At 73.3% G+C, this 44,298-nt stretch carries 40 protein-coding genes and 2 pseudogenes (1 of these 42 cut by a window edge); 20 read left to right on the top strand and 22 right to left on the bottom strand.

Going from position 1 to position 44,298, the window contains the following annotated elements; translation table 11 throughout:
* A protein-coding gene (locus BBK14_RS13745; protein ID WP_071062542.1) for a cation:proton antiporter crosses the window boundary here: on the bottom strand, positions 1–293 show its 5' portion. The gene continues 922 nt to the left of window position 1, outside the view; only the first 293 of its 1,215 coding nucleotides appear in the window; its start codon is at positions 291–293; the stop codon falls past the left edge of the window.
* A 24-nt stretch (positions 294–317) separates the two neighbouring features.
* Complete coding sequence (locus BBK14_RS13750) at positions 318–800, bottom strand: cation:proton antiporter regulatory subunit (RefSeq protein WP_071062544.1); 483 nt, start codon at positions 798–800, stop codon at positions 318–320.
* Positions 801–1,411: 611 nt separating this feature from the next.
* Between BBK14_RS13750 and BBK14_RS13755 the strand changes: the two genes are divergently transcribed.
* Complete coding sequence (locus BBK14_RS13755; protein WP_071062547.1) at positions 1,412–1,972, top strand: PGPGW domain-containing protein; 561 nt, start codon at positions 1,412–1,414, stop codon at positions 1,970–1,972.
* Here the strand turns inward: BBK14_RS13755 and BBK14_RS13760 are convergent.
* A complete protein-coding gene (locus tag BBK14_RS13760) occupies positions 1,956–2,357 on the bottom strand; it encodes a hypothetical protein (RefSeq protein ID WP_071062549.1) in 402 nt (133 codons plus the stop codon). The two genes, BBK14_RS13755 and BBK14_RS13760, sit on opposite strands and share 17 nt — an antisense overlap.
* A gap of 159 nt (positions 2,358–2,516) precedes the next feature.
* Between BBK14_RS13760 and BBK14_RS13765 the strand changes: the two genes are divergently transcribed.
* Together BBK14_RS13765 and BBK14_RS13770 are read left to right on the top strand one after the other, a co-directional pair.
* Positions 2,517–4,406 carry a glycoside hydrolase family 15 protein gene (locus tag BBK14_RS13765; RefSeq protein ID WP_071062551.1) on the top strand — a complete coding sequence of 630 codons (1,890 nt, stop codon included), beginning with the start codon at positions 2,517–2,519 and terminating at the stop codon, positions 4,404–4,406.
* 202 nt (positions 4,407–4,608) lie between these two features.
* The gene (locus BBK14_RS13770) at positions 4,609–5,892 is read left to right on the top strand and encodes an L-2-hydroxyglutarate oxidase (RefSeq protein WP_071062637.1); all 1,284 of its coding nucleotides are present in this window, start codon (positions 4,609–4,611) and stop codon (positions 5,890–5,892) included.
* Positions 5,893–5,895: 3 nt separating this feature from the next.
* Here BBK14_RS13770 and BBK14_RS13775 read toward each other — a convergent pair whose 3' ends face one another.
* Positions 5,896–6,903 carry a 2-dehydropantoate 2-reductase gene (locus tag BBK14_RS13775; RefSeq protein ID WP_071062554.1) on the bottom strand — a complete coding sequence of 336 codons (1,008 nt, stop codon included), beginning with the start codon at positions 6,901–6,903 and terminating at the stop codon, positions 5,896–5,898.
* Between the two features lie 112 nt (positions 6,904–7,015).
* Between BBK14_RS13775 and BBK14_RS13780 the strand changes: the two genes are divergently transcribed.
* A complete protein-coding gene (locus BBK14_RS13780) occupies positions 7,016–8,296 on the top strand; it encodes an aminotransferase class V-fold PLP-dependent enzyme (RefSeq protein ID WP_071062641.1) in 1,281 nt (426 codons plus the stop codon).
* 394 nt (positions 8,297–8,690) lie between these two features.
* Entirely contained in the window at positions 8,691–9,326 is a 636-nt protein-coding gene (locus BBK14_RS13785; RefSeq protein ID WP_071062556.1) for a response regulator transcription factor, read from the top strand.
* A 506-nt stretch (positions 9,327–9,832) separates the two neighbouring features.
* On the opposite strand, the gene BBK14_RS13790 is transcribed toward BBK14_RS13785, so the two are convergent.
* Both BBK14_RS13790 and BBK14_RS13795 read right to left on the bottom strand, forming a co-directional pair.
* Positions 9,833–10,732, bottom strand: a complete 900-nt coding sequence (locus tag BBK14_RS13790) for a hypothetical protein (protein ID WP_071062643.1) — start codon at positions 10,730–10,732, stop codon at positions 9,833–9,835.
* Between the two features lie 158 nt (positions 10,733–10,890).
* Positions 10,891–11,850, bottom strand: a complete 960-nt coding sequence (locus BBK14_RS13795) for a hypothetical protein (RefSeq protein WP_131802294.1) — start codon at positions 11,848–11,850, stop codon at positions 10,891–10,893.
* Between BBK14_RS13795 and BBK14_RS13800 the strand changes: the two genes are divergently transcribed.
* Positions 11,849–14,218, top strand: a complete 2,370-nt coding sequence (locus BBK14_RS13800; RefSeq protein WP_131802296.1) for a hypothetical protein — start codon at positions 11,849–11,851, stop codon at positions 14,216–14,218. The genes BBK14_RS13795 and BBK14_RS13800 overlap by 2 nt on opposite strands.
* Before the next feature lie 686 nt (positions 14,219–14,904).
* Positions 14,905–15,405, top strand: coding sequence for a pyridoxamine 5'-phosphate oxidase family protein (locus BBK14_RS13805; RefSeq protein WP_071062562.1), 501 nt, complete (start codon positions 14,905–14,907; stop codon positions 15,403–15,405).
* Positions 15,406–15,733: 328 nt separating this feature from the next.
* Here BBK14_RS13805 and pyk read toward each other — a convergent pair whose 3' ends face one another.
* Positions 15,734–17,149: a pyruvate kinase gene (pyk, locus tag BBK14_RS13810; protein ID WP_083390930.1), complete on the bottom strand. Its 1,416-nt coding sequence runs from the start codon at positions 17,147–17,149 to the stop codon at positions 15,734–15,736.
* Positions 17,150–17,432: 283 nt separating this feature from the next.
* On the opposite strand from pyk, the gene BBK14_RS38920 reads away from it, so the two are divergent.
* Positions 17,433–17,612 carry a hypothetical protein gene (locus tag BBK14_RS38920; RefSeq protein ID WP_071062566.1) on the top strand — a complete coding sequence of 60 codons (180 nt, stop codon included), beginning with the start codon at positions 17,433–17,435 and terminating at the stop codon, positions 17,610–17,612.
* 7 nt (positions 17,613–17,619) lie between these two features.
* On the opposite strand, the gene BBK14_RS13820 is transcribed toward BBK14_RS38920, so the two are convergent.
* The 3 genes from BBK14_RS13820 to BBK14_RS13830 form a co-directional block, all read right to left on the bottom strand.
* A complete protein-coding gene (locus BBK14_RS13820) occupies positions 17,620–19,710 on the bottom strand; it encodes an ABC transporter ATP-binding protein (RefSeq protein ID WP_071062568.1) in 2,091 nt (696 codons plus the stop codon).
* A 55-nt stretch (positions 19,711–19,765) separates the two neighbouring features.
* Positions 19,766–20,488: an enoyl-CoA hydratase/isomerase family protein gene (locus tag BBK14_RS13825; protein WP_241831469.1), complete on the bottom strand. Its 723-nt coding sequence runs from the start codon at positions 20,486–20,488 to the stop codon at positions 19,766–19,768.
* 104 nt (positions 20,489–20,592) lie between these two features.
* On the bottom strand, positions 20,593–20,811 hold the full coding sequence (locus BBK14_RS13830) for a helix-turn-helix domain-containing protein (RefSeq protein WP_020459808.1): 219 nt from the start codon (positions 20,809–20,811) through the stop codon (positions 20,593–20,595).
* A gap of 353 nt (positions 20,812–21,164) precedes the next feature.
* Here BBK14_RS13830 and BBK14_RS13835 point away from each other — a divergent pair, with 353 nt between their 5' ends.
* On the top strand, positions 21,165–22,661 hold the full coding sequence (locus tag BBK14_RS13835) for a hypothetical protein (RefSeq protein WP_071062572.1): 1,497 nt from the start codon (positions 21,165–21,167) through the stop codon (positions 22,659–22,661).
* 78 nt (positions 22,662–22,739) lie between these two features.
* On the opposite strand, the gene BBK14_RS13840 is transcribed toward BBK14_RS13835, so the two are convergent.
* Positions 22,740–23,693 carry a cation diffusion facilitator family transporter gene (locus BBK14_RS13840; RefSeq protein WP_071062574.1) on the bottom strand — a complete coding sequence of 318 codons (954 nt, stop codon included), beginning with the start codon at positions 23,691–23,693 and terminating at the stop codon, positions 22,740–22,742.
* A gap of 113 nt (positions 23,694–23,806) precedes the next feature.
* Entirely contained in the window at positions 23,807–25,420 is a 1,614-nt protein-coding gene (locus BBK14_RS13845) for an ABC-F family ATP-binding cassette domain-containing protein (protein WP_071062576.1), read from the bottom strand.
* A gap of 286 nt (positions 25,421–25,706) precedes the next feature.
* Here BBK14_RS13845 and BBK14_RS13850 point away from each other — a divergent pair, with 286 nt between their 5' ends.
* Positions 25,707–26,261 carry an HdeD family acid-resistance protein gene (locus BBK14_RS13850; protein WP_071062578.1) on the top strand — a complete coding sequence of 185 codons (555 nt, stop codon included), beginning with the start codon at positions 25,707–25,709 and terminating at the stop codon, positions 26,259–26,261.
* Positions 26,262–26,439: 178 nt separating this feature from the next.
* Here BBK14_RS13850 and BBK14_RS13855 read toward each other — a convergent pair whose 3' ends face one another.
* From BBK14_RS13855 to BBK14_RS13865, 3 genes are all read right to left on the bottom strand, one after another.
* Positions 26,440–27,171: a tyrosine-protein phosphatase gene (locus tag BBK14_RS13855; RefSeq protein WP_071062580.1), complete on the bottom strand. Its 732-nt coding sequence runs from the start codon at positions 27,169–27,171 to the stop codon at positions 26,440–26,442.
* 201 nt (positions 27,172–27,372) lie between these two features.
* The gene (locus BBK14_RS13860; protein ID WP_071062582.1) at positions 27,373–28,377 is read right to left on the bottom strand and encodes an SOS response-associated peptidase; all 1,005 of its coding nucleotides are present in this window, start codon (positions 28,375–28,377) and stop codon (positions 27,373–27,375) included.
* Positions 28,378–28,505: 128 nt separating this feature from the next.
* Entirely contained in the window at positions 28,506–29,261 is a 756-nt protein-coding gene (locus BBK14_RS13865; protein WP_020459800.1) for a M50 family metallopeptidase, read from the bottom strand.
* Between the two features lie 230 nt (positions 29,262–29,491).
* On the opposite strand from BBK14_RS13865, the gene BBK14_RS13870 reads away from it, so the two are divergent.
* The 4 genes from BBK14_RS13870 to BBK14_RS13885 all read left to right on the top strand — a co-directional run bounded on the left by BBK14_RS13870 (position 29,492) and on the right by BBK14_RS13885 (position 32,902).
* Complete coding sequence (locus BBK14_RS13870) at positions 29,492–30,214, top strand: lysophospholipid acyltransferase family protein (protein WP_071062584.1); 723 nt, start codon at positions 29,492–29,494, stop codon at positions 30,212–30,214.
* A 59-nt stretch (positions 30,215–30,273) separates the two neighbouring features.
* Positions 30,274–31,362, top strand: a complete 1,089-nt coding sequence (gene add, locus BBK14_RS13875) for an adenosine deaminase (RefSeq protein WP_071062586.1) — start codon at positions 30,274–30,276, stop codon at positions 31,360–31,362.
* Between the two features lie 142 nt (positions 31,363–31,504).
* Positions 31,505–32,140, top strand: coding sequence for a hypothetical protein (locus BBK14_RS13880; protein WP_071062588.1), 636 nt, complete (start codon positions 31,505–31,507; stop codon positions 32,138–32,140).
* Positions 32,141–32,227: 87 nt separating this feature from the next.
* On the top strand, positions 32,228–32,902 hold the full coding sequence (locus BBK14_RS13885; protein ID WP_071062590.1) for a hypothetical protein: 675 nt from the start codon (positions 32,228–32,230) through the stop codon (positions 32,900–32,902).
* A 40-nt stretch (positions 32,903–32,942) separates the two neighbouring features.
* Here BBK14_RS13885 and BBK14_RS13890 read toward each other — a convergent pair whose 3' ends face one another.
* Together BBK14_RS13890 and BBK14_RS13895 are read right to left on the bottom strand one after the other, a co-directional pair.
* Positions 32,943–34,316 (bottom strand): cation:proton antiporter, encoded by a 1,374-nt coding sequence (locus BBK14_RS13890; protein ID WP_116430071.1) that lies wholly within the window; start codon positions 34,314–34,316, stop codon positions 32,943–32,945.
* Between the two features lie 181 nt (positions 34,317–34,497).
* A complete protein-coding gene (locus BBK14_RS13895; RefSeq protein ID WP_071062594.1) occupies positions 34,498–35,760 on the bottom strand; it encodes an alkane 1-monooxygenase in 1,263 nt (420 codons plus the stop codon).
* Positions 35,761–36,000: 240 nt separating this feature from the next.
* Between BBK14_RS13895 and BBK14_RS13900 the strand changes: the two genes are divergently transcribed.
* The 4 genes from BBK14_RS13900 to BBK14_RS13915 all read left to right on the top strand — a co-directional run bounded on the left by BBK14_RS13900 (position 36,001) and on the right by BBK14_RS13915 (position 39,668).
* On the top strand, positions 36,001–36,327 hold the full coding sequence (locus tag BBK14_RS13900) for a hypothetical protein (RefSeq protein ID WP_241831470.1): 327 nt from the start codon (positions 36,001–36,003) through the stop codon (positions 36,325–36,327).
* A 57-nt stretch (positions 36,328–36,384) separates the two neighbouring features.
* Positions 36,385–37,305 carry an AEC family transporter gene (locus BBK14_RS13905; protein ID WP_071062596.1) on the top strand — a complete coding sequence of 307 codons (921 nt, stop codon included), beginning with the start codon at positions 36,385–36,387 and terminating at the stop codon, positions 37,303–37,305.
* Positions 37,306–37,545: 240 nt separating this feature from the next.
* Positions 37,546–38,457 carry a 3-hydroxybutyryl-CoA dehydrogenase gene (locus BBK14_RS13910; protein WP_071062598.1) on the top strand — a complete coding sequence of 304 codons (912 nt, stop codon included), beginning with the start codon at positions 37,546–37,548 and terminating at the stop codon, positions 38,455–38,457.
* Positions 38,458–38,504: 47 nt separating this feature from the next.
* Positions 38,505–39,668: an acyl-CoA dehydrogenase family protein gene (locus BBK14_RS13915; RefSeq protein ID WP_071062600.1), complete on the top strand. Its 1,164-nt coding sequence runs from the start codon at positions 38,505–38,507 to the stop codon at positions 39,666–39,668.
* Between the two features lie 179 nt (positions 39,669–39,847).
* Here the strand turns inward: BBK14_RS13915 and BBK14_RS13920 are convergent, their stop codons facing one another.
* The 4 genes and pseudogenes from BBK14_RS13920 to BBK14_RS13935 all read right to left on the bottom strand — a co-directional run.
* Complete coding sequence (locus BBK14_RS13920) at positions 39,848–40,630, bottom strand: LuxR C-terminal-related transcriptional regulator (protein ID WP_071062602.1); 783 nt, start codon at positions 40,628–40,630, stop codon at positions 39,848–39,850.
* A gap of 10 nt (positions 40,631–40,640) precedes the next feature.
* Positions 40,641–41,294 (bottom strand): annotated as a pseudogene (locus BBK14_RS13925) (replication initiator); the annotation flags it as partial.
* Positions 41,291–41,512 carry a hypothetical protein gene (locus tag BBK14_RS13930; RefSeq protein WP_071062603.1) on the bottom strand — a complete coding sequence of 74 codons (222 nt, stop codon included), beginning with the start codon at positions 41,510–41,512 and terminating at the stop codon, positions 41,291–41,293. The gene BBK14_RS13930 and the pseudogene BBK14_RS13925, both read right to left, overlap by 4 nt.
* A pseudogene (locus BBK14_RS13935) lies at positions 41,509–42,243 on the bottom strand (FtsK/SpoIIIE domain-containing protein); the annotation flags it as partial. The gene BBK14_RS13930 and the pseudogene BBK14_RS13935, both read right to left, overlap by 4 nt.
* Between BBK14_RS13935 and BBK14_RS13940 the strand changes: the two are divergent.
* Positions 42,240–42,557 (top strand): helix-turn-helix domain-containing protein, encoded by a 318-nt coding sequence (locus BBK14_RS13940; RefSeq protein ID WP_071062647.1) that lies wholly within the window; start codon positions 42,240–42,242, stop codon positions 42,555–42,557. The pseudogene BBK14_RS13935 and the gene BBK14_RS13940 sit on opposite strands and share 4 nt — an antisense overlap.
* An 80-nt stretch (positions 42,558–42,637) precedes the next feature.
* On the opposite strand, the gene BBK14_RS13945 is transcribed toward BBK14_RS13940, so the two are convergent.
* Positions 42,638–43,087 (bottom strand): hypothetical protein, encoded by a 450-nt coding sequence (locus tag BBK14_RS13945; RefSeq protein WP_071062605.1) that lies wholly within the window; start codon positions 43,085–43,087, stop codon positions 42,638–42,640.
* Between the two features lie 195 nt (positions 43,088–43,282).
* On the opposite strand from BBK14_RS13945, the gene BBK14_RS13950 reads away from it, so the two are divergent.
* On the top strand, positions 43,283–43,963 hold the full coding sequence (locus BBK14_RS13950) for a 2'-5' RNA ligase family protein (protein WP_083390927.1): 681 nt from the start codon (positions 43,283–43,285) through the stop codon (positions 43,961–43,963).
* Positions 43,964–44,298 lie beyond the last annotated feature (335 nt).

Genomic DNA, 44,298 nt, shown 5'->3' on the forward strand with positions numbered 1-44,298 from the left:
GTCAGGTCGAGCACCCCGGCTGGGGCCTGTCTTCGCAGGCCGTGCAGGAGCTCCTCGGCGGTGTACTCCAGGCCGAGTGTCAGCAGCAGGAGGATGACACCGATCTCGGCGCCGATCTCGATGAAGTCCTCGCTGGCGCCCAGTGGCAGGACACCGCCGTGCCCGAAGGCGAGACCACCGATGAGGTACAGCGGGATCGGTGAGATACCGACCCGCAACGCGAAATGGCCGAGCACTCCCAGCGCGAACAGCACCGCGCCCAGTTCGAGGAAGATCCTCGCCGTGTCGTGCACGTGTCGTCGGTCGCCCGTTCCCCGTCAGCCAGCGCGCAGCAGCTGGGCGACGGCGGCGGTGTTCTCCGGGGTGCCGACGACGACCACGATGTCCCCGGGGTGGAACTGGAAGTCCGGCCGCGGCGAGGCGAGGACCTCGTGGTCGCGGACGACGGCGACGATGGACGCGCCCGTGCGGGTGCGGGCCTGGGTGTCACCGAGCGTGCGGTCCGCGTACGGGGAGCCCGCGGTTATCTCGAGTTGCTCGCCGACGAGCCCGGCGAACGCGCGCGAGAGGTCGGCGAGCTTCTCCACGATGTGCGGAGCGCCGAGCAGCTCGGAGAGCACGTCCCCCTCCTCCGGGGTGAGTGTTATCGACTCGCGGGATGCGTCCGGATCCTCCGCATCGTAGATGACCAGGTCACGACGTCCGTCGTGGCGGCTCACCACGCCGAGCCGGCGGCCCGAGCGGGTACTGAAGTCGTGCCGCAGCCCGATCCCGGGCAGCGGGGTCTCCTCGACGTCCACTTCTTCCTGAGCCTCCGTCAGCACTGACGCGTCGTTCCGGGAGGACGCCGACCGGGCCCGGGACACCCGGTCGGGCGCTGACGCGCCCCCGCCGCCCGCCGGGCCCGCCGCCGGTCCCGCTTCCGATCGTCACAGTAGCCCGCCGGGGACCGGTCGGCCCCGGTCCGTCCGATCCGGGCACCCGGCATACCCGCGGAACCGGCACCGCCCGCCCCGCCCCGGTCCCGCCCGCCGGCCGGACCGGTGACGTGATGTCGACAGCCTTTGTGCCACCCGTGGGGCCACAAGATGGCGCAAACTGCAGGTGGACGCAAGCTGCGGGTGGATGTGGTCGGAACCCGGTGTCCCGCCGTCCGGCGGCGTGCCCCGGCGGCGCGCCCCGACAGCGTGCCCCGGCACCGCCCGGACGGGCCGTCCGAAAGCGGGCGGCGGGTTCGCGCGGCAGTCAGCGGGAACGCCGTTCACACAGCGGGCCGTTGCACGTGCGGAGGACGTGGGCCGCCGGCGGCACCGTGCCACGCGCAGGAACAGGCGACCGGACAGGCTCCGAGACAGGCCCCGCTCCGCGGGCCCACGACGCAGGCCCGGTTGCGGGCCGGGAAGACGGCATCGTGCTCAATCGAAGCGCACGGCTGGCCCGACGAGTCGCCCTCACGATCCTGGGGCTGGCGGTGCTCGGCCTCGGCGTGGCGATGCTCGCGCTGCCCGGCCCCGGTTTCCTGGTGGTCGCGCTCGGGTTCTTCATCCTGAGCCTGGAGTACGAGTGGGCCCGGCACCGCTTCGAGCAGGCCCGGCAGAAGGCCGCCGACCTGGCCGACCAGGCCGCCGCCAACGCGTGGTCGACGGCGTTCACCGTCGTGTTCGGCATCGGGATGATCGCCGCCGGCATCGTCTGGATCGTCGTCGACACGCTGCCCGCGTCGTCGCCGTGGTCGGGCGGCAGCCTGATCTTCTCCGGGCTGGTGGTGCTCTCGACGATGTTCGTGAGCCTCTGGCAGGCCCGGCAGGCCCGCGAGGCCGGGCTGCCGACACCGGCCGAGCTGATCGAGCAGCGCGAGCACGCCGAGAAGCTCGAGCAGGACGGGGAGTTCCAGCACGGCGGGAAGCCCGAGCACGGCGTGAACTCCGCGCCCGCCGAGCCGAGCCGGCAGCGGGCTACTGGCCCTGCGTGAACTCGCTGATGCCGATCACCTTCGGCTGGCCCTGCACGCACTTGTAAATCGCCGCCCTGTCAGCCGAGGAGGCCTGCGAGATGTCGTAGCGCAGCGGGTAGGCCCGGCTGGTCGCGAGGTTGTTCGTGTCGGGCGGCTCCTGGCGCGCTCCCCCGACGGTGGGACAGGCGGCGCGGACCGCGTCCTTCTCCGCGGCCGTCGCGGCGGGGTCGAAGTACACCACCGCCTCGACCTTGGGCGGCGGGCCGTCGATCACCGCGTACACGCCGAACACGATCAGCCCGACCGTCGCCAGCCCGCCCAGGACCACCGCCGCTCGGCGCCGCGGATCGGTCAGGTACCCGATCGTCTGGCGGATCCAGTGCGGGGGGGCGGACGTCGTCATCAGGCGATTCCTGTCACAGCGGGGCACGAAATCTGGTCCGGCGGGCGCCACGGAGCGGCGTACACCGGGACCCTCAACGTATTCCGTCGGACGGGTCCGTAAGGTGAACGACCTTGTGCGGCACAGCACGGTAGCCGGCCCTGGTAACTAGGAGAGAACGTGCCATCCCTGATCGAGGATTACGCGCTGATAGGAGACACTCACTCGGCGGCGCTGGTCTCCCGCGACGGCTCGATCGACTGGCTGTGCCTGCCTCGGTTCGACTCCCCGGCCTGCTTCGCCGCGCTGCTCGGGGACAACGAGTCCGGCCACTGGAAGATCGCGCCGGTCGAGCCGGTGATCGGGGTGAGCCGCCGCTACCGCGGCGACACCCTGGTGCTCGAGACCGACATGACCACCGCGTCGGGCACCGTCCGGATCGTGGACGCGATGTTCCCCCGAGCGGGGGCGCACGTCGTCCTGCGGCTGGTGGAGTGCCTGCAGGGCACCGTCCGGCTCCGGTCGGAGACCCGCTTCCGGTTCGACTACGGCTCGATCGTGCCGTGGGTGCGCCGGCTCGACGAGCACTCGGTCGCCGCGATCGCCGGCCCCGACTCGGTGACGCTGTGGACCACCGCCCCGATGGAGGGGCACGACATGGCCACCTACGCGGAGTTCAGCGTCTCGGCCGGGCAGTCCGTCCCGTTCTCGCTCACCTGGCGGCCCTCGCACGAACCGGCGCCGGCCCCGCAGGATGTCCGGCGGATGATCTCGCAGACCGAGGCGTGGTGGTCGGACTGGATGGCCGGCTGCACCTACGACGGCCAGTGGCAGCCGGCGGTCCGCCGGTCGCTGATCACCCTGAAGGCGCTCACCTACGCCCCGACGGGCGGCATCGTCGCCGCGGTCACCACCTCGCTGCCCGAGCACATCGGCGGCGTCCGCAACTGGGACTACCGCTACTGCTGGCTGCGTGACGCCACGATCACCCTGCTGGCGCTGCTCGACGCCGGCTTCACCAGCGAGGCGACGGCCTGGCGGGAGTGGCTGCTGCGCGCCGTGGCCGGCGACCCGTCCCGGGTGCAGATCATGTACGGGGTGGCCGGTGAGCGGCGGCTGCCCGAGTACGAGGTCCCGTGGCTGCCGGGCTACGAGAACTCCTCCCCCGTCCGGGTGGGCAACGCCGCCGTCGACCAGTTCCAGCTCGACGTCTACGGGGAGGWCCTCGACGCCCTGCACGTGGCCCGCGTCGCGGTGGCGAACCGGCGTCCCGGCTCGGCCCGTGACGGTTTCCTCGCGGGGATCCACTCCTCCGAGGACGACGGCCGGGACGGCTCCTGGCAGCTGCAGACCAAGCTCATGGACTTCCTCGAGACCGGGTGGCGCAAGGCCGACGAGGGCATCTGGGAGGTCCGCGGGCCGCGGCGGCACTTCGTCCACTCGAAGGTCATGGCCTGGGTGGCCGCCGACCGGGCCGTCCGKGGGATCGTGGAGTCCGGGCTACCCGGCCCGGTCGAGCGGTGGTCGGCGCTGCGGGACGAGATCCACCACGAGGTGTGCGCCCGCGGGTTCGACTCCGACCGCAACACGTTCACCCAGTTCTACGGCTCGAAGGAGCTCGACGCGGCCCTGCTCTACATGTCACTCGTCGGCTTCCTGCCGGCGACCGACCCGCGGGTCGTCGGCACCGTCGCCGCCATCGAGCGCGAGCTGATGGAGGACGGCTTCGTCATGCGCTACCCGACGGCCGAGGACGGCGCCGTCGACGGCCTGCCGGCCGGGGAGGGTGCCTTCCTCGCCTGCACCTTCTGGCTGGCGGACAACTACGCGCTGTCCGGGCGGGTGCACGAGGCGCAGGAGCTGTTCGAGCGGCTGCTGGCGCTGCGCAACGACGTCGGGCTGCTGGCCGAGGAGTACGACCCCCGGCTGGGCCGGATGACCGGCAACTTCCCGCAGGCGTTCAGCCACGTCCCGCTGGTCAACACCGCGCGCACGCTCACCGACGCGCTGCGCGGCCGGCCGCGCTCGCGCACCGACCGCGCGCACCCGCCGGGCCACTTCTTCGGCTGACCACGGCACCGGCCGCCGGCCGGGCCGGCACCGGTCACGGACGGTGTACCGGGATACTGGAGCGCAGGTAGACGCCGCGCCGCGGACCGCGGGCGGCCACCCGGACCAGGCGCGGCGACGCCGTCCGTGACGGGGACCCACCCGGACCGGTGGCTCATGGCGCCGCCGGGCGGTGACGGATGGACGAGTGGAGGCGGCACGGGTGGCGGAGCGGATCGCGGTCATCGGCGGCGGGATCCTCGGGCTCGCGGTGGCACGCAGGCTCGGGCGGGTCGTGCCCGGATCGACGGTCACCGTGTTCGAGAAGGAGCATGACGTCGCCCAGCACCAGACGGGGCGCAACAGCGGCGTCGTTCACGCGGGCCTCTACTACAAGCCGGGCTCGCTGAAGGCGACGCTGTGCCGCCGCGGCGTCGGCCTGCTGCGCGAGTACTGCGAGGCCCGCGGCATCCGCTACGAGGAGTGCGGCAAGGTCGTCGTGGCCGTCGACGACAGCGAGCTGGGCCGGCTCGACGACATCGCGCAGCGGGCGACGGCCAACGGCGTGCCCGACACCCGCATGCTCGACGCCACCGAGCTGCGCACGATCGAGCCGCACGCCCGCGGGGTCGCCGCGCTGCACTCCCCGACCACGGCGATCGTGGACTACCCGGCCGTCGCCCGGGCGCTGCGCGCGGACATCCTGGACGCGGGCGGCGCGGTGCGCACCGGCGCCGAGGTGATCGGCGTGGACGACGGCCCGGCGGGCGTCCGGCTGCGGCTGCGGGTGCGCGGCTCCGCGCCGGTCGCGCCGAACGGGAACCACCACACGGCGGCGGTCGACGGCGGGACGGTCCGGGTGGTGTCGGAGTCGGTCGGCCCGTTCGACCGGCTGATCTCCTGCGCCGGCCTGCACTCCGACGAGGTCGCCGCGCTCACCGGAGAGGACAGCTCGCCGCGGATCATCCCGTTCCGCGGCGACTACTGGCTGCTGCGCCCCGATCGGCGCGACCTCGTCCGTGGCCTGATCTACCCGGTGCCCGACCCGCGCTACCCGTTCCTGGGCATCCACCTCACCAAGCGGGTGGACGGGGAGATCCTCGTCGGCCCCAACGCCGTGCTCGCCACCGCCCGCGAGGGCTACACGGTGGGCACCGTCGACCGGGGTGACCTGCGGCAGACCCTGTCCTGGCCGGGCTTCCAGAAGATGGCTAAGACGCACTGGCGCACCGGCGCCAAGGAGATACTGCGCACCGCCAGCAGGCGCGCGTTCGTCGCCGAGGCCCGACGCTACGTCCCCGAGCTGCGCACCGCGGACGTCGTGCGGGGCCCGGCGGGAGTGCGGGCCCAGGCGGTCGCGCGGGACGGCAGCCTGGTCGACGACTTCGTCCTCGCCGTGCGCGGACGGGTCGTCCACGTGCGCAACGCCCCGTCCCCGGGTGCGACCGCGTCGCTGGCGATCGCGGAGCACATCGTCGCCGACGCGGTACCCGAACGCACGTCCTGACCGTCAGGGCGTCCCACCCGGTCCCACGGCAGGGCTGGCGCTGAGGGCGGCGAGCACGGGGAGCAGCACGGCGCAGGTCGGCGTGGGCACCCCGAGCCGCCCGCCCGTCCGGACGACCGCTCCGAGCAGCGCGTCGTGCTCCAGCGGGCGGCCCGCCAGCCGGTCACGCAGCATGGACGTCCCCGCGCCGGGCGGCTGGTGGCCCAGCCGGGCGAGCGTGCGCTCCGGGGCGTCCGCGGCTATGCGTGCGCCGGCGGCCCGGGCCACCGAGGCGGTCTCCCGCATGACCGCCAGCGCGAGCTCGCCGACATCCGGGCGGGCGAGCACCTCGAGACCGCGTGCCGTCAGCGCCGTCAGCGAGTTCGCCGCGCTGTTGCTGAGCAGCTTCGACCAGGCGGCCGTGGCGAAGTCGGGGACGAGCCGGACGTCGCCGGGCGGCAGCACCCCGGCGAAGCGCTCGCCCAGCGGGCCGTCGGGCACCTGCAGCACCCCGTAGGCCAGATGCCGGACCACACCCGGCCGCTCCAGCTCGGCATTGAGGTACACCACCGCCGGCAGGACGGCGTCACGCGGGACGGGTGGGCTGACCCGCTCGGCGTGGTCGACCCCGTTCTGCGCGACCACCACTCCGGTCCCTGCTCCCAGGCCGGCACGCAGCCATCCCATCGCGGCCGGGGTCTGATGGGCCTTCGTGGCCAGCACGATCCAGTCCACCGGCCCGCCGAGATCGGCGGGGTCGCGAACCACCGGCAGCCGCAGCTCGGTGACGCCTCCGCCGGCCGCGGGGCCGGCCCGGACGATGCGCAGGCGGTCGAAGCCGCCGCCGCGCACGCAGAGGAGCACCTCGGCACCGGCCTCGGCCGCGCGCGCGGCGAAGTACCCGCCCACCGCGCCGGCACCGACGACCGCGACCCGGCGCCGCCCCGCCGCCGCGCCACGCGTACCGGACGGGCCGGGCGGGAGCACCCGCCCCTGGAGCACCGCGGCGTCCCGCGCGGGCACGACGTCCATGCGCAGAGCCTGCCACCATCTCGCGGGTCCGCCGACCGGTCGGGGCTCACCCGTCCGGTGCCTGGCGACCGGATCCGGCCCGGACCGGCCGGGCAGCTGCGACGCTGACCACATGGAACCGCACCGGAGGACGATCCCCGCCCTCGATGCCGACCGGGCCCGCCTGAGCCGCGGGCACGCCGTCGTTCCGGAACCCGAGATCGGCCGTCGCTGGCGCGCGGCGCGGGCGCGGGCGGGCGTCGTCCACCTGGACGCCGCCGCGGCCGCCCGGCCGAGCATCGCGACCGTCACCGACCAGACCGACCACCTCCGCCAGGAGAACCTGGTGGGCGCCTACATCGCCGAGATGGAGGCCGCGGAGGTCCTCGCCGGCGCGCGGGCCCGGCTCGCGACGCTGCTGGGCCCCGGGCTCATCGCCGACGACGTGGTCTTCCAGCATTCCGCCAGCACCGGATTCGCCGCGCTCCTGGCCGCCTGGCCACTGCCCCCCGGTTCCCGCGTCGGCGTCGTGCCCGGGGAGTACGGGTCGAACCTGCTGCTGCTGGCGACCCGCGCGGCCCGCGACGGCCTGGAGCTGGTCGAGCTCCCGGTGGACCCGCTGGGCCGCATCGACCTCGACCGCCTCGACCGCGTGCCCGGCCCGGCCCGCCTCGAGGACCTCGCCCTGGTGACATTCCCGCACGTCCCGAGCCAGCGCGGCGTCGCGCAGCCCGCGGCGGAGATGGCGGCCCGCTGCGCCGCCACGGGCGTCGACCTGATCCTCGACGTGGCCCAGTCGCTCGGCCAGGTCGACCTCGCCGGCATCGGGGCGGCCGCCTACGTCGGTACCTCACGCAAGTGGCTGTGTGGCCCCCGCGGCGCGGGCTTCACCGCGGTGCGCCCGGACGTCGTCGACCGCCTCGGCCCCGGGGCGCCCAGCCTCCACTCGGCCCACCCCCACGACCTGCGGGCCCATCCCGCTCTGCCCGCGCGACCGCTGCCGGGCCCGTCCCGGATGGCGGTCGGCGAGGCGGCGGTGGCGAGCCGGGTCGGGCTGGCCACCGCGCTGACCGAGCTGCTGGCCGAGGACCTCGGCGCCATGCGCGACCGGATCACCGCCCTCGCCCGGCACGCGCGCCGCACCCTCGACGGAGTCGCCGGCTGGCGCCTCGGCGAGGAGGCCGACTCCCCCACCGGCATCGTGACCCTGCGCCCACCGGCCGGTGTCGATTCGCTGGCGGTCTGCCGGGCGCTGTACGTCGAGGCCCGGATCCTGACCAGCCCGATCCCGGCCGGCCGGGCACCCGAGCTGACCGCACCGGTGCTGCGGGCGAGCACGCACGTCTACAGCAGCCCCGCGGAGATCGAGCAGCTCGCCGAGGCCCTCGACAGGTGGGGCCGCCCGGGGCCGTGACGGGCCGCGCTCGCGGCCACCGACAGCTACCACAACGCCCGCCGCCCACGGTCCGTAGTCGAATTCGAGCCACCCGTAAGATCGGCTGGTAGGCGAGACGGCAATGATCGGCCCAGCGCTGCTTCTCCGGTGCGACGCCCGCCCCGAGACCCGCCACCGCCCGGTCGCGGACGGCACGGTCGGTCACCGAACTGGACCGGAATGCCCGTCGGACCTGATGCGTCCGGGAACCTGTTGGTAACGCCAGGTGCCGGTCTGCTGAAATAGCTGCGTTGCAGGCAAGGTGTCCGGTGGCGTTCCGGTGGGGGAACGGACACGTCACGCGTATGCCCGACGGCGGGCAGAACGGGAGCGACGTGACCCACAGCGCAACGCAGCGGGAGTCGACCACGCGGTGAGCAGGCTCATCTCGGTTGCCGCTGTCGACGACCACCCCATCGTGCTCCGCGGCCTCGCCGACGTCATCGAAGGGCTCGACGGCCTCACCCTTCTTGCCACGGCGACGTCGATCGCCGAACTGCTGGCCGGCCCGGGCCGGAAGGCAGACGTCGTCCTGCTCGACCTCGACCTCGGCGACGGCTCGGAGGCACCCGACAACATCCGGCAACTCACCGGCATCGGCGCCTCGGTGATCGTCTTCAGCGCGCTCGGCGACCCCAAGGCCGTCCGCGGCGCGATGCGCGCGGGCGCCGGTGGCTTCGTCACCAAGACCGACGACGTTGGCGAGCTGGCCACCGCGATCCGCGCGGCCGGGGCGGGGACCGGCTGGGTCTCACCCCAGTTGGCGTTCATGCTCCTGACCGACGAGGCGCCCGACCGGCCGACGCTGTCGCTCAAGGAGCTGGAGGCCCTGCGCCTCTACGCGACCGGTATGCCGCTCAAGACCGTCGCCCGCAAGATGACCGTCTCCCCGGAGACCGCGAAGCAGTACATCGAGCGGGTGCGGGTGAAATACCGCAAAGCCGGCCGCCACGCCGACACCAAGATCGATCTCTACAAGCGCGCGAAGGAGGACGGCCACCTCGACTGACCGGAGCCGCCCACGTGCCGCACCCTCAGACCACTCGCATCCCAGCGCACTCGCGACGAATCGCTCGACCAGACGGTCTCCCTCCGAGCGCCGACACCCCATCCCGACGCGCCCTGTGCCACGCGGGGAGCAACCCTGCTGCCACGACCCCACAGCCCCACCGGCAGGACGGGCCCGCGCACCTGTGGGCCGGGCGCAGTGGGCACCGGCCCGGGCGGCCGGTGCCCACTGCCCGGCGCACGCCGGATCCCCGCGTCCGGCGCACGCCTCGCGCCGCCCCTGCCCGATGGAACGCGCGCTTCGGGCCAGCGGGTGTGATCGGACGCCGGTCCCCCCGGTCCGAACGTCCCACCCCCCGTCACCTGCTGTGCCGTCACAGAGTCTGCCAAGACGGGGCTATTCCGTCATGACCCCAAAGACATCCTCGGGCTGACCCCCGTACGGGGGTCAGCCAGCTGGGGGTGAACCCGCAGCCGCGCACCTGATCCGGACCGCCGCTGGGGCGGTCAGTCCTCCGTGATCGCCGCGGGGCGGGCCAGTGGGGTGTAGCGCACGAGCACACCGACGAGGACCAGCACCACCCCGCTGAAGCTGATCACCCACAGGCCGGGACCGAGGTCGGTAGTTGCGTCGAAACCCGTCCCGGAGAGCAGGCCGCCTCGGCGGAAGCGGGCGACGTCGACGACGGCCGTGAGGATCAGCATGAGGCCCGCGATCACGGCGAGCATGCGGCCCCAGTCGACACGCCGCCCCGCCAGCAGCAGGCCCGCCACCATCGCGAGGATCCCGAGCAGCATCGTGAGCTGGCCGTGCTGGTCGGGATCCGTGCCGTGGATGGCGAACTCCACGATGCCGAACGCGCGCACCGTGGCCCACGTCATCGTCGAGCCGATGACCGCCGCGCCCCCGGCCAGGACCACCAGCGGCGGGCAGAGGATCGCCAGCAGGCGCCGCAGTGAGCGCGCCGGGGCGGCGGCCTCCGGGCCCACCGGCCCCGGGCCGGACGCTCCCGGCCAGGCGGCGTCCACGACATCAGCGGCCCGAGGGACGGTCTCGGCGCCGTTGCTCGCCGGGACGCCTGGCGATGTCTCACCCGCGGCCCACCGGCCCCAGACCACCACGGCTCGCCCAGCCTCCGGCTCGGCCGACGGCCTGCCCCAGCGGGGATCGGCGGTGGCCTCTGCCGCGGCCCGCCAGGCCGCCAGGCCCGCGTCGACCCGTGATCTGTCGTCCGGCGTGACGTTCTCGCCGCCGGACGGACGGGCCCACGGGCTCCGCTGCCGATGCTCGCCCACCCGGTCCTCCCGCCGTCCACCACCGAAGCCCTGGTGCCGGTCGGGCCGGCGGACGGGCCCGGCCTCCCCGCGCCCCGTGACGGTGGTACCACGCGCGGACAGCGGCCGCATGCCGCCCATCGCAACGGCACACGGCCCGCTGGGCACCTCACGTTCCCCATGTCACCCACGATAGAACACATGTTCGAGTCCCGGTCGCGGACGACGTGGTCTCCTCGGCGGGCGCAACGGCGCCGCTGCCGGCCGCGCATGGCCGGTCAGCTGGGCCGCTACCGCCCGGACCGCGGGCGCGCCACCGCGACCAGCGCCACGAGCCCGGCCACCAGAGTCACGACCACGCCGATCTGCGGCCGGACGGCTATCACATCGGCGGAGATGGCCCGAAAGGACGACAGGGACGGCGGTCCCAGCGCGAGATCGAACCCGGAGACGATCACGAGCAGCAGCGCCGACGCCCTCGCGACGAGGAGATCGGCCGCCGGGCGGGCGGGGCCGGTCCGGCCCGCCCGGCGGCCACGGCCGCGCAGCGACGCCAGGCCGATCAGGGCCATCACCAGCCCGGTGACGAGCGTCAGGCGCCCGTCACCGACGGTGATGCCGGTGAACGTGCGGGTCTCGTCCCCGCTCGTCAACGTGCTCCAGGGGAGGAAGGCGGCCACCGCCGCCACCGCCCCGCCGAGCGCGAGGAGGGCCATGTCCCGGCGACCGCGCACCGCCATCGGCGCGGCGGCGGTGCGGTGCTCGCGGCGGGTCTGCCCGGCACGGTTCCCCGGATCCTCCACCGGATCCACCGCCGGGCCGGAGTCCGCGGCCGGGCCGGGGCTCGGGGCCGCCGGCCGGGGCTCCGCCGGTCGTTGCCGATCGGTCGCCGCACGCTCCCCCGCGGACGGCTGCCCGCGCCCGGTCGTGTCCGAGGTCCGATGCGGCGCGGCGTCGGGTGTCCACGCCGGATCGGCGGACCGGCCGGGATCGTCCGGTCGTCCCGGCTCCGCGGGCCGCCCCGGGTCGGCCGTGCCCGGCGCCGGGTCCGGTCGGGTCGCCGGCTCGGCGCCGCGGCCGGTCGCGGGACGCACGAAGCCCGTGGTGGGGGGCGAGTCCGGCGGGATGCCCGGGTCCGCGTCGAACGTCCGCCCGCCCGTCTGCTGCTCGGGCACGGCAGGGGCGCTCGACTCCGCGTCCGGCCCCGATGTGGGCCGCCGGCCGGCCATGCGGCGCAGGTCCACCCGCATGGTCGGCGGATCGAGGGCCTCGCGGGCGGTCGTGGACGGTTCCGTGTGGGTGGGCTTCGCCGTCGGCGTCGCGGATGTCGCGCGAGCGGACCGCGCACCGCCACCGCCCGATCCGGCGGACCRCGCGGTCCCGGTCGGCCTGGCCGACTCGGGCGCACCGGCGGGCGCCGCGGCTGCCGCGGACCGCGATGGTGCCGTGGACCGCGACGCGACCGACTGTGACGGCGCCGCGCTCTGCGACGTGGCGGACTGCGGCGCGGCGGACTTTGGCGGCGCGGCGGACTTTGGCGGCGCGGCCGGCGAGGAGGGCACGGCGGTGGACGGCGCCGCGCCCGACGCCGTGCCTGTCGATGCCGAGGATGTCGATGGCCGCCGGTCCCCGAGCGGCGCCGCGGGCTGGTCGGAACCGCCACCGGCCGCCTCGGGGGAATCCGTCGCGCCCGCCGACGCCCGCTCGAACCACGTCGGGCGGTCCTCGCCCGGCGTCCGGGCCGGCGCCGGGCTGGACCGCCACGTCGGCGCCACCGGAGAGGCCGGCGAGCCCGAACGCGCGGACGGATCAGCCGACCGCGCCTGGCTCCCCGGTGCCGTGTGCCATGTGGGCGGAGTCGGTGGCGTCGGCCGAAGCGATCGGGACGACGGCGTTGTAGTTGTAGCGGACGGGCGCGGAGCGAACAGCGGCCGGGGACGCTGGTCCTCGTCCGGCCCGCCGGTGGCCCGGTCCGCCGGCGCCGGCGGGGTCGTCTGGTCCGTCGAAGGCGCGGACGTCCCCGCCGCGGCGCGGGCCGATGGTTCTCTGGCACCGGGCGGACTCGAGCGGTCCGGAGCCGCGCCGGGCTGCCCGCCCGGCTGTGCCGGCTGGTTCGGCGCACCCGTCCCGGTGTTCCGCGGAACCGCCGGGGCCCGCCGGGCAGCCGGTGCCGGCTGTCCCTGGTACGGGCGCAGGGCGTCCCGCGCCGGGGGTGATTCCGGGCCGGAGCCGGGCTGCCCGCGGCCGGCACCCGTCGCCGGAGCGGGAGGGGGACGCAACGTCTCGGGGCGGTTCACCGATCCCGCCGCCGGGGACGCCGGCCGCAGCGGCGAGGGCCACGCGGACCGCGCGGAACCGGGCGCCGCGGAACCGGAGGACGGCGTGGCGCCAGAAGACGGCGAGGTGCCGGAGGAGGGCGCGGGCGAGCCGGGCTTCGACGTCGAGGCCGGCCTCCCCGCACCCGGCGCCGAGGCCGGCCTCCCGGTGCTCGGCGCCGAGGCCGGCGTCGCCGGCTTCCCGGAACCCGGCGGCCGAGTCGATCCTGGGTTCGCCGGCGCCGCATTCCGCGGCCCCGGGCTCTGCGACGCCAGGCTTTGCGACGCCGGGCTTTGCGTCCCTGCGCCCTGTGTCCCTGCGCCTTGTGGCCCTGCGCTCTGTGGTCGTGGATTCTTCGACGTCGGTTCCGGTGCGGCCGGCTTGGCGGACGCCCGCGACTTCTCCTGGCCCGCGGACGTGGTGGGCGGCTTCGTCGCGGCGTGCGGCGTCGCCGGCGTCGTGGCCGCAGGCCTGGCCGGCGGCGCCGCTGATGTGGCCGACGCCGACGAGGCTGCCGACGTGGCAGGCGTGGCCGGGCCGGACGGTTTCGTGCCAGCCGCCGGCCGCGCCGCCATGCCCTGGCCGGCGGGCCCGGACGAAGGCGGGCGCGCGGGTGATCTTGGTGGAGGAGGCGGCATCGCGGGCCTGACCGGCGCCGCGGGCTTCACCGGCCCGGCAGGCGCCGCCGGCTCACCGGGCTTGGCCGGTCCCATGGGCTTCACCGGCGTCGCGGGTCCCGCGTGTGTGGTGGGTACCGGGCTACCGGGTACCGATGGCTTCTCGGGCGTGCCTGGCCGTGCCGGCGGTGCCGCCTGGGGCGATGCCGGCTGCGTCCCGCCGCGGGCGGACGTCCCGTCGCGAGGTGGTGGGCGCACACCGGGGCGGGTCGGCGCCACCGGGCGGGACGGGTTCGCCGGAGGCGGCGGTGCGGCTCCCGGCCGTCCGCCGCGCTCCGGCGCCGAGTCACGCCCCGGTGCAGGCGGGCGCCGATCGCCGGATCCCGGTCCGCGGTCGGCGGGCTGGCGGTCAGCCGGGCCCTCGGCGCGTCCGCGGTCGGCCGGTTGGCGGTCGGGGGCTGGAGCGGAAGCGAACGCGGGCGGGCCGCCCGGGCGGGGACCGCCGGATCGGCCACGCTCACCCGGCGGCTCCGCGGCGGGCACCGGCTTCTCGGCCGGGTCGCCCTGGTCGGCCATGCACTCACTCCTGACGCGCAGCGCTTCCATCCGGTGCCCTGACGGGCTACCGGCGAACCGGGCGACGGTATCCGTCCGTGCTCTGACCAACGGAAGGCGGCCCGGGTGAATCGTCCTACTTCGCCCAGGCATGCGCGGGCGGGGCCGGTCGAATCGACCCGCGCGAAGCGGCACGGATGACACGCCGGAGACGTGCTTCGCGGTCGCGCCCGGACGGCGCCGTCGTGGAGCCGCTGGTCGCGCGCGCCGACGGTAACGGATGGGATCGCGCGGGACAACCCCGCGCCCGCGCGGCGACCCACTTGCGTACCCGTACCTGTRCCCGTGCCCGTGCCCGTACACAGGCTTTCCGCCGGAGCGGGCGGCGCGGGGTGGGAACGCGGCGTCACCACTGGCACGGCCACACGGCCCGACGCGCAGGACCTATTACACACAGCAGTGTCACTCAGGCCTCGGCTACCATACCCGCACAGTGTGTCCCTGCCAGGCGACAGGCGTGGTCGACGCGCCCGAGCTCCCAGTTCCTCAGGAGCCTGTTCTGAATCCTGCTTTCGATCCGCGAACCGCGTCCCAACCGGGTATCGGGGGGAGAACCCCTCGCGCGATACCGGTGCTGGTCGGCGCGCTCCACGCAAAGCGCCGGGTCGATCGTTCCTCCCCCCGCGAAATGACGATCGAGGGCATTTTCCGGAACCACGCCCGGGCGTCCGGCAGCCGGCGGAGCCACCGGCCGCCCGCCAGCCGGGCACGCTGTTCACGCTGCACGGCCCACACCCGATGATTGGGAGGATTCCCGTGTCGACGTCCAAGGCCGTCTCGACGGACCTGTCCGTGACCCGGAACTACGTTCGCGACGGCAAAGTGATGCAGATCGCGACGTTGGCGGGTGGCGGCGAGCCCGCCGTCTGCAACCTCTGGTACGCGAGCTCGTTCGAACCGGACCGTCTGTTCTTCATCTCCAGGCCCGACCGCACCCACTGCAGGAACATCAGAGCCGATCGTCGGGTGGCCGGCGCGATCGTCACCATCGAGCTCGACGGGCTGGGCCAGGAGGTCCAGGGCGTGAGCTTCGCCGGTACCGCGGAGGAGGTACCGGTGGCGGAGGCCGACGCACTGCTGCCGATCTATCACGGGCGGTGGCCGCAGGGCAGCGAGCTGGCGAACGTGGAGATGATGCTGGCGGACGGTAACGCCCACCGGCTCTACGAGATCCGGGTCGACCGCTGGATCCTCTTCGACGAGATCAACCATCCGGACGACCCCCGGCGCGTCATCGACTTCGCCCGGGCGGGCTGACCGGACGGCAGCTCGTCCCAGCCGGCAGCTTGACAGCTCGTCCCAGCTGGCAGCTCGTCCCCGACCACGGCTCGTCCCGCACCGCGGCGGCCCGCGGCCGCAAGCTCGCCGCTCAGCAGTTGTCGTCGTACCCGGCACCGAAGGTGCAGCGCGGGAAATGGGGTGGCGGGCGGCCGCGGGCCACCGGGTCGAAGCCCGGTGGCCCGGCGCTGTTCGCTCCGCCACGGCCGGCGCCACCACGATCGTGCCGTTCCAGCCCGCCACGGGCCACCGATCGCGGGCGACCGGCGGCGGCACTCCCGCGGCGGGCACGGGCCCGCGGGCCCGGTCAGACCGCCTCACCGATGCGGTGCACCCGCATCATGTTGGTCATGCCGGCGACACCCGGCGGAGTACCGGCGACGACGACCACCAGCTCGCCCGGCCGGCAGTGCCCGATCTGCTGCAGGGCCGTGTCGACCTGCCTGACCATCTCGTCGGTGCTCTCCGCGAACGGCACCAGCACCGTCTCCACACCCCACAGCAACGCCATCTGGCTGCGCACGCCGGGGATGGGGGTGAAGGCGAGGACGGGCACCGAGCTGCGGTATCGGATCAGCCGCCGGGCGGTGTCCCCGCTGAGGGTGTGGGCCACCAGGTAGCGGGCACCGACCGCCTCCCCGACACTCACCGCCGCCTGGGCGATCGCGCCGCCGAGGGTGCGCGGCGGGGTCCGCAGCGGGGGGATGCGGCCGAGATCCGCCTCGGCGGTYTCGATGATCCGCGCCATGGTCGCGGCCGACTCGACCGGGTACGCCCCGACACTGGTCTCGGCCGAAAGCATGATCGCGTCGGCGCCGTCCAGCACGGCGTTGGCGCAGTCGCTCGCCTCCGCGCGGGTCGGCCGGGGCGCGCTCACCATCGACTCGAGCACCTGGGTGGCGACGATGACCGGCTTGGCCCGCTCACGCGCCTGGCTCACGGCCCGCTTCTGGACGAGGGGGACGTCCTCGAGCGGCAGCTCGACACCGAGGTCACCGCGGGCGATCATGAGGCCGTCGAAGGCCTCGATGATCCCGTCGAGCTCGTCGACGGCCTGCGGCTTCTCGATCTTCGCGAGGACGGGAACCCGGATCCCGACCTCGTCCATGATCGAGCGGACGGCCGCGTAGTCCTCGGCGGACCGGACGAACGACAGCGCGATCATGTCGACGCCGAGCTCGAGCGCGAAGCGCAGGTCGTCGGCGTCCTTCTCGGACAGCGCCGGCACCGTCAGCGCGGCGCTCGGGATGTTCATCCCCTTGTTGTCGCTGACCTTGCCGCCGATCATGACGGTGGTGCGGACGTCGGTGTCCTCGACCCCGTCGATCCGCAGGTTCAGCCGGCCGTCGTCGACGAGGATGGTGTCCCCGGCGGCGACGTCCCGGGTCAGGCCCGGGTACGTGGTGCCGACCTGTTCCTGATCTCCCAGGACGTCACGGATGGTGACGGTGAAATGCTGCCCGGGCAGCAGGGTGACCCCGCCGTCGGCGAACCTACCGAGGCGGATCTTCGGCCCCTGCAGGTCGGCCAGGATCCCCACGCTGCGGCCGGCGGCCGCGGCCGCCTCGCGCACCAGGGCGTACGCAGCGGCGTGCTGCTCGTGCGTTCCATGCGAAAAGTTGAGCCGGGCAATGTCCATTCCGGCGTCGACGAGGGCCCGGACCATCTCGGGAGAGTTGGTGGCCGGGCCGAGGGTGCAAACTATCTTGGCTCTTCGTGGCACGRTCAAAGCCTAGGTAACGAACGCCCGGGATAGGACATGGGCCCTGGTGACACACTCGATCCGGCGGTTCTGGGCCACTTAGTCCCGAGAGGTTCTGTGACCGTTTCGCACCCGGGCGTTCGGACACATGCTGCGCGCAAGGGCACAGCAGGCGTACCTTCGCATGGTCCACCCGCAAGAGCGGGTGAAGCGACAGTTACGGGAAAGCTGGCAACGGCGCCRCACGATCCCGGACGTCCAGACCGCGGCATGTTACCGCCCTGAAACAACCTGGAGCCCGGCCATGACCAACAATCCCGCAATTCACCGGCGGCCTTCCGGCGACGTGGACATCGCGCTGCCCCACGAGGCCCTCGAGCCCGACACCGCAGCCACGGACACCGTGTCACTGGACACGGCATCCGTGACAACCGGTTCGCCGACCGGCCCGGCCGGTGTGACCTCCGTCGCCCAGGCGGCCTGAGCGGCAGTCAGCGCGCGGCCGGCAGGGCCGCCACCCCGCCGTTCGGCGGGTCGAGGGTGACGCGGGCACCGGAGCTCCAGTCGGCCGGCGGCCCGGTCACCCCCGCGGCGGCCGGGGCACCCGCCTCGCCCACCTCTCCCACGACGGCAGCATCGTCCGTATCGGCAGCGTCATCCGTATCGGCGGCATCGGCGGCGGCCCGCGAACCCGGCCGCCCGCCGGTCCCGGCGTCGTCCTGCGTGGCGAACTGGGTGTGGTGAAGCTCGGCGTAGAGGCCGCCGAGGGCCATCAGCTCGTCATGGGTGCCGCTCTCGACGATCCGCCCGCCGTCGACCACGAGGATGCGGTCGGCCCGCCGGACGGTCGAGAGCCGGTGGGCGATCACCAGCGACGTGCGCCCGGCCAGCGCCGCGGTCAGCGCCCGCTGCACCGCGGCCTCCGACTCGCTGTCCAGGTGGGCGGTGGCCTCGTCCAGGACGACCACGGCGGGCTCCTTGAGCAGCAGCCGGGCGATGGCCAGCCGCTGCTTCTCACCGCCCGAGAGCCGGTATCCACGGTCCCCGACGACCGTGTCCAGCCCGTCGGGCAGGTCGCGCACCGCCCGGCCGATGTGGGCCGCGTCCAGCGCCGCCCACATGCGCTCCTCCGTCGCGTCGGACCGGGCGAACAGCAGGTTGGCCCGAATCGTGTCGTGGAACAGGTGCGCGTCCTGGGTGACCACGCCGACGGCCGCGCGCAGCGAGCGGCCGCTGACCGCGCGGACGTCGAGCCCCCCGATCCGGACCGCGCCGTCCCGGGCGTCGTACATCCGTCCGACGAGTTGGCTGATGGTGGTCTTCCCCGCGCCGGACGGGCCGACGAGCGCCACGAGCTCACCGGGGCCCACCCGGAAGGTGACGTCGTGCAGCACCGGCTCCGGCGTCCTGCTGTCGAGCACGGCCGTGGACTCCAGCGAGGCCAGTGACACCTCGGTCGCCGCCGGATAGCGGAATCCGACATGGTCGAACTCGACGGCCACCGGCCCCGCCGGCAGCTCGACGGCGTCCGGCACGTCCTCGATCGCCGGCCGCAGGTCGAGAACCTCGAAGACCCGCTCGAACGAGACCAGTGCGGTCATCACGTCCACGTGCACGTTGGACAGCTGCGTCAGCGGGCCGTAGAGCCGGGTGAGGTAGGCGGTGAGCGCGACGATCGTGCCGACCTCGAGGCTGCCCCGGGCCGCGAAGGTACCGCCGACGCCGTAGACGATCGCCGTCGCCAGCGAGGCGACCAGCGTGAGGGACACGAAGAAGATCCGCCCGTACATCGCCTGGGTCACGCCGATGTCACGGACCCGCCCGGCGCGGCGACGGAAGGTGCGCACCTCACGGTCGGGCTCGCCGTAGAGCTTGGTGAGCATCGCCCCGGCGACGTTGAACCGCTCGGTCATCATCGTGTTCATCTCGGCGTTGAGGCCGTAGCTCTCCCGCGTCAGCGCCGCCAGCCGGGGCGCGAGCAGGCGCGCCGGCACGACGAACACGGGCAGCAGCACGAGCGCGACCACGGTGATCTGCCAGGACAGGCTGATCATCGCGATCAGGACGAAGGCGACCGACAGGATGTTGGACAGCACGGCGGACAGCGTGTTCGTGAACGCGGACTGCGCTCCGAGGACGTCGTTGTTCAGCCGGGTGATGAGCGCGCCGGTCTGGGTGCGGGTGAAGAAGGCGATCGGCTGGCGCTGCACGTGGTCGAACACCTGCGAGCGCATCTCGTAGATCAGGCCCTCGCCGATGCGGGCGCTGAACCAGCGCTGACCCAGCCCGAGCAGCGCCTCGCCGACGGCGAGAGCCGCGACCACCCCGGCGAGCGTCTGGACGACCCCGGCCCGGCCGGGCACGATCCCATCGTCGATGATCGCCTTGAAGAGCAGCGGGGTGACGGCGCCGGTCGCCGCGCCGAGCACGATGAGGACGCCGAAACCAGCGAGCAGCCGGCGGTAGGGGCGGGCGAAGCCGACGATGCGGCGGACGGTCCCCGGGCGCAGGCTGGCCCGCGTCACCGAGCGGTCCCGTTGGAACGAGCGCATCGTGGACCAGTTGTCGACCGCAGTTCTCATGGAGCCTCCGACGCACCACTACGTGTTACTACGTAACGGTGTAAGCGAGGGTTTGCTAGCCCGCATTCCCAACGGTCGTGGCGAGGACCCGTGCGAGGGCGTCGTCCTCCGCCGCGCGGCGCTGGATGCCCGACCGCTCGCGGGCGCCGGCGAGCAGCGCCTTCGTCTCCGCGCTGACGTCGGGCGGCACCGTGAGCAGGCGGTCCACCAGGCGGCCGACCTCGGCGTCGAGGTCCCGGCAGGGGACGACGAGCGCGGCGAGGCCGAGCCGGAGCGCGTCCCGCGCGCCCACCGGCCTGCCGGTCAGACAGAGCGCAAGCGCGCGGGCGTAGCCGACGGTGTCGACGAGGGTACCCGCAACGCCCAGGCCCGGCACGCGACCGGCCGTGGCCTCGGCGAGGCACAGGGATGCGTCCTCGGTCAGTACCCGCAGGTCGCAGGCGAGGGCCAGTGCCAGCCCCGGGCCCGTCGTCGGCCCGGCGGAGACGGCGATGCTGAGCAGGTCCGGCCGTTCGGACAGCCGGCGCGCGACCCGGGACCACGTGGCGAGGTTCCGCCCGGTCGCGACCCCGCCCGCGGATGGGCCGGCCGTCGGGCCGGTCTGGTGGCCGACCTCGTGATCGGCTCTGTGTTCGATTTCGTGGCTGGTCTTGTGGTCGACCGGAGCCGACAGGCGGTGTACAGCGTTCACGACGACGACACGGACGTCGCCGCGCAGGTCGCGCAGGATGCCGTCCATCGCCGCGGCGATGCCCGGGAGGGTGGGCGTGTCGCCCACCCAACCCGACACATCTTTACTCACAGTGAGCGAGACGCAAGGGCCAGCTGCGAGTACGCCCAGCCCGGCCGCCGCCGGGTCGGCGGCGGCCGGCATGCTCATGGTCAGGCGCTTTTCTTCTTGGTACCCCGGGTCGCGCCCCCACGTCCGCGCAGCGTCGTGCCCGACTCGGACAGGATCCGGTGGACGAACCCGTACGAACGACCCGACGACTCGGCAAGCAGGCGAATGCTCTGTCCGGACTCGTACTTCTTCCGAAGTTCGGCAGCGAGCTTGTCCCGCTCCGCCCCGGTGATCCGGGTTCCTTTCCTAAGCTCGGCCAATGTGGCCCCCTCCGTGTTCGATGATCTGCGAACCGATCTTCACCCAGCTTCGGTGTCCGCGCCACTCGAAGTCCGTGTGATCCATCACACGCGGTGGTGCAGTCGCCGGGACAGCCCCGCACGCGTCCGAGGCGCACGCCGACGAGCCGACTCCGAGCAGTCACATAGCCCCTGACCTGCTACAGCGCGCCCGAAGCCCGAGTTCGACGACACAGCGGCCAGTCTTGCGGCCGGCTGGGATCCGATCGGGCAGGGGCTCCCGCGCGGCGCGTCGAACATCGTCACCGACGGTACATCCGTCTCGGCTCCCCCGCGGGGATCCGCGGGCCGCCGGGACTGGTTACGGTGCATGCATGGTCAACGGCCGGCCGACTAGGGCGGCGCCCTCACCGGCGCGGCTCACACCCAGCGCCCGGCAGGAACCCACGCGGCACATCCGTACACGCAAGGTGACCGGAACGCTGCCCCGTCGCGCCCCGACCCTGTCCGCGCTGCGGGCCGAGGGGGTCGATGTCGGGCTCTGGTGCGCGGCGGCCGGGTTCGGCCTGCTCCTCAGCGGGCTCATCGCCGCCACCGATGTGGACCTCGGCTCCGCCGCGCCGTTCCCGGTCGGCTGGCGCACGCCCCACCTGGCGCCGGCGACGCTGCTCCCGGTGCTCGTGGCGATCGTCACCCTGGCGCTCGCCCGCCGGGCCGTCCGCGCCCGCTGGCCGCTCCTGCTCCTGTTCGGCTTCGCCGGATCACTGTGCTGGAGCCTCGCCCTGGCCGCGGCGGCCGGCCCGGGCCTCACCGATGGCCTGCGGCCGCCGCCGGTGTACCTGACCGCTGCCGGCGCCGTCGGCGACGACCCGCTCGGCTACCTCGCCGGCTGGGTCGCCCAGTCCGTCGACGGGCCGGTGTCCGCGGCACAGGCCGGCGCGACGGACCTGCCGCGGGCGCCCTCCAGCCTGCTCACAAGCCATCCGCCCGGCCCTGTGCTGCTCGTGTGGGGGCTGGACCAGCTCGGGCTCGGCGACCTCACCGACGGGGCTGACGGGGCCGGGAGCGCGGTGCCGCTCGGGCTGGCGCTGACGGCGCTGACCGCGCTGGGCGTCCCGCTGGTCGCGGTCGCGGTGCGCTCGCTGTGCCACGAGACGGCGGCGCGCCGGGCCATCCCGGTGCTCGTGCTGACGCCGTGGGCGCTGTGGGCCGCCGCGTCGCCGCGGGCCGTCGCCATCCTGCCGGCGGCGGCGGCGGTCGCCGTGGGGGTGCTCGGGTGCGAGCCGGGCCGGCGATGGCGGCTGTCGTGGGCGCTGCTGTCGGGCCTGCTGCTGGGGGTGAGCGGCCTGTTCGACTACGCCGTGGTGTGGCTGGGCGTCGCCGTCGCGGCCGCGTACTTCGTCCGGCGCCAGCCGCTGATGAACGTGTTCACCGGGCTCGGCGCGCTGCTCCCGCTCTGGCTGTTCTTCGCCTGGGGCTTCTCCTTGCCGGACGGCCTCACCCGGGCCCGGGTCGACACCGGGCCCACCACGATGCTGGCCTGGCTCACCCTGGACGCCGTCGTGGTGCTGCTGGCCGGCGGGCCGGTGCTGGTCCGCGCGCTGCGCCGGATCCGGCTTACCCCCGGCTGGCCGTTCCTGGTCGGCGCCGGCGCCGCGGTGCTGTTCAGCCTGTGCGCGGGGCTGGCCTGGGGTGGGGTGGAGCTGGCCTGGCTGCCGCTGGCGCCGTGGCTGGCGGTGGCGGCGCTGGCCCCGCGCCCCCGCCCGGACGGACCGGGCGACACGGTGCGCGCGGGTGACCTTCCAGGCCTGCTGATCGGGACGGGCGCCCTCGCCGCCATCGTCCTGCGGGTCTTCCTCGGGAACAGCTGAGCTGCGCGGCCCCGGTCGGAGAACGCGCCCGAATGCCTCGTGACCCAGGCGGGCTCGGCGATCAGATGGGCTCGGCGATCAGGCAGACTCGGCGGCGGCGGGCGGCACCGGCTGGGCCACCTCGCCCCGCGGCATGTCGGGTTCGAGGTAGACCCGGCGCGCGGTGGGCACGGCGTCGCGCAGCAGCGCCTCGGCCTCGTCGATGGCGGCGGCGACCTGGGCCATGGTCAGATCCGGGTCAAGCCCGATCTTGGCCGCGACCAGCAGCTCGTCCGGGCCGAGGTGCAGGGTCCGCATGTGGATCACGGTGGTGACCGCCGGCGCCGAGCTCAGCGCCTGCCGGATCACCTCGATGGTCTGCGGGGTGGCGGCCTCCCCGACCAGCATCCCGTAGGTCTCCATCGCGACGATCACGGCGACGGCCAGCAGCAGGATGCCGATCGCGAGGGTGCCGGCGCCGTCCCAGAGCGGTTCGTCGAGCAGCAGCGTCAGGCCGACCCCGGCGAGGGCGAGCAGCAGGCCGCACAGCGCGGCCAGGTCCTCCAGCAGGACGACCGGCAGCTCCGGGGAGCGCGCGTCCCGGATGAAGCGCCACCACGACCCCGAGCCCTTGAGATGCCTCGACTCCCTGATGGCCGTCCGGAACGAGAAACTCTCGAGCACGATCGCGACGGCGAGGACCACGATCGCCACCACGCCGCTCTCCAGCTCGTGGGGGTGGCGCAGCTTCTCCACGCCCTCGTAGACGGAGAACAGCCCGCCGACGCTGAACAGCACGATGCCGACGAGGAAGCCCGCGATGTAGCGGGAACGCCCGTAGCCGAAGGGGTGCTCCTCGTCAGCCGGCTGGCTGGCGTTGCGCTGCCCGAGCAGGAGCAGCGCCTGGTTGCTCGAGTCGGCGACGGAGTGGATCGACTCGGCGAGCATGGACGACGAGCGGGTGAAGAGGAACGCCACGAACTTCGCGACCGCGATGCCCAGGTTCGCGAGCAGTGCCGCCACGACCGCCTTGGTGCCACCTTCTGTGCTCACGTGCTCCCGCTCTCGTCCCGTGTTCTGTCTCCCGCGCGCCGATGGGCGCCCGGGCCGAGGGCCCAGTGTGTCAAGGTGGCCACCTCCGGGCGCCGCCGGGTGCTCCCGTGGTATCAGGCCAGGGTGACGAGATCGGCGAGGTCGGGCGACCAGGTGTCCTCGACGCCGTCCGGCAGCATCAGGACCTTGTCGGGGCTCAGTGCCTCGACCGCGCCCGGGTCGTGCGTGACGAGGACAACCGAGCCCCGGTAGGTGCGCAGCGCGCTCAGGACCTCGCCGCGCGACGCCGGGTCGAGGTTGTTCGTTGGCTCGTCGAGCAGCAGCACGTTCGCCGAGCTGCAGACCAGGCCAGCCAGGGCCAGCCGGGTCTTCTCACCGCCGGAGAGCGTCTCGGCGAGCTGTTCGACCGCGTCCCCCCCGAACAGGAATGCGCCCAGGATGCGACGCAGGTCGACGTCGGAGGCGGTGGGCGCCGCGGCGCGCATGTTGTCGAGCACCGTGCGGGAGGTGTCGAGCGTCTCGTGCTCCTGCGCGTAGTACCCCAGGCGCAGGCCGTGCCCCGGGTGCACCTCGCCGGCGTCCGGGGTCTCCTGGCCGGCGAGCATACGCAGCAGCGTCGTCTTGCCGGCGCCGTTGAGGCCCAGGACCACGACCCGGGTGCCGCGGTCGATCGCCAGGTCGACGCCGGTGAACACCTCCAGCGAGCCGTAGGACTTCGACAGGCCGGTGGCGGTCAGCGGCGTGCGGCCGCACGGAGCCGGATCGGGGAAGCGCAGCTTGGCGACCCGGTCGGCGACCCGGACCTCGGCGAGGCCGGAGGCGAGGCGCTCCGCGCGGCGGTCCATCTGGTGTGCCGCGCGCGCCTTGGTGGCCTTCGCCCGCATCTTGTCGGCCTGTGCCCGCAACGAGTCGATCTTCTTCTCCGCGTTGGCCCGCTCCCGCCGCCGGCGGCGCTCGTCCTGATCGCGCTGGGTGAGATAGGTCTTCCAGTTGACGTTGTAGACGTCGAGCGCGGCGCGGTTGGCGTCGAGATGGAAAACCTTGTTCACACTCTTGTCCAGCAGGTCGACGTCGTGGCTGATGACGATCAGGCCGCCGGAATGGGCGCGCAGGAAGTCACGCAGCCAGGTGATCGAGTCGGCGTCGAGGTGGTTGGTCGGCTCGTCGAGCAGCAGTGTCGCGTCGGAGTTCCCCGAACCGGCGAACAGGATCCGGGCCAGCTCGACGCGGCGGCGCTGGCCACCCGAGAGCGTTCCGATCTGCTGGCCGAGAACCCGGTCAGGCAGGCCGAGCGAGGAGCAGATCCGCGCCGCCTCCGCCTCGGCGGCGTACCCGCCGAGCATCCCGAACCGCTCCTCCAGTCGGCCGTAGCGACGCACCGCGGTGTCGCGGGCCGTCTCGTCGACGAACTCGGCCATCTCGAGCTGGAGCTTCTCCATCTCGCGCAGGATCACGTCGAGGCCTCGGGCGGCGAGCACGCGGTCGCGCGCGGTGTCGGCGAGGTCGCCGGTGCGCGGGTCCTGCGGCAGGTAGCCGATCTCGCCGCGGATGTCCACCTTGCCGGCGAAGGGCAGGGTCTCCCCCGCGAGCGTCTTCAGCATCGTCGTCTTGCCGGCGCCGTTGCGGCCGACGAGGCCGATACGGTCACCCGGCTGCACCCGGAACGAGACCGGCTCGATCAGTGTGCGGGCTCCGGCACGGAGCTCGAGCTCGGACACGATGATCATGAGGGTCGGCCTCTTTCGTACATCGGATTCGTGCGCGTATCAGGTGTCAGCGGTTGGCCACCACGACACCGGAGTGCCTGGGAAACGCCCGCCTCACGACGCGGCAGAGGTCATGTCCTCCAGGGTACGGGCCGCGGCACCGCGCCCGACGGGCGTCCCGCGCCGGACGGTCGGTGACTACCGCCGCGCGGGTGCGCCCACCAGGCGTTGCGGGTACGCCTTTCCCAGGTCACGGGCACGAGCCCCGGCTCGCGGACGCCTTCGGGCCAGACACGGGGAGGTCACGATGACAACCACGTATCGACAGAACCGGGAGACGCAGCGCCCGAGCTCGCTGTGGTCGGCCCTGGTCATCCTCGGAATCGCGGTCACGGTCCTGGGGTTGCTGCTCATCACCAATCCCTTCACCACCGTCGGCGCGCTGGCCGTCATCGCCGGTGTGGCTCTTCTCGTCTCCGGCATCACCGAGATCGTCTCCGCCGTACGCACCGAGAACAGCAGCTCCGCCATCTTCTTCGGCGCGCTGACCGCCGTCGCCGGCGTGGTGATCCTGCTGTGGCCGGGGGTGACGCTGCACGCGATAGCGCTGATCGTCGGTGCGGCCCTGATCGTCGCGGGGGTGGTCCGGGCACTGCTGGTGCTGGCGAGTCGGAACGGCCAGGCCGGCCGCACCGGAAGCGTGGCCCGTGGCCTGCTGATCGCCGCGCTCGCCGTGGTCCTCGGAGTGCTGGCCCTGGCCTGGCCGTCCTCGACCATGGTGGTGCTCGCGGTGCTGTTCGGCATCCAGCTCGTCGTCACCGGCGTGACCGAGGTGGCACTCGGCCTGGCCCTGCGCCCCTGAGCAGCCTGCTCGCCCTTTGATTTCCTTCTCGTCCTCTCCGAGCGAAATCCGCCGMCAGCGACCCCCGAAACGGCGAGGAAGAAACTAAAGGGCGAGTAACTGAGCCGGACTCCCCGGCCAGCCACCGAGGCCAGGACCGTGATGCGCTCGCCGAGCGACGACAATGGTCGCCCCGGACTCAGCCCAGGATGCGCTTGCGCCAGAGTTCGACGGCCTCGGGCCGGGCGCCGCGGTCGAGGAACCAGCCCTCCGGGCCCTGCGGGTGCCCGTCGATGATGGTCAGCACCTGCTCGACGGCGGCCACCGAGACCTTGGTGACCTCCTTGTCGACGACCCGGCCGTCGGGGAGGATCGCATGCCCTCGCAGGCGGCGCAGCACGCCCGGCATGTTCTCGCCGGTAACCAGGTAGTCGGCGACCACCTGCTCCGGGACGACACCGGCCAGGCGCAGGAGGAGGGCGACGACCACGCCCGTGCGGTCCTTGCCGGCCGCGCAGTGCACCAGGAGCGGACCGGGGGCCTCCGCCGCCAGGTCGAGGATCTCCACCAGCCGGGGTGTCGCGATGTCGAGCATCGCGGCGTACAGCGTGCGCAGGCCGCCCGCGAGCGCGTCCGGCGGCAGGGAGTCGCTGACCCGGCCGGTCTCCTCGCCGAGCAGGGGCATCACGTGGATCTCCGAGCCGATCAGCGACAGCGGGTGCGGGGAGCTCCCCCGCTCGACCGCGGAGCGCAGGTCGACCACGGTCGGCGGGGGCCAGGTGAACTCCGCCGCCGGCCGGGCGTCCTCGACCCGGTGCATCTCGCTGCGGTACAGCACGCCCGTGTTGGTGACGCGGCCGTCCGTGGTGGTCATGCCGCCGACGTCGCGCAGGTTGGCGAGCCGTTCCGTGGCGAGATCTTCTGTTCCCATCCGATGTCCTCCCGAGAGCGCGGTGCACGCAGGGTCCCGGCTGCCTCCGTCGGGCGGGTGGCCGGGCCGGGCGGGCCATGCCCGACACAGCGACGGCCACGGCGAGGACCAGACCAGACCTGGCCGTACCGGTCCTTACAGGGCCGGGCCAGGCCCAGACCGGACGGCCCCGACCGGCCAGGCCAGGCCCTGGCCTCGGTGTCATCGCCGCGCGTGCGGACCCACGCCATCCTCGCCGAAGAGGCCGACCTCATGCGGGGCGATTACCCCCACACCGGGCGGCGGCTCGGCGACGGAGGTCGGCCCGGCGACGGACGCTGACTTGGCGACGGGCGTCGCTCGCCGGGCCCGGGACGGGCCGGCGGTGGCCGGCGGACCGGCAGCGGCGGCTGCCTCCTCCGGGTCGACGTCGACGGGGTCGACGAGGTGACGGCCGGTGTTGCGGACGCTGCCGACCTCGGGTGAGACCGGGTGCGCGGCGAACACCCCGGCCGGCGCGGGCCGCAGGATCCCGGCGAGCGCCTCGGGATCCCGCAGCGTCGGGTCGATCCACCGGGACCAGGCCGGGCGCGGCACCACGACGGGTGACCGGTCGTGGATGAACTCGGTGCCCGCGGCCGCGTCGGTGGTGAGGATCGTGAACGTGGTCAGCGGCTGCTCGCCCTTCGACCAGACCTCGTAGAGCCCGGCGAAGGCGAACAGGCCGTCGGCCCCCGGGTGGCCGGCCGGATGGATGTAGTAGGGCTGGCCGCGGCGCGAGCCGCCGGGCCGCCGCCACTCGTAGAAGCCGGTGGCGGGAACGAGGCACCGGCGGGCGGCGAACGCAGCGCGAAACGCCGGCTTGGACGCGACCGACTCGGCGCGGGCGTTGATCAGGCGGCTGCCGATCGCCGGGTCCTTCGCCCAGAACGGGACCAGACCCCAGGTGGCCAGCCGCAGGACCCGCCCACCGCCCACGGCCCGCGGCCCGCCGCCCCCGCCTGTCTCACCAACCTCGCCGCTTTCGCCGGCCCCCCCGGTGCCAACGCCAGCCGCCGGCTCACCGTGCCCGGTGCCGCCCGGCGGCCGACGCGCGACGACGATCGGCATCACCGTGGTCGGGGCGACGTTGTAGCTCTCCGTCACCCGGCCGCCCGTCTCGTCCGCCGCGGACATCGCCGCGGCGAGATCGTCGGCGCTCAGAGTCTGGGTATACCTGCCGCACATGTCTGAGCAGTCTTCCAGCTCCCACCGACACTTCCGGCCAACCAGCACCGGCCCCCGCCGACGGGCGACCAGAAGGGCCGTCCAGAAGGCCGTCCAGGAAGACCGGCCAGGAAGGGTCGCCGGGAGGATCAGACGACGAGCGCGGCCGCCGCGGTCGCCAGGCAGCCCAGCGAGAGCAGTCCGAACGCGCCGACCCAGAAGGCACCCGGCAGTCCGGTGAGGCGGGCGAGCTGGTCCGGGTCGGAGTCCCGGGCGCGCCGCTGCCGCCGCTGCCGCTGGACCTCGATGATCGGCCGCACCGCCCCGAGCAGCAGGAACCAGGTCGCGTAGGCGGCGAAGCCGGCCTGGACGTCGTCCGCCGCGAACCACGAGATCCCGAGCACGACGACGGTGCTGACCAGCACCGACACGACACCGAAGGCGTTGCGGACGACCACCAGCATGACCAGCAGCAGCGCGACGAGGATCTGCAGGAGCAGGCTGATCCGCCCGGTGGCGAGCAGGCCGGAGGCGCCCAGTCCGAGCAGCGACGGCGTCGTGTAGCCGGCGGCGACGGTCAGGATGACCCCGGGCCCGGTCGGCCGGCCCGAGGACACCGTGACGCCGGAGGTGTCGGAGTGCAGGCGCACCCCGGCCAGGCGGCGGCCGGTGGCGACCGCGGCGAGGGCGTGCCCGCCCTCGTGCGCGATCGTCACGACGTGACGGGCGGTCGGCCAGGTGCGGCCGCTCGCCACAGTGAGCAGCGCGACGACCCCGGTGAGGACGAGGATCCAGTGCGCGGGGGCCGGCTGCGCGTCGAGGCTCCGGCTCAGCAGATCGGACGTGGCTGCCCCTCTCCTCGTCGCCGGTGGATCGTCGCCGGCGGACGGACGGTACGCCGCCACGATCGTCCCGCATGAGCCTCCCGGGTCCAACGCCCCGGTATGGCATCGTCCGTCGGCTCGCCGACAGCACGGAGCCGGGCGGGGCGCGGCCGGACGGGGCATCCGGTAAATGCACGACTCGCGCCGCCCCGTGGCGCACGATGGGTCCGCGCACGCCGGGCGGCGGGCGGCGGGCGGCGGACCGCGAGGCACCGATCTGACGGCATACCGATCTGGGGAGGATTCGCGGCATGGCGGAGTACGTGTACCGACCGGTCATCCATACGGCGCTGGGGCTCTTCCGCGCGTTGCGCCTGCGGCTGGACATACGTGGCGAGGAGAACGTGCCGGCCGGCGGCGGGGCCATCGTGCTGATCAACCACGTCTCCTACCTGGACTTCGCGCTCGCCGGGGTTCCCTTCTGGCACGCGCGGCGGCGCATGGTCCGGTTCATGGCCAAGAAGCAGGTGTTCGACCACCGCGTCAGCGGGCCGCTGATGCGTGGGATGCACCACATCCCGGTCGACCGGGCGGCCGGGGCCGGCTCGCTGATCGCGGCGGTGCGCGCGCTGCGCGAGGGCGAGCTCGTCGGGGTGTTCCCCGAGGCCACGATCAGCCCGAGCTACTGCCTGGCGCCGTTCAAGTCGGGCGCCGCCCGGATCGCCGCCGAGGCCGAGGTGCCGGTGATCCCCCTGGTGCTCTGGGGCAGCCAGCGGATCCTGACCAAGGGCCGCCCCCGCAACCTGCGCGCGGCTGTCGGCACGCCGGTCTCGATCACGGTCGGCAAGCCCATCCCGTACTCGGAGCTGCCGGATACCCGGACCGGCACCGCGCTGCTGGAGCTCCGGATGGGCGAGCTGCTCGACGACGCGCAGCGCCGCTACCCCGCGCCCCCGCCGGGTGAGTCCCCCTGGTGGCTGCCCGCCCATCTCGGCGGATCGGCGCCGGAGCCCCCCGCCCGTCCCGCCGGCTGACCCGCGGCCGGCTGCGGAAGAATCGTGGACGGACCCGCAGCACGGACCGGAGGACAGACGTGAGCGACCCCGTGACCGGTCAGGTCACCGACGAGGTGACGGACGAGCAGTTCGTGGACGGGCTGCCCAAGGTGGAGCTGCACGTCCACCTGGAGGGCTCGATGCTGCCGGCGACCCTGCTGCGGCTCGCCCGCCGCCACGGCGTCGACCATCTGCCGACCGACCTGGACGCCCTGCGGGCCTACTACGAGTTCCGCGACTTCGACCACTTCATCGAGGTCTACCTGGCCGCCGTCCAGGTCCTGCGGGACGAGGAGGACTTCCGCCTGCTCGCCCGGGAGACCGCGCTCGGGCTGGCCGCGCAGCGGGTGCGCTACGCGGAGATCACCTTCACGCCCTTCCTGCACGTCCAGCGCGGCATCGACCCCGCGGTCGTGTTCGCCGGTGTGGAGGCGGGCCGGCTCGACGCGGAGCGCGAGGCCGGCATCCAGGTACGCTGGATCACCGACATCCCCGGCCTGCCGGGGACGGACAACGTCACCTCCGGGGAGCGCACCCTGGAGCTGGCCCTGGCCCACGGCGGGGACGGCGTGATCGCGCTGGGCCTGGGCGGGCCCGAGATCGGGGTGCCGCGGCCCCAGTTCGGCCCGGTCTTCACCGCGGCACGGGACGCCGGCCTGCACTGCGTCCCGCACGCGGGCGAGACGACCGGGCCCCGGACCATCTGGGACTCGCTCGAGTACCTGCACGCGGAGCGGATCGGGCACGGGACCAGCGCGCTGGGCGACCCGGCGCTGGTCGAGCACCTGAGCCGGCACCGCATCCCGCTGGAGGTCTCCCCCACCTCGAACCTGTGCACCGGGGCCGTAGCCAGCTACGGGGTGCACCCGCTGCCGGAGATGATCGCGCAGGGCCTCCAGGTGAACCTGAACAGCGACGACCCGCCCATGTTCAACACGACGCTGCGCGCGGAGTACCTGCACGCGCTGCGCTCGCTCGGGCTCTCCCGGCAGCAGGTGTTCGACGTGGCCGCCGCGGCGGTGGAGCACTCCTTCCTGCCGGCGGACGGCAAGGAGCGGCTGCGGGCCGAGTTCACCGCGGCCGCGGCGGATCTCGGCGTCCGTCCCGCGGCCCCCGCGGGGAGCTGAGCAGGCCCCACCGGGGCCTGGCACGCGCTGGCGGAACCCGGACAGGCGTTGCGGGAACGGGCGTCCCGCGTTTATGGGGTGGGCCCACGGGTACCGCAGCCGACGTCGTTGGTGATCAGCCGATTCGTACGGAGGTCACGCCGTGTCGGCGCTGGGATGGTTCCTGCTGGTCCTCGTTCTCGTAATCCTGGGCGTGGTCCTCCTTGGCGTGCTCGGGGGTGCCCGGCTGGCCCCGGGCGGTTCCGGCCGGGCGCTGCGCAGTCGTTTCGGGCCGGAGTACGACCGTGCGGTGGAACACAGCGGCGGGGATCGCCGCGCGGCCGAACGCAGGCTCGCCGAGGTGGCCCGGCGGCGCGACGAGCTTGACCTCCAGCCGCTCGACGAGCCCGCCCGCGCCGGGTATCTCACCCGCTGGGACGCCGTCCAGGCGCGGTTCGTCGACGACCCCGCCGGCTCCGCCCGCCAGGCGGACCGGCTCGTCGTCGAGGTGATGCGCGCCCGGGGCTACCCGGAGTCGACCTTCGACGAGCGGGCCGACCTGATCTCCGCCGAGCGGCCCGAGCTGGTCGCCCCCTACCGGGACGCGCACGCCCACGCCCACGCCGAGGCCCCGGCGGGCGGCCCCGACACCGACGGCCCCGACACCGAGGAACTGCGCACCGCCCTGGTCCAGCTGCGCGGGCTCTTCGGATGGCTGGTCACCGGCGAGACTGAGCCGCGGGACCAGGACGCCCAGAGCTCCCCGGCCCTGGCCGGGCCCCCGCGGCAGCGCACCTGACCGCTCGGACGTCCCCCGCCGCCGGCAACGGCACCGGGCGGGCCTGGCGCACGACTCGGCCGAGACTCCAAGGCAGGAGGACCCGCAATGAACACATCCGACGCACGCGAGCCCGAGATGACACCGCCATCCGGGAAGCGGACCACCGACGGCGGCCCGTCCGCCCGTCCCGCCCCCGGCCCGGCCGGCGCGCCCACGGCCCAGGCGGACCGAACGGCCAGGGTGGACCAGGCGGACGACCGGGCTGCCCCTGCGGCTTCGGCGGCGGAGCCGGGCACGGCGGCGGAGCCGGACGCCTCGGCGTACGCCCTGGTCGGCGACGAGCCGGGGTTCACCACCGGGACGAGCGGCCCCGCGGCACCCCCAGACGCCGTCCGGGACAAGCCGGGCGACGGTGATCCGGCCAGGGCCGGCCGCCCGACCCCTGCCGGCTCGGCACCTGGCGGCCCGGCATCAGCCGGCTCGGCGTCCGCTGGCCCGGCAGGTGCCGGGCCGACGGCCACCGAGGCCACCTCGTCCGGCGAGCCGGAAGGCGCGTGGCGGCAGGTCCTGATCGACTTCGTCGACCATCCCCGCCAGGCGGTCGAGAAGGCCGACCGGCTGGTGGACGAGGCGGTCCGGTCGCTGACCGACCGGATCAGCCGGGAGCACTCGGGGCTGCGCTCTGCCTGGCACGACCACGGTGAGCCGTCGACCGAGGACCTGCGCAAGGCGCTGCGCGGCTACCGGGAGTTCTTCGAGAAGATCCTCAGCGCCCGCTGACCCGCGGGTCAGCGGGCGCTGGCCGGGGGCTGGCCGGTCCTCAGGGGTGTTCGGCGTCGAGGCCGCGGGGTGCCCCGACGGAGCGGCCGGCCAGGTCGAGCTCGCGCAGCTGCTCCTCGGCGGTCTGCTCCACCCGGCGCATGGTCGCCCGCAGGATCGGCGGCGTCATGATCGATGTCACGACCGCCACCAGGACGATCACGGTGTACGTCGCGGTGGAGAGGACGCCGAGGCGCAGGCCCGTCCCGGCCACGACGATCTCGATGACGCCGCGGGCGTTCAGGCCCGCGCCCAGCGAGAGCGCCTCCCAGTGCCCCAGCCGGCTCGCGCGGGCACCGATGTAGGCACCGGCGAACTTGCCCAGGATCGCGAGTCCGAGGATCACGACGGCGGCGAGCGCCACCTCCGGCCGGGTCAGCGCGGTCAGGTCGATGCGCAGCCCGGCGGACGCGAAGAAGATCGGCGCGAGCACGCCCATGACCATCAGGCGGAGCGGTTCGAGCCGCCGGATGTCCAGAGTCGGCGTGGACCCGAGCAGGATGCCGGCGATGAACGCGCCGAGGATCGCCTCCAGTTTGAGAGCGTGCGTCCCGGCGGCCGCGGCGAGGATGAAGACGACCGCCACCGCGATACCGGAACCCGATCCGGTGCCGCCGGTGTCAGCCGTTTCAGCGGACGGCCTGGCAAGGCCGCCGGCGGCGACGGCCAGCCGGGCGAGCGGGCGGCCGACAACGAACGCCGCGGCGACGACACCGATCACGCTGAGCACCGGCCACGCGATGTCGCCGCCGCGCACCCCCGTTGTCGCCATCGCGGAGACCACCGACAGCAACGACCAGCCGACCGCGTCGTCAACCGTGGCGGAGGCGAGGATGAGCTGGCCGACGTTGCGGTGCAGCAGCCGCATGTCGTGCAGGATCTTGGCCGCGACGGGGATCGCGCTGACCCCCATGGCCACCCCGAGGAACAGCGCGAACTCCCCGCGGTCGCCGCCGTCCGCCAGCAGCGACTCCGGCAGGAACAGGCCCGCGCCGATCCCGAGCCCGACCGGCAGCACGAGGCCGGCGATGCTGATCCGCGCGGCGGTGGCTCCCCGCCGACGGACCATCCGCATGTCCATCTCGATGCCGGTGAGGCCCACCAGAAGGATCACGCCGATCTGCCCCAGCGCGTCGAGCAGGTGCATCTGGTCGGGCTCGGCGGGCAGCAGCCAACCCGAGAACTCGGACGCGACCGCCCCGAGCAGCGACGGGCCGACCACCACGCCCGCGAGCAGTTCGCCGACCACGGAGGGCAGCCCGAGTCGGATGGCGAGACGACCGAGCCCCAGCGCGAGGCACAACAGGACGGTCACCTGAAGAAGAAAAATGAGCAATGAATGATGGGACAACGAGGCCACCGGGGCCGCTGTCACGAATGACGTCTCCGTCGCGTTCACTGCGCCAGCCCTCGCCGCCACGTAGTCGTTTCAGCTCGCCGTCACCGGGTGAATCAGGTGCGACGAGGTTAGCGCCCAGCCGAAGATCCCGGGCCCGACTGACAAGAATCGGGACCTCCGGGAAGGCGGTGATGGCTTTCGGTTCGGGCTTGCCGCTTCAGCCCGCCGAAACGCGATCGGGCAACGCATCGACCTCCGACGCAGCGGGCGCAACGGCCTGTGGCGAAGCGACCGCTGGCACGGCGGCCGCGGCGCCGCCCCCGCCATAGCGGGCGACGAGCCGCGCGCGCCGCGCGGGGTCGAGATTGGCCCGGGTCACGTCACCGCCGTAGTGCGCGGCGACCCTCGGATCCATGACTCGGAACCAGAACCGGGGGAACAGCGATGCGACGATCATCGAGCCGTATCCGGCGGGAAGCTGCGGAGCCGAGGCGAAGGACCGCAGCGACTGGTAGCGCACGGTGGGGTGCGCGTGATGATCGCTGTGCCGGGGCAGGTGGTACAGCGCGAGATTGCTGATGACGTCGTCGCTGTTCCAGCTGTGCCGTGGGTCGACCTTCTCGTACCGGCCAGCCGCGGTCCACTCCCGCGCCAGCCCGTAATGCTCGATGTAGTTGACCGACTCCAGCAGGGAGAAGCCGACGACCGCCTGCAGCACGAGGAAGGCGAGCACCGCCGGCCCGAACACCACCGCGAGAACCCCGAACAGCACCACCGTGTAGCACCAGGCGGAAAGCACCTCGTTGCGCGGTGACCAGGGCGAACGACCACGCAGACGCAGCCGGGCCGCCTCGAGCGCCCAGGCCGACCGCAGGCTGCCGACGACCGTGCGCGGCCAGAACCGCCAGAAGCTCTCCCCCATCCGGGCGCTGGCCGGATCCCGCGGCGTCGCGACGTGGACGTGATGGCCCCGGTTGTGCTCCACGTAGAAGTGCCCGTAGGCGGCGGGCGCCAGCATGGCCTTCGCGAGCCGGCGCTCGACCCGGGCGCGCTTGTGGCCCAACTCGTGCGCGGTGTTGATGCCGATCCCGGTGACGGTGCCGAGCGCGAGGACGACCGCCACCCGCTCGACCACCGACAGGTCGCCGCGCGTCCACGCCCAGCAGCCCATGACCAGCGCGACCCCGGCGAGCGGCAGGTAGAGGTAGGTACACCAGCGGTAGTAGCGGTCGGCGTCCAGTGCCTCGCGGGTTCCCTCCGGGGCGCCGACCGGGTCCTTCGGTGTCGTCGCGTCGAGCACGGGCAGCAGCACGAAGACGAAGGCGGGGGTGAGCCACCAGGGCAGGCCCGACCCGGTGCGGTGCCAGAGCCCGAACGAGACGATCGGCAGCAGCGGCGGCAGCAGCGCCGTCAGCCACATGTAACGCTTGCCGTCTCGCCAGGCGGCCCCGCCCGGGCCGACGAGCACTGGCGCCGTCATCTGCCGCCCTCCCAGCCTGCCGGGCCCGCCTGCCCAGGACCCGGCCTCGTCCGCCCGAGCAGTGTCACATCCACCACCGACAGGAACAATCGACCCAGGTGGAAGGCACCCGGCGGCCACCGGCGGTTCACCGACCGGTCCCGCCGGGACACCCCGGCGGTGCAGACTGGCACCGTGAGGCCGCAGAGCGAACCGCCGTCCAGCCCGACGCCCGGACCGCCGGCCGTGCCGGTGGGTGCCGTGCCGGAGGTGGCACGGCACGGGTCGATGACCGATGCTCCGCCGTGGATCGGCGGTGTCACGATCGGCACGCTGTTCCTCTCGGCGGCCGTCCTCATCACTTACACGCTCCTCCCACTGCCCGGGCAGGAGTCCCTCGGTGATCTGAACTACGTCGTCGCCGGGCTACTCTTCGCCGGCCACATCACCTTCACCCGCCTCTACCGCACCCGGCTGGCCCGCCCGGCCAGCGGGAGCCCGCCCCACCGACCGGGCCACGACCCCGACGGAGCGGGCCCACCGGCCAAGCCAAGCCGACCGGAGCCCTCCGACGCCCCGGCCGAGTGACGCAGGCGACGCGTGCGAGGTGATTTCGGCCGGCCTGCGGGCTGAGACGATGCGTCGGTGTCCGCCCTGGTCGTCGTACTTGTCGGCCTTGTCGCCGGGGTGGTGGCGCAGCGCTCGTTCCAGCTCCCTGACGACGCCCCGCGGGCGCTCAACATCTGGCTGCTCGACGTCGCCCTGCCCGCGCTGACCCTGCACGTGCTGCACGGCGTGGAGATCCCGTCGAACGTCGCGATCGTTGTGGCCGCCCCGTACCTTCTGTTCGCCGTCACCGTGCTGATCTACCTGGCGGCGGCACGGCTGATGCGGCTGCCGCGGGAGGTCGTGGTCGCGCTGGTGGCCGCGACCGCGGTGGCGAACACCTCGTTCGTCGGCATCCCGATGGTCACGGCGTTCTTCGGCGAGCAGTGGGTACCCGTCGCGCTGCTCGCCGACCAGCTCGGCTCCTCCCTGCTGCTGAACACCGTCGTGCTGGTGCTGGTGACGGCCACCGCGGGCGCCGCGTCGACGCCGCTGGCGGTGGCCCGCAGGGCGTTGGCACGTCCCTCGCTCATCGCCCTGGTGCTGGCGCTGGCGCTGCGCCCGGTGGGCTTCCCCGCCTGGCTGGACGAGGCCCTGGCCTCGATCGGGGCAACGCTCACCCCGCTGGCCCTGTTCTCGGTGGGCCTGCAGCTGCGGCTGCCGGCTGTCCGCCGGTGGCGGCGTGAGCTGGCCCTGGGGCTGGTGGTGAAGCTGGCCGTGGCGCCGGTCGTGGTCCTGGGCTGCTACGCGCTCGCGGGCGCGCTCACCGACCCGGACGTCCTCACCGATCCGAACGTCAGGGTGGCGTTGTTCGAGACCGCCATGCCGCCGATGGTCGCCGGGGCGATCATCGCCAACCGGCACGGCCTGGCGCCGCCGCTGCCGAGCCTGCTCGTCGGGGTGGGCGCTCCGCTGTCGGTGCTCACCCTCGCGGTCTGGTCACTCCCGCTACACCCGTAACGCCGGATTACCGGATGGCCGCAAGCAACTACAAGGGCGTCCTATAGTTGGATAGGGAGGCTATCCAGAGGTCGCAGCCGCCGCACGGGCAGACGAGGCTCCTCCACGGGCGGCAGCACGCGGCGGTCGCCTGGAGGCGGCGTCGCCCCGAGACCGCTGCCCCCCGGGGACGGCGGTCCGCCGGGCGGCCGCACCGCGCACGGCGCCAGACACGAGCAGCACGAGAACGGAGGCGGCCACGTGGCCGAGACCCAGGCGGAGCAGGTACAGACCCCGAGCGAGACCCCGGTGGCCGGCGAGATCCGGCGGATCGGCGTCGTCGGATGCGGTCTGATGGGCTCCGGAATCGCCGAGGCGTGCGCCCGGGCGGGACTCGACGTCCTGGTCCGGGAGGTCGACGCCGGCGCTGTCGAGGCCGGCCGCCGCCGGATCACCGCCTCATTGGACCGCGGCACCCGCAACGGCAAGCTCCAGGAGGCCGACCGGGACGCGGCGCTGGCACGACTGTCGTTCACCACCGACCTCGGCGACTTCGTCGACCGCCAGTTCACCGTCGAGGCCATCGCCGAGAACGAGCAGGCCAAGACCGAGATCTTCGCCGCCCTCGACAAGGTCGTCGCCGACGACTCCGCGATCTTCGCCTCGAACACGTCGTCCATCCCGATCATGAAGCTGGGGATGGCCACCGGCCGGCCGGACCAGGTTCTCGGCGTGCACTTCTTCAACCCGGTGCCGGTGATGCGGCTGGTCGAGCTCGTCCCGTCGCTGCTCACCTCGGAGCAGACCCTCGCCCGCGCCCAGACGTTCGTGACCTCGGCGCTGCACAAGGAGGTCATCCGGTCGCAGGACCGCGCCGGCTTCGTGGTGAACGCGCTGCTCGTGCCCTACCTGCTCTCGGCCATCCGGATGCAGGAGTCCGGCTTCGCCTCCGCGGAGGACATCGACCTCGGCATGGTGCTCGGCTGCGCCCACCCGATGGGGCCGCTGCGGCTGATCGACCTGATCGGGCTCGACACGGTGAAGGCCGTCGCCGAGTCGATGTACGAGGAGTTCAAGGAGCCGCTGTACTCGCCGCCGCCGCTGCTGCTGCGGATGGTGGACGCCGGCCTGCTCGGAAAGAAGACCGGGCGCGGCTTCCACAGCTACGCCTGACCCACCTGACCATCGCCAGGACCAGCTAGGACGAGGACGGCACGGACGTGGACCCGAACTTCGACACCTACCGGCTCACCGACACCCACGTCGCCGTGCGCGAGGCGGTGCGCGATCTCGCCGAGAAGGAGATCGCCCCGTTCGCCGCCGACGCCGACGAGAACGAGCGCTATCCCGTCGAGGCCCACAACGCGTTGGTCCGCTCCGGGTTCAGCGCCGTACACATCCCGGAGAGCTACGGCGGCCAGGGCGCCGACTCGGTGACGACCTGCATCGTCATCGAGGAGGTGGCCCGGGTCTGTGCCTCCTCGTCCCTCATTCCGGCGGTCAACAAGCTCGGCACCATGCCGATCCTGCTGTCCGGCTCGGAGGATCTGAAGAAGCTGGTCCTGCCCTCCATCGCCAGCGGGGAGGCGACCGCCTCCTACGCGCTCTCGGAGCGGGAGGCCGGCTCCGACACCGCGTCCATGCGCACCCGGGCGCACCTCGACGGCGACCACTGGGTCCTCAACGGCACGAAGACCTGGATCACCAACGCCGGCGAGTCCCTCTGGTACACCGTCATGGCCGTGACCGACCCGAACGCGGCGAAGCCGGCCAACGGCATCTCGGCGTTCGCCGTCCGGGCCGACGACCCCGGCTTCGAGGTCGGCTCGAAGGAGCGCAAACTCGGCATCAAGGGCTCCCCCACCCGAGAGATCCACTTCGTCAACTGCACGATCCCCGCCGACCGCATCATCGGCGAGCCCGGCACCGGCCTGCGCACCGCCCTGGCCACCCTCGACCACACCCGGCCCACAATCGGCGCCCAGGCCGTCGGCATCGCCCAGGGCGCGCTGGACGCGGCGATCGGCTACGTCCGCGAGCGCCGCCAGTTCGGCCGCGCGATCGCCGACAACCAGGCCGTCCAGTTCATGCTCGCCGACATGGCGATGAAGATCGAGGCCGCCCGGCACATGGTGTACGTGGCCGCGGCCCGCGCCGAGCGCGGCGAGCCGAACCTCGGCTTCATCACGGCCGCGGCGAAGTGCTTCGCCTCGGACGTCGCCATGGAGGTGACCACCGACGCCGTCCAGCTCTTCGGCGGCGCCGGCTACACCCGCGACTTCCCGGTCGAGCGGATGATGCGCGACGCAAAGATCACCCAGATCTACGAGGGCACCAACCAGATCCAGCGCGTCGTCATGTCCCGCGCCCTGCTCAAGGGCTGACGAACTCGCGTTTCCCCTGGCAGCAGCCATGACCTGGGCCACCAGCCGATCATGGGGTGGCGACGTCGAACCTGGTTGACCAGGCCGCTCCGGGTAATGTTCTTCATGATTTCCTCTTTCGGTTTCCGCTGTTTGGTCGGCGGCGCGAACGCGACGCCGTTGGCGCTGCGGCGGGGCGGTCATTCGTAGTTCTGGCGGGGCCGCAGAGCCGTGAGGACGCGTCGGTCGTGGCAGGCCTGATAGGTGAGGGCAACTGCCGCCGTCTGCGAGGGAACCTCGAGCTTGCGCAGGATCCCGTTGATCTGTGTTCGCACGGTGGTCAGCGCGACAGGCCGCATCCGGACGATGTCCGCGGCGGCCAGCCCCGCGGCCAGGTCCGCGAGGACGGCCGCTTCCCGATCGGTGAGCTGCTCGAAGCGGTCCGACTCGGCCTTGCGCTGACGGATCCTGCGGTGGAGCTGGTCGCGGCTGTCGGGCTGGAGCGGCCCAGCGCGCAGGGCGGAGTCGACATGGTCGAGGACTTCGGAGAAGGGCAGGTCGGCATTGACCACCGCGCCAGCCCCGCGGAGCAGTCCGTCGGCCAGTTCGCCGAGGCTGGTCAGCCCGCCGACCAGGATCAAGAGCTCCGGTGCAGCCAGGTTCGCCCCGGCGGGCGGCAGCCGGAGGCGGCCGTGGTCATCGGCCGCGAGCACCAGGTGGACGCAGGACCCGGCGGGGTGGCTCCCGACCGGCCCGGTGCCGTGTACCGCCCATCCGCGTGCGGCGAGTCCGGCGGCCAGCGCCGAGGCCAGCTGGCTGCGCGGAAGCGGAACAGCGACCGGCCGGCCGCTGCCTCCGAACGCGCGCGTCCCCTTATCCGGGTGGACGTGGACTGGTGCCGACGGTCTGCGGCTGCGGGCAAGGGTGATGACCGAGCCGGTATCCCGCCGGTCGCCGGCCAGATAGTTACCGGAACCAGGCATGCAACTCTCCCATCGACGGCCGCCAGGTCGTCCCGTCCGCGGCTTCGTAGATACGGCCGACCGTGCGCTTCTCCACGGGAAGCCGAGGCAGATCGGGGGCATCCTGCCGCCGCCGGGTCGAGCGGGCACGGCGAACCCGATCCCGGTTGTCCGGAGCCGCTCTGCCGCGCACGCCCAGGGCGTTGAGTTCCTCGTCCACCTGGCCGATAAGCGCGTCGATCTCGGCGACGCCGGCCGGGTCACTGTCCCGTTCCGCGTCCCGCCGGGCGACCTCCAGATCCGCGCGGAACCCGGCAAGAACCTTCGCATCCTCCGTTGGAGGATCGGGGACGGGAAGCGGTTCGTCGTCGAGATGCCAGCCCGCCTTGCACTGGGCCATCCGCAGCCGCCGGGCCTTCTCCGCGCACGGTGGGCATTTGCTGGCGAGGGTCGCGCCGCAGGGCACGGGGATGATCTTGGTTTCGCAAGTGTCGAGGTTCGTCCGTCGCATCGCCATCGGCCGCACGCACACGCCGTTCTCCACGGCGACCGCTTCGACGACCGCACGGGCGAGCGGCATCCGCATCCGTGCCATCCGCGAGCCGGGCCGGTCGTCACGATCGTCACGGGCGGTGGGGTCGAGGGGGACGGCCGGGTCATGGCCGGTGGGGGAAGGGAGGGTCACGCGGGCTGGTCCTCCGAGACGTCGAGGTCCGGACAGTCGGGAGCGGTGGGCGTGACGGGTTCGGTGAAGCAGGTGCAGGCGCAGCCGGCCTGGGTGGCGGTATCGCCACGGCAGCGGCCCCGCCGGTGCGCGACGTAGAGGTGGGAGCAGGTGGCGCACACCGGCACCACAGGCAGCGGCGCGGACAGGTCCAACGGGTCGCCGGCCGGGCCGGTCACGCGACCTCACCCCACCCCGTCGGATCGTCAGCACCCGTCGGGACGTCATCGGCGTAGGCGTCGAGGTCCGGTGTCCACCCGCCGCCGGTTGCTGTCGACGGCCGGTAGGCCCAGACGGTGCGGCTGATCTCGGTGTCGTCGATGTGGGCCGCGCGGACCCGGACCGGTTCGGGCTGTCCCTCCGCCAGGACGTAGCCCACGCCGGGCAGCGACAGCGGGATCTCATCGGCCCGTGCCCCGCGGTCCCGAGCGCCGGAACCGAGCACGAGATCGGCCTGTTCGGTTTCGGTCATGCGCAGTGCGACCCGGACCGGGAACAGGTCCCGGAACGGGAGCACCTCCTTGCGCGGGTCCTGGACCGCCGCCAGGACCACGACGCCGGGGGCGCGTCCCTGGGAGAGCAGCAGGGGCAGCGCCGCCCCGATCCGCTTCTTGACGTCCCGGTCGGTGACGTAGGCGGTCAGGGAGGCGATTTCGTCGACGACCACCACGATCAGCGGGTCACCGGCGGTGGGGGTGTGCAGCCGGGTCCGGCCCCGCAGCCGTGCCGTGCGTCGTTGCATGACCGCCACGGCGTCGTCGAGGAGATCGGCGATCTCGCCGGTGGTGGTGGCGAACCGGGTGAACAGCGGTTCCCCGAAGGCGAGTTCCATCCCTCCCTTCGGGTCGCAGACCCACAGCTCCACCAGCCCGGCACGCACGGCCGGGCCCAAGCCGCGGATGGCGGATGCGGGAACGGCGGATGAGCCAGCAGGCGTTGGCCGCCGCGTCCGGGGTGTCGGTCGCGACCCTGCGGGAGCTGGCACGGGGAACCAGCAGCCGCCGCGCCCAGGACTCCACGCTCGCCGCCATCTCCCGCGCGTTGGGATGGCCCGACGACCACCTGTTGACCGTCCTGCTTGGCAGGCAGCCCGACGAGGTGCCGCTACGGGCCCTGCCCGTGGATCAGCAGATCCTGGACGTCCTGCTCCGCATCGAACGCAGCGTTGCCGCCATCGGCGCCCAGCTCCACGCGACCGCCGAGCCGTACGACAGCGTCCGGTAGCGCCGGCCGGAAACGCGAAAGGGCCAGACCGGGTGGCGCGGTAGCCACCAGGTCCGGCCCTCACGAGCCCAGGCGCAGGCTCAGTCGACCCCCCGAGGATCGGCCGAGCCCGCGCCTGTCTCATCCCGAGTCCCCCCGATGGGACAGCTCAGGAAGACCCGGATCGCGTCGAACGCATCCGCGTGCCCCGCCCGGTACGCCTGCTGCTCCTCCCGGGTGATCCACCGCGACCGGTCCGGGAACCCCGTGGGGATGTCAAGCGCCGAGCCAGTCAGCCGCAGCAGGTCCCGCCGGGACACCTGCCCGGCGGGCACCTGGTAGACCAGGATCACGTCTCCGTCCCCGTGCACCGAGTGGAACTCCAGACCCGCCGGCATCTCCGCCAGCGCCCGGTGCAGATCCGCCAGATCCGACCCCGCCTGGATCACCACCGCCCAGGCACCCGCACCCCACGGCAACATCACCACCGCCGGCCGCGACCGATCACCGCCCACATCGGTACGCAGCGGCCGGGCGTTATGCGCGTTCACTGGTAACGCCGAGCCCGCCGCGTGACCAGATGATCCAGATGCCCGCCGGGCCCGGGACTTCCTGCTCACCGCCGCCAGTGGCGCAGCGTCCCCGAAATCGCCCAGGTCAACGACGCCGTCAAAGCCTGGAGACTGCCCACCGCCTGACCGCGCGGCCCCGCTGTTTAATCAGGATGCACACGGTGTCTACCCTGAGTGGTCGTGCCGCCGACCCATGAAGCCCAGGTAGACGCCGAAGACTGGGAAGCCTTCCGCCACACCGAACGGATGGCCGACCACTGGTGGTGGCGCCCCGGATGGCGACCAGACCGCCACTACCTGACCTGGTACCTCGTCTTCCACGACCAGGCGCTCACCGACTACGTGGCCGGTTTCCAGCGCGCGCTGGCCGACCTGGAGTACCTCGACCCCGTGCCGGTCGACGGACTACACACGACCGTGCAGGGAGTGGCGTTCGCCGACGAGCTACCGGCCGAGACCGTCGCCGCGATCGGGAAGGCCGCGGACGAGCGGTGCGCCGACATCGAGCCGTTCACTCTCACCGTCGGCCCCATCGCCGCCTACACCGGAGGCACCTTCCTCCGCACCGCCCCATGGCAACCGGTCGCCGACCTACGCGAACGGCTACGAGCCGCCATCGGTGACGTCCTGGGCCCCGACGCCGTGCCCGACGAACCCGCCCGCTTCAAACCCCACATCAGCGTCACCTACTGCAACGCCACCCCACCCGCCAACGAGGTCATCCACCGACTGTCCGAACTCCGCCAACAGCCACCGATCAGCCTGCCTGTCACCAGCGTCGACCTGCTCGAACTACGTCGAGACGGCCATGCCTACCAATGGGACGTCCGCCACCACACCAACCTCACCGGCTGACCAGCACCGACAGGGCCACGGAGCGAGCCGCGTAGTTGCCGAAATTCTCGTTTTGAGATCAAGAGCGGCGCCGGCCGCGCCGCGCGGCCGTGGACGGCCGTGCTCGCCGGGCGCGTCGCATCTTGCGCGCCACAGATAGCCTCTGCATCCAGAGTAAGACTCGGAATCTGAATAGAACAGCGCTAGTAAGATATCAAGGCGAGCATTCTTGTTCGCTAATTTATTTTTGGGGGTCACATGTACGGCAGCTGTAGATAGGTCTGGCGGTGCTCGTCGCTGCTGTTCGGCGGCTTGAGGGGGTGGCTGCAAGCATGAGGACGGCCGCCTTGATCATG

This window comes from Parafrankia soli (genome assembly GCF_001854695.1).
GTDB lineage: Bacteria > Actinomycetota > Actinomycetes > Frankiales > Frankiaceae > Parafrankia > Parafrankia soli.

Excerpts from the sequence above, each read along its gene's own strand:
- BBK14_RS13760 (WP_071062549.1), bottom strand. The coding sequence starts at position 2,357 with ATGACGACGTCCGCCCCCCCGCACTGGATCCGCCAGACGATCGGGTAC.
- BBK14_RS13775 (WP_071062554.1), bottom strand. The coding sequence starts at position 6,903 with ATGGACGTCGTGCCCGCGCGGGACGCCGCGGTGCTCCAGGGGCGGGTG.
- BBK14_RS13780 (WP_071062641.1), top strand. The coding sequence starts at position 7,016 with ATGGAACCGCACCGGAGGACGATCCCCGCCCTCGATGCCGACCGGGCC.
- BBK14_RS13790 (WP_071062643.1), bottom strand. The coding sequence starts at position 10,732 with ATGCGGCCGCTGTCCGCGCGTGGTACCACCGTCACGGGGCGCGGGGAG.
- BBK14_RS13795 (WP_131802294.1), bottom strand. The coding sequence starts at position 11,850 with ATGCGGGTGGACCTGCGCCGCATGGCCGGCCGGCGGCCCACATCGGGG.
- BBK14_RS38920 (WP_071062566.1), top strand. The coding sequence starts at position 17,433 with ATGACCAACAATCCCGCAATTCACCGGCGGCCTTCCGGCGACGTGGAC.
- BBK14_RS13820 (WP_071062568.1), bottom strand. The coding sequence starts at position 19,710 with ATGAGAACTGCGGTCGACAACTGGTCCACGATGCGCTCGTTCCAACGG.
- BBK14_RS13835 (WP_071062572.1), top strand. The coding sequence starts at position 21,165 with ATGGTCAACGGCCGGCCGACTAGGGCGGCGCCCTCACCGGCGCGGCTC.
- BBK14_RS13845 (WP_071062576.1), bottom strand. The coding sequence starts at position 25,420 with ATGATCATCGTGTCCGAGCTCGAGCTCCGTGCCGGAGCCCGCACACTG.
- BBK14_RS13850 (WP_071062578.1), top strand. The coding sequence starts at position 25,707 with ATGACAACCACGTATCGACAGAACCGGGAGACGCAGCGCCCGAGCTCG.
- BBK14_RS13855 (WP_071062580.1), bottom strand. The coding sequence starts at position 27,171 with ATGGGAACAGAAGATCTCGCCACGGAACGGCTCGCCAACCTGCGCGAC.
- BBK14_RS13860 (WP_071062582.1), bottom strand. The coding sequence starts at position 28,377 with ATGTGCGGCAGGTATACCCAGACTCTGAGCGCCGACGATCTCGCCGCG.
- BBK14_RS13870 (WP_071062584.1), top strand. The coding sequence starts at position 29,492 with ATGGCGGAGTACGTGTACCGACCGGTCATCCATACGGCGCTGGGGCTC.
- BBK14_RS13885 (WP_071062590.1), top strand. The coding sequence starts at position 32,228 with ATGAACACATCCGACGCACGCGAGCCCGAGATGACACCGCCATCCGGG.
- BBK14_RS13895 (WP_071062594.1), bottom strand. The coding sequence starts at position 35,760 with ATGACGGCGCCAGTGCTCGTCGGCCCGGGCGGGGCCGCCTGGCGAGAC.
- BBK14_RS13920 (WP_071062602.1), bottom strand. The coding sequence starts at position 40,630 with ATGCCTGGTTCCGGTAACTATCTGGCCGGCGACCGGCGGGATACCGGC.
- BBK14_RS13940 (WP_071062647.1), top strand. The coding sequence starts at position 42,240 with ATGCGGGAACGGCGGATGAGCCAGCAGGCGTTGGCCGCCGCGTCCGGG.